General features: G+C 70.8%; 56 protein-coding genes (2 of these 56 cut by a window edge). 25 read left to right on the top strand and 31 right to left on the bottom strand.

Translation table 11 applies throughout. The features are described 5' to 3' along the window. Positions 1 to 511 carry the 5' end (the start) of an NAD(P)/FAD-dependent oxidoreductase gene (locus ACFZA2_RS07795; protein ID WP_391402845.1) on the bottom strand. It extends 683 nt beyond the left edge of the window, so only the first 511 of its 1194 coding nucleotides appear in the window; the start codon lies at positions 509 to 511; its stop codon lies beyond the left edge, outside the window. 232 nt (positions 512 to 743) lie between these two features. Between ACFZA2_RS07795 and ACFZA2_RS07790 the strand changes: the two genes are divergently transcribed. The 3 genes from ACFZA2_RS07790 (at position 744) to ACFZA2_RS07780 (ending at position 3525) form a co-directional block, all read left to right on the top strand. Continuing rightward, positions 744 to 1106 (top strand): ArsR/SmtB family transcription factor, encoded by a 363-nt coding sequence (locus tag ACFZA2_RS07790; protein WP_391402842.1) that lies wholly within the window; start codon positions 744 to 746, stop codon positions 1104 to 1106. Then, positions 1103 to 2200: a cation diffusion facilitator family transporter gene (locus tag ACFZA2_RS07785; protein ID WP_391402839.1), complete on the top strand. Its 1098-nt coding sequence runs from the start codon at positions 1103 to 1105 to the stop codon at positions 2198 to 2200. The genes ACFZA2_RS07790 and ACFZA2_RS07785 overlap by 4 nt, the downstream gene beginning before the upstream one ends. A 110-nt stretch (positions 2201 to 2310) precedes the next feature. Continuing rightward, entirely contained in the window at positions 2311 to 3525 is a 1215-nt protein-coding gene (locus ACFZA2_RS07780) for an amidohydrolase (protein ID WP_391402836.1), read from the top strand. A gap of 117 nt (positions 3526 to 3642) precedes the next feature. Here ACFZA2_RS07780 and hisD (ACFZA2_RS07775) read toward each other — a convergent pair whose 3' ends face one another. Further along, complete coding sequence (gene hisD, locus ACFZA2_RS07775) at positions 3643 to 4962, bottom strand: histidinol dehydrogenase (protein ID WP_391402833.1); 1320 nt, start codon at positions 4960 to 4962, stop codon at positions 3643 to 3645. A gap of 78 nt (positions 4963 to 5040) precedes the next feature. Here hisD (ACFZA2_RS07775) and ACFZA2_RS07770 point away from each other — a divergent pair, with 78 nt between their 5' ends. Continuing rightward, entirely contained in the window at positions 5041 to 5955 is a 915-nt protein-coding gene (locus ACFZA2_RS07770; protein ID WP_315993941.1) for a LysR family transcriptional regulator, read from the top strand. A 57-nt stretch (positions 5956 to 6012) separates the two neighbouring features. Here ACFZA2_RS07770 and ACFZA2_RS07765 read toward each other — a convergent pair whose 3' ends face one another. The 4 genes from ACFZA2_RS07765 to ACFZA2_RS07750 form a co-directional block, all read right to left on the bottom strand. Further along, positions 6013 to 6933, bottom strand: a complete 921-nt coding sequence (locus ACFZA2_RS07765) for a nitrilase-related carbon-nitrogen hydrolase (RefSeq protein WP_391402831.1) — start codon at positions 6931 to 6933, stop codon at positions 6013 to 6015. Beyond that, positions 6825 to 7991, bottom strand: coding sequence for a cupin domain-containing protein (locus tag ACFZA2_RS07760; RefSeq protein WP_315993942.1), 1167 nt, complete (start codon positions 7989 to 7991; stop codon positions 6825 to 6827). Before ACFZA2_RS07760 ends, ACFZA2_RS07765 begins: the two co-directional genes overlap by 109 nt. A 19-nt stretch (positions 7992 to 8010) precedes the next feature. Continuing rightward, positions 8011 to 8991 (bottom strand): ester cyclase, encoded by a 981-nt coding sequence (locus tag ACFZA2_RS07755; protein ID WP_315993943.1) that lies wholly within the window; start codon positions 8989 to 8991, stop codon positions 8011 to 8013. Positions 8992 to 9117: 126 nt separating this feature from the next. Continuing rightward, a complete protein-coding gene (locus ACFZA2_RS07750; protein ID WP_391402827.1) occupies positions 9118 to 10116 on the bottom strand; it encodes a LacI family DNA-binding transcriptional regulator in 999 nt (332 codons plus the stop codon). A 110-nt stretch (positions 10117 to 10226) separates the two neighbouring features. Here ACFZA2_RS07750 and hisD (ACFZA2_RS07745) point away from each other — a divergent pair, with 110 nt between their 5' ends. The 3 genes from hisD (ACFZA2_RS07745) to ACFZA2_RS07735 are packed head-to-tail and all read left to right on the top strand — an operon-like array spanning position 10227 to position 13053. Continuing rightward, the gene (hisD, locus tag ACFZA2_RS07745) at positions 10227 to 11543 is read left to right on the top strand and encodes a histidinol dehydrogenase (protein WP_391402824.1); all 1317 of its coding nucleotides are present in this window, start codon (positions 10227 to 10229) and stop codon (positions 11541 to 11543) included. Further along, positions 11540 to 12298 carry an SDR family NAD(P)-dependent oxidoreductase gene (locus ACFZA2_RS07740; RefSeq protein ID WP_391402822.1) on the top strand — a complete coding sequence of 253 codons (759 nt, stop codon included), beginning with the start codon at positions 11540 to 11542 and terminating at the stop codon, positions 12296 to 12298. The genes hisD (ACFZA2_RS07745) and ACFZA2_RS07740 overlap by 4 nt, the downstream gene beginning before the upstream one ends. Continuing rightward, positions 12295 to 13053 carry an HpcH/HpaI aldolase/citrate lyase family protein gene (locus ACFZA2_RS07735; RefSeq protein ID WP_391402819.1) on the top strand — a complete coding sequence of 253 codons (759 nt, stop codon included), beginning with the start codon at positions 12295 to 12297 and terminating at the stop codon, positions 13051 to 13053. The genes ACFZA2_RS07740 and ACFZA2_RS07735 overlap by 4 nt, the downstream gene beginning before the upstream one ends. Here ACFZA2_RS07735 and ACFZA2_RS07730 read toward each other — a convergent pair. From ACFZA2_RS07730 to ACFZA2_RS07700, 7 genes are all read right to left on the bottom strand, one after another. Beyond that, a complete protein-coding gene (locus ACFZA2_RS07730) occupies positions 13013 to 13753 on the bottom strand; it encodes an alpha/beta fold hydrolase (protein ID WP_391402816.1) in 741 nt (246 codons plus the stop codon). The two genes, ACFZA2_RS07735 and ACFZA2_RS07730, sit on opposite strands and share 41 nt — an antisense overlap. Before the next feature lie 2 nt (positions 13754 to 13755). Further along, complete coding sequence (locus ACFZA2_RS07725; RefSeq protein WP_315993949.1) at positions 13756 to 14655, bottom strand: carbohydrate ABC transporter permease; 900 nt, start codon at positions 14653 to 14655, stop codon at positions 13756 to 13758. Further along, positions 14652 to 15524: a carbohydrate ABC transporter permease gene (locus ACFZA2_RS07720; protein WP_391402813.1), complete on the bottom strand. Its 873-nt coding sequence runs from the start codon at positions 15522 to 15524 to the stop codon at positions 14652 to 14654. The genes ACFZA2_RS07725 and ACFZA2_RS07720 overlap by 4 nt, the downstream gene beginning before the upstream one ends. A 91-nt stretch (positions 15525 to 15615) precedes the next feature. After that, positions 15616 to 16719 (bottom strand): ABC transporter substrate-binding protein, encoded by a 1104-nt coding sequence (locus ACFZA2_RS07715; protein WP_391403412.1) that lies wholly within the window; start codon positions 16717 to 16719, stop codon positions 15616 to 15618. 397 nt (positions 16720 to 17116) lie between these two features. Further along, positions 17117 to 18010 (bottom strand): carbohydrate ABC transporter permease, encoded by an 894-nt coding sequence (locus tag ACFZA2_RS07710; protein ID WP_391402811.1) that lies wholly within the window; start codon positions 18008 to 18010, stop codon positions 17117 to 17119. Further along, a complete protein-coding gene (locus ACFZA2_RS07705; protein WP_391402808.1) occupies positions 18007 to 18942 on the bottom strand; it encodes a carbohydrate ABC transporter permease in 936 nt (311 codons plus the stop codon). The genes ACFZA2_RS07710 and ACFZA2_RS07705 overlap by 4 nt, the downstream gene beginning before the upstream one ends. Further along, on the bottom strand, positions 18935 to 20236 hold the full coding sequence (locus ACFZA2_RS07700; protein ID WP_391402805.1) for an ABC transporter substrate-binding protein: 1302 nt from the start codon (positions 20234 to 20236) through the stop codon (positions 18935 to 18937). Before ACFZA2_RS07700 ends, ACFZA2_RS07705 begins: the two co-directional genes overlap by 8 nt. 189 nt (positions 20237 to 20425) lie before the next feature. Between ACFZA2_RS07700 and ACFZA2_RS07695 the strand changes: the two genes are divergently transcribed. Then, the gene (locus ACFZA2_RS07695; protein WP_391402803.1) at positions 20426 to 21298 is read left to right on the top strand and encodes a neutral zinc metallopeptidase; all 873 of its coding nucleotides are present in this window, start codon (positions 20426 to 20428) and stop codon (positions 21296 to 21298) included. A gap of 129 nt (positions 21299 to 21427) precedes the next feature. Here ACFZA2_RS07695 and ACFZA2_RS07690 read toward each other — a convergent pair whose 3' ends face one another. From ACFZA2_RS07690 to ACFZA2_RS07675, 4 genes are all read right to left on the bottom strand, one after another. Then, complete coding sequence (locus tag ACFZA2_RS07690; RefSeq protein ID WP_391403409.1) at positions 21428 to 22012, bottom strand: copper resistance protein CopC; 585 nt, start codon at positions 22010 to 22012, stop codon at positions 21428 to 21430. Between the two features lie 2 nt (positions 22013 to 22014). Further along, entirely contained in the window at positions 22015 to 22761 is a 747-nt protein-coding gene (locus ACFZA2_RS07685) for a YcnI family protein (RefSeq protein WP_391402800.1), read from the bottom strand. 66 nt (positions 22762 to 22827) lie between these two features. Continuing rightward, entirely contained in the window at positions 22828 to 23418 is a 591-nt protein-coding gene (locus ACFZA2_RS07680) for a hypothetical protein (protein ID WP_391402798.1), read from the bottom strand. A gap of 150 nt (positions 23419 to 23568) precedes the next feature. Next, complete coding sequence (locus tag ACFZA2_RS07675; protein ID WP_391402795.1) at positions 23569 to 24822, bottom strand: wax ester/triacylglycerol synthase domain-containing protein; 1254 nt, start codon at positions 24820 to 24822, stop codon at positions 23569 to 23571. A gap of 68 nt (positions 24823 to 24890) precedes the next feature. Between ACFZA2_RS07675 and ACFZA2_RS07670 the strand changes: the two genes are divergently transcribed. After that, positions 24891 to 25472 (top strand): GNAT family N-acetyltransferase, encoded by a 582-nt coding sequence (locus ACFZA2_RS07670; protein ID WP_391402792.1) that lies wholly within the window; start codon positions 24891 to 24893, stop codon positions 25470 to 25472. A gap of 62 nt (positions 25473 to 25534) precedes the next feature. Here the strand turns inward: ACFZA2_RS07670 and ACFZA2_RS07665 are convergent, their stop codons facing one another. After that, positions 25535 to 26638 (bottom strand): VanZ family protein, encoded by a 1104-nt coding sequence (locus tag ACFZA2_RS07665; RefSeq protein WP_391402789.1) that lies wholly within the window; start codon positions 26636 to 26638, stop codon positions 25535 to 25537. 48 nt (positions 26639 to 26686) lie between these two features. Here ACFZA2_RS07665 and ACFZA2_RS07660 point away from each other — a divergent pair, with 48 nt between their 5' ends. The 3 genes from ACFZA2_RS07660 (at position 26687) to ACFZA2_RS07650 (ending at position 30202) form a co-directional block, all read left to right on the top strand. After that, positions 26687 to 27535: a serine hydrolase domain-containing protein gene (locus tag ACFZA2_RS07660; protein WP_391402786.1), complete on the top strand. Its 849-nt coding sequence runs from the start codon at positions 26687 to 26689 to the stop codon at positions 27533 to 27535. A 113-nt stretch (positions 27536 to 27648) separates the two neighbouring features. Then, the gene (locus tag ACFZA2_RS07655; RefSeq protein ID WP_391402784.1) at positions 27649 to 29742 is read left to right on the top strand and encodes an APC family permease; all 2094 of its coding nucleotides are present in this window, start codon (positions 27649 to 27651) and stop codon (positions 29740 to 29742) included. Positions 29743 to 29842: 100 nt separating this feature from the next. After that, positions 29843 to 30202, top strand: a complete 360-nt coding sequence (locus ACFZA2_RS07650) for a PLD nuclease N-terminal domain-containing protein (protein ID WP_391402781.1) — start codon at positions 29843 to 29845, stop codon at positions 30200 to 30202. Positions 30203 to 30310: 108 nt separating this feature from the next. On the opposite strand, the gene arfB is transcribed toward ACFZA2_RS07650, so the two are convergent. Then, entirely contained in the window at positions 30311 to 30739 is a 429-nt protein-coding gene (gene arfB, locus ACFZA2_RS07645) for an alternative ribosome rescue aminoacyl-tRNA hydrolase ArfB (protein ID WP_391402778.1), read from the bottom strand. Positions 30740 to 31134: 395 nt separating this feature from the next. Between arfB and ACFZA2_RS07640 the strand changes: the two genes are divergently transcribed. The 7 genes from ACFZA2_RS07640 (at position 31135) to ACFZA2_RS07610 (ending at position 39312) form a co-directional block, all read left to right on the top strand. Then, positions 31135 to 31275 carry a hypothetical protein gene (locus ACFZA2_RS07640; RefSeq protein WP_315993964.1) on the top strand — a complete coding sequence of 47 codons (141 nt, stop codon included), beginning with the start codon at positions 31135 to 31137 and terminating at the stop codon, positions 31273 to 31275. Continuing rightward, entirely contained in the window at positions 31272 to 31361 is a 90-nt protein-coding gene (gene kdpF / locus ACFZA2_RS07635; protein ID WP_363387959.1) for a K(+)-transporting ATPase subunit F, read from the top strand. The genes ACFZA2_RS07640 and kdpF overlap by 4 nt, the downstream gene beginning before the upstream one ends. Before the next feature lie 2 nt (positions 31362 to 31363). Next, positions 31364 to 33049, top strand: a complete 1686-nt coding sequence (gene kdpA, locus ACFZA2_RS07630; protein WP_391402773.1) for a potassium-transporting ATPase subunit KdpA — start codon at positions 31364 to 31366, stop codon at positions 33047 to 33049. Then, positions 33049 to 35286 carry a potassium-transporting ATPase subunit KdpB gene (gene kdpB / locus ACFZA2_RS07625; protein WP_391402770.1) on the top strand — a complete coding sequence of 746 codons (2238 nt, stop codon included), beginning with the start codon at positions 33049 to 33051 and terminating at the stop codon, positions 35284 to 35286. Before kdpA ends, kdpB begins: the two co-directional genes overlap by 1 nt. Positions 35287 to 35297: 11 nt before the next feature. Further along, positions 35298 to 35888, top strand: coding sequence for a K(+)-transporting ATPase subunit C (gene kdpC / locus ACFZA2_RS07620; RefSeq protein WP_391402767.1), 591 nt, complete (start codon positions 35298 to 35300; stop codon positions 35886 to 35888). Positions 35889 to 36070: 182 nt separating this feature from the next. Then, on the top strand, positions 36071 to 38644 hold the full coding sequence (locus ACFZA2_RS07615; protein ID WP_391402764.1) for a DUF4118 domain-containing protein: 2574 nt from the start codon (positions 36071 to 36073) through the stop codon (positions 38642 to 38644). Further along, a complete protein-coding gene (locus ACFZA2_RS07610) occupies positions 38641 to 39312 on the top strand; it encodes a response regulator (protein WP_391402761.1) in 672 nt (223 codons plus the stop codon). Before ACFZA2_RS07615 ends, ACFZA2_RS07610 begins: the two co-directional genes overlap by 4 nt. Positions 39313 to 39479: 167 nt before the next feature. Here the strand turns inward: ACFZA2_RS07610 and ACFZA2_RS07605 are convergent, their stop codons facing one another. The 6 genes from ACFZA2_RS07605 to ACFZA2_RS07580 all read right to left on the bottom strand — a co-directional run bounded on the left by ACFZA2_RS07605 (position 39480) and on the right by ACFZA2_RS07580 (position 45258). Then, positions 39480 to 39956 (bottom strand): hypothetical protein, encoded by a 477-nt coding sequence (locus ACFZA2_RS07605; RefSeq protein ID WP_391402758.1) that lies wholly within the window; start codon positions 39954 to 39956, stop codon positions 39480 to 39482. Positions 39957 to 40052: 96 nt separating this feature from the next. Continuing rightward, complete coding sequence (locus tag ACFZA2_RS07600) at positions 40053 to 40892, bottom strand: ATP-binding cassette domain-containing protein (protein ID WP_363387980.1); 840 nt, start codon at positions 40890 to 40892, stop codon at positions 40053 to 40055. Beyond that, on the bottom strand, positions 40885 to 41694 hold the full coding sequence (locus ACFZA2_RS07595) for an ABC transporter ATP-binding protein (RefSeq protein WP_315993973.1): 810 nt from the start codon (positions 41692 to 41694) through the stop codon (positions 40885 to 40887). The genes ACFZA2_RS07600 and ACFZA2_RS07595 overlap by 8 nt, the downstream gene beginning before the upstream one ends. Then, complete coding sequence (locus tag ACFZA2_RS07590) at positions 41691 to 42602, bottom strand: ABC transporter permease (RefSeq protein ID WP_315993974.1); 912 nt, start codon at positions 42600 to 42602, stop codon at positions 41691 to 41693. The genes ACFZA2_RS07595 and ACFZA2_RS07590 overlap by 4 nt, the downstream gene beginning before the upstream one ends. Next, positions 42599 to 43657 (bottom strand): ABC transporter permease, encoded by a 1059-nt coding sequence (locus ACFZA2_RS07585; protein ID WP_315993975.1) that lies wholly within the window; start codon positions 43655 to 43657, stop codon positions 42599 to 42601. The genes ACFZA2_RS07590 and ACFZA2_RS07585 overlap by 4 nt, the downstream gene beginning before the upstream one ends. A gap of 11 nt (positions 43658 to 43668) precedes the next feature. After that, positions 43669 to 45258 (bottom strand): ABC transporter substrate-binding protein, encoded by a 1590-nt coding sequence (locus tag ACFZA2_RS07580; protein ID WP_391402752.1) that lies wholly within the window; start codon positions 45256 to 45258, stop codon positions 43669 to 43671. 201 nt (positions 45259 to 45459) lie between these two features. Between ACFZA2_RS07580 and ACFZA2_RS07575 the strand changes: the two genes are divergently transcribed. Continuing rightward, a complete protein-coding gene (locus ACFZA2_RS07575; RefSeq protein WP_315993977.1) occupies positions 45460 to 45996 on the top strand; it encodes an Lrp/AsnC family transcriptional regulator in 537 nt (178 codons plus the stop codon). Position 45997: 1 nt separating this feature from the next. Here ACFZA2_RS07575 and ACFZA2_RS07570 read toward each other — a convergent pair whose 3' ends face one another. Next, the gene (locus ACFZA2_RS07570) at positions 45998 to 46348 is read right to left on the bottom strand and encodes a hypothetical protein (protein ID WP_391402749.1); all 351 of its coding nucleotides are present in this window, start codon (positions 46346 to 46348) and stop codon (positions 45998 to 46000) included. Positions 46349 to 46444: 96 nt separating this feature from the next. Between ACFZA2_RS07570 and ACFZA2_RS07565 the strand changes: the two genes are divergently transcribed. The 3 genes from ACFZA2_RS07565 (at position 46445) to ACFZA2_RS07555 (ending at position 48946) form a co-directional block, all read left to right on the top strand. Further along, positions 46445 to 47686 carry an aminotransferase class V-fold PLP-dependent enzyme gene (locus ACFZA2_RS07565; RefSeq protein ID WP_391402746.1) on the top strand — a complete coding sequence of 414 codons (1242 nt, stop codon included), beginning with the start codon at positions 46445 to 46447 and terminating at the stop codon, positions 47684 to 47686. Next, complete coding sequence (gene sufU, locus ACFZA2_RS07560; RefSeq protein WP_391402743.1) at positions 47683 to 48138, top strand: Fe-S cluster assembly sulfur transfer protein SufU; 456 nt, start codon at positions 47683 to 47685, stop codon at positions 48136 to 48138. Before ACFZA2_RS07565 ends, sufU begins: the two co-directional genes overlap by 4 nt. Positions 48139 to 48511: 373 nt before the next feature. Then, positions 48512 to 48946, top strand: coding sequence for a hypothetical protein (locus ACFZA2_RS07555; RefSeq protein WP_391402741.1), 435 nt, complete (start codon positions 48512 to 48514; stop codon positions 48944 to 48946). 326 nt (positions 48947 to 49272) lie between these two features. On the opposite strand, the gene ACFZA2_RS07550 is transcribed toward ACFZA2_RS07555, so the two are convergent. Together ACFZA2_RS07550 and ACFZA2_RS07545 are read right to left on the bottom strand one after the other, a co-directional pair. Beyond that, positions 49273 to 50250 (bottom strand): SRPBCC domain-containing protein, encoded by a 978-nt coding sequence (locus ACFZA2_RS07550; protein WP_391402738.1) that lies wholly within the window; start codon positions 50248 to 50250, stop codon positions 49273 to 49275. 98 nt (positions 50251 to 50348) lie between these two features. Continuing rightward, positions 50349 to 50726 carry an ArsR/SmtB family transcription factor gene (locus ACFZA2_RS07545; protein WP_391402735.1) on the bottom strand — a complete coding sequence of 126 codons (378 nt, stop codon included), beginning with the start codon at positions 50724 to 50726 and terminating at the stop codon, positions 50349 to 50351. 114 nt (positions 50727 to 50840) lie between these two features. On the opposite strand from ACFZA2_RS07545, the gene ACFZA2_RS07540 reads away from it, so the two are divergent. Continuing rightward, positions 50841 to 51242 (top strand): arsenate reductase ArsC, encoded by a 402-nt coding sequence (locus tag ACFZA2_RS07540; RefSeq protein WP_391402732.1) that lies wholly within the window; start codon positions 50841 to 50843, stop codon positions 51240 to 51242. Between the two features lie 39 nt (positions 51243 to 51281). On the opposite strand, the gene ACFZA2_RS07535 is transcribed toward ACFZA2_RS07540, so the two are convergent. From ACFZA2_RS07535 to ACFZA2_RS07525, 3 genes are all read right to left on the bottom strand, one after another. Beyond that, entirely contained in the window at positions 51282 to 52046 is a 765-nt protein-coding gene (locus tag ACFZA2_RS07535; protein ID WP_391402729.1) for a DUF429 domain-containing protein, read from the bottom strand. Positions 52047 to 52126: 80 nt separating this feature from the next. Beyond that, positions 52127 to 53473 (bottom strand): SLC13 family permease, encoded by a 1347-nt coding sequence (locus ACFZA2_RS07530; RefSeq protein WP_391402726.1) that lies wholly within the window; start codon positions 53471 to 53473, stop codon positions 52127 to 52129. A gap of 80 nt (positions 53474 to 53553) precedes the next feature. Continuing rightward, positions 53554 to 54915 (bottom strand): homoserine dehydrogenase, encoded by a 1362-nt coding sequence (locus ACFZA2_RS07525; protein WP_391402723.1) that lies wholly within the window; start codon positions 54913 to 54915, stop codon positions 53554 to 53556. A gap of 164 nt (positions 54916 to 55079) precedes the next feature. Here ACFZA2_RS07525 and otnK point away from each other — a divergent pair, with 164 nt between their 5' ends. Continuing rightward, positions 55080 to 55818, top strand: the 5' portion of a protein-coding gene (gene otnK, locus ACFZA2_RS07520; RefSeq protein ID WP_391402720.1) for a 3-oxo-tetronate kinase. 482 nt of this gene lie beyond the right edge of the window; 739 of the gene's 1221 nt are visible here — the first part of the coding sequence; the start codon lies at positions 55080 to 55082; the stop codon falls past the right edge of the window.

Below are 55818 nucleotides of genomic sequence, written 5' to 3'. Positions count from 1 at the left end.
TGTCGACACCGTTCTGCACGAGGGCCGCCGCGAGCTCGGACCCGATGTACCCGCCGCCGACGACCGCGATGCGGTCGACGTCCTCGGCCAAGGCGCGAAGGCGCCGGTAGTCCTCCGCGGTGCGGAACGACAGCACCCGCTCGCCGTTCGATGCGTCGTCGACCGGGAGGGGCACGGGCTTTCCTCCCGTCGCAAGAAGGAGCTTGCCGTACGAGAAGGTCTCGCCGTCGGCGTCCACCTCGTGCTCCTCGGGGCGGACCGCCGTGGCGCGCGTGCGCAGCCGGATGTCGGCGCCGGTGTCGGCGGCGGTGCCCAGCGGCACCTTGTCCCACGTGAACTCGTCGTCGGTCCACAGCTTCTTGCTGAGGGCGGGGCGCGTGTACGGCTCGTCGATGTCGTCGCTCAGGATGCCGATCGATCCGTCGGCGTCGATCTCGCGGATGCCGCGCGCGGCGGTGTCGGCGACCATCCCGCCGCCGACGATGAGGTAGTCGAAGTGTGTCGTGGTCATGCGCTCAGCGTCCCCGCCCGACCTGACCGTGCGGGACGGCTTGCGGGAGTGTGCGGCATCCGGTAGCGCCCGTCCAGGTTCGGCGAGAAGCAGGTCGAGTGTCCACGACACCCGGACGGATTTCTTCGGCGTCCGGGTGTTCCGGACACTCGGGGGCGGGATGCCGGGGCGGGGCGGGATCGCGGGAAATGGAGACGGCCTGGGAAGTAGGGACGCGAGCTATTATCTGCGTATGCACGTAGATAAGCAGGTATGCGGACTCGGTCCGGACTCCGAGTACGTCGAGCTCGCGGTGGAGGTGTTCGCCATGCTCGCGGACGCCACGCGGGTGAGGATCATCCTCGCGCTGAAGAACGCCGGCGAGCTGAGCGTGAACACCCTCGCCGAGGCGGTCGACAAGAGCTCGGCGGGCGTCTCGCAACATCTCGCGAAGCTGCGCATGGCGCGAATGGTCTCCACCCGACGCGAGGGGACGACGGTGTACTACCGGCTCACCGACGAGCACGCGTCCGATCTCGTCGTCGATGCCGTGAAGCAGGCCGAACACGTCCTCGGCCAGCCCCCGCACCACGACGCGAAGACCGTTCCCGCATGAGCGGCCCCCGTCGGCCGCACGCGCACGCCCACGACCACCGGCGCGTGGATCACGATGGACACGCCCACGAGCGCGCCACTGAGCACGGGCACGGGCCCAACCACGACCACGGGCACGACCACGGGCCCGGGCACTCGCACCCGCACGGAGGCGTGAAGGGGTTCCTCTACGCCCTCTTCGTGCCGCACACCCACGACTCCGCCGACGCGATCGACGATGCCATGGAGGCCAGCACCGCCGGCATCCGGGCCCTCAAGATCAGTCTGCTCATCCTGCTCGCCACCACCGCGCTGCAAGCGGTCGTCGTCGCCTTCACCGGGTCGATCGCGCTTCTCGCCGACACGATCCACAACTTCGCCGACGCCCTCACCGCGATCCCCCTGTGGATCGCCTTCGTGCTCGGCCGCCGAGCGGCGACGCGGCGCTACACCTACGGATACGGCCGCGCCGAAGACCTGGCGGGCATGTTCATCGTGTTCGTCGTCGCCCTTTCGGCGATCGTCGCGGGCTGGCAGGCGATCGACCGGTTCATCACCCCCCGACCGATCGAGCACCCCTGGTTGCTCGTGGCCGCCGGGCTCATCGGCTTCCTCGGCAACGAGGCCGTGGCGATCTATCGCATCCGCGTCGGGCGGAGGATCGGCTCCGCCGCCCTCGTCGCCGACGGGGTGCACGCGCGACTCGACGGCTTCACCTCGCTGTCGGTGGTGCTCGGCGCGATCGGCGTGCTGCTCGGCTTCCCCCTCGCCGACCCGATCATCGGACTGCTGATCTCCGTGTCGATCATGGTCCTGCTCTGGGGGACGGTGAAGTCCATCGGGGCCCGCCTCATGGATGCCATCGATCCGGCACTCGTCGACCGAGCCGAGCGCTCGCTCGAACGCACGACCGGCGTCGCCGCCGTCCGGGAGGTACGGCTCCGATGGGTCGGGCACCGCCTGACCGGGGCGGCGGTCGTCGACGTCGAGGTCCCCGACCTCGAGAGCGCGAGGCACATCGCCGCGCACGCCGAGGCGCACGTTCGCGAAGCACTCCGGAACCTCGATCGCTTCACGGTGAGTCCCGTGTCGCGGGCGCCACTTCCCCGGCGGTGAGCGTCCAGGACACGCCGCGTCTCAGACGCGCCTCGCGGCGTGCCCTGGCCACTCGACAGAAAGGACGGCCGGGCGGGCGCGGGCGAGTGGTCGCGAACTAGGCTCGATCCATGAGCGTCGACCTCGAAAGCCTCTACACCGATCTGCACGCCCACCCGGAGCTGTCGTTCCAGGAGACGCGGACGGCGGGCGTCATCGCCCGCCACCTCGCCGACCTCGGCCTCGAGGTGGAAGAAGGCGTCGGGCGCACGGGTGTGGTCACCCGGATCGACAACGGCCCGGGCCCCGTCGTCTGGCTGCGCGCCGACATGGACGGTCTCCCCGTCGAGGAGCAGACCGGTCTCGCCTACGCCAGCACCGCCCGCGGCACCGATCCGGCGGGCAACGCCGTTCCGGTCATGCACGCGTGCGGCCACGACATGCACGTGACCGCCCTCATCGGGGCGCTCGAGCGGCTCGTCGCGACGACCGACGAGTGGTCGGGCACCGTCGTGGCGGTGTTCCAGCCCGCCGAGGAGTACGGCGCGGGCTCGCAGGCGATGATCGCCGACGGCGTGCTCGAGCGCTATCCGAAGCCCGACATCGTGCTCGGCCAGCACGTCACGCCGCTGCCCGCGGGTGTCATCGGCGTGCGCCCGGGCACCCAGATGGCGGCATCCGACGGTCTCACCGTGGTGCTCCACGGCCGTGGCGGTCACGGCTCGCGCCCGCACTCCACGATCGATCCGGTCGTCATGGCCGCCGCCACCGTGATGCGCCTGCAGACGGTGGTCTCGCGCGAGGTCGATCCGCGTGACGTCGCCGTCGTGACGGTCGGTTCGATCCACGCGGGCCTGAAGAACAACATCATCCCGGCGGAGGCGAAGCTCGAGCTGAGCCTGCGCTACCCCGACGACGCGGCGCGCGAGCGTGTGATGGGCAAGGTCGAGCGCATCGTCCGCGCCGAGGCGGCGGCATCGGGAGCCGAGAAGGAGCCCACCATCACCACCGACCACTCCCTGCCGCCCACCATCAACGACACGGATGCCACCTCCCGCCTGACGGCCGCGTTCCGTCGGGCGTTCGGCGAGGCCGGCGTCGTCGACCCGGGCATGTTCACCGGGAGCGAGGACGTGTCATGGTTCGCCCGCGACTCGGGCGCGCCGCTAGTGTTCTGGTTCTGGGGCGGGGTGGACCCGCAGAAATTCGCGGATGCCGTGGCCGGCGGCACGATCGAGCGCGACATCCCGACGAACCACTCGCCCTTCTTCGCTCCGGTCATGCAGCCGACGATCGATCGCGGTGTCGAGAACCTCGTCGTCGCGGCGCGGGAGTTCCTGGACTGACGCGGGGGGCCGCGCGAGGGAGGGACCGACCCCGCGAGCGGCTCAGCCCCGGACGGCCGCGTCCCGACCCGGCGTGCGGATACGCGACGGGTCGGGGAGCGGCCGTCCGCCCCGTCCTCACTCCGCGTACGTCGCCAGGCGCATGGTCGCCGTCGCGCTGTGCGCAGCCATGCCCTCGGAGTCGGAGATCGTCTGCACCGCCTCGGCCAGGGCGGGCGTGGCGGCCCGGCTGATCCGCTGGTAGGTGAGCGGTTTGACGAACCGCGACACCGACAGGCCGGCGCTGTGCTTGGCGCCGCCCGCGGTGGGAAGGACGTGGTTGGTCCCCGCCATGCCCTTGTCGGAGTAGGCGACCGTGCTCCAGGGCCCGAGGAAGATCGACCCGTAGTTGCGGAGGTGGTCGTGGTACCAGTCGTCGTCGGTCGTGATCACCTCGAGGTGCTCGGGCGCCAGGTCGTCCATGAGGGCGACCGCCGTCTCGCGGTCGGCCGCGACCGTCACGGTGCCGTAGTCGCGCCACGCGGGACCCGCGATCGGCTCCGTGGCGAGCGTCTCGAGCTGACGTTCGACGGCGGCGATCACGGCCTGCCCGTGCTCGTGCGACGTGGTCACCAGCGCCGCGGGAGAGTTGGGGCCGTGCTCCGCCTGCCCGAGAAGGTCGGCCGCGACGATCTCGGGGTCGGCACTGTCGTCGGAGAGCACGGCGACTTCGGAGGGCCCCGCGAGGAGGTCGATGGCGACGGTGCCGAACAACTGACGCTTCGCCTCGGCGACATAGGCGTTGCCGGCGCCCACCACCATGTCGACGGGGAGGTCGCCGAGCAGGCCGTAGGCCATCGCGGCGAGCGCCTGCACACCGCCGAGCACGAACACGCGGTCGACCCCCGAGAGGTGGGCGGCGTAGACGACGGCGTCGTTCGCGCCGCCATCGGGCTGCGGGGGCGTGCAGGCGATCACCGTCGGCACACCGGCCGCCTTCGCGACCCCGACCGTCATGAACGCGCTCGCGGTGAGAGGGAAGCGCCCCGCGGGCAGGTAGGCGCCGACACGCGACACGGGGACGTAGCGCACGCCCGTGGCGAGTCCCGGGACCAGCTCGGTCTCGAAGTCGGTCAGACGACCGCGCTGTTCGGCGGCGAACGCCTTCGTCCGCTCGGACCCCAGCTCGATCGCCCCGCGGAGATCGGGCGCGAGGCGGTCGCCGCTCGAGGCGATCTGCGCGGTGGTGAGCTCGATGTCGCCGCCCTCGTAGCGGTCGAGTCGACGCGCGTAATCGAGCACGGCATCCATCCCCCGACGACCGATGTCGCTGAGCATGGCCGAGACGGTCTCGATGACGGCCGGGTCGCGCTGAGCGGCGGGGGCGTCGATGAGCGGCGTCTTGAGGTGATGGAAGGAGCCGTCGAGGCGCTTGAGGAGCGCGGGAGTGAATCGCATGAGTCGACGCTAGGTCTCCGATCCACCCCCCACAAGAACGATGGATGCGATGCGAATCATCGGGTTTACCATTAGCTCGTGACCATCACCCAGCTGCGCGCCTTCCTGACCGCTCTGGAACGGGGGTCGTTCACCGCCGCCGCGGTCGAACTCGACTCGACGCAAGCCTCGGTCTCAGAGCTCGTGGCCCGCCTCGAACGCGAGCTCGGCGTGCGGCTGTTCCAACGCGGAGGGCGGCGCCTCGTACCGACCGAGTCGGCCCTCGCGTTGCGGGCGCATGCGGAGCGCGCGGTGGGCGCGATCCATCACGGGGTCGAGGCGATGCGTGCACTCACCGCGCTCGAGTCCGGCACCTGCACCTTCGGCGTGCTGCGCAACGCCGCCTACTACGAGCTGTCGGATCTGCTGCAGCGGTTCCACGAGCAGTATCCCGGGGTGCGGGTGCGGCTGGTGGGCATCAACTCCGCCCTGGTCGCGCGCTCCATCGCCGCGGGCGAGATCGAGGCGGGACTCCTCGTGCTCCCCGTCGACGACGCGGGCCTGTCGATCACCCCGCTCATCCGCGACGAGGTCGTCTACGCCTCGGCTCGCCCCGACGCACCGGCGCACCCGGTGACCCTGGCCGAGGTCGCCGCCGCGAAACTCGTGCTGTACGACGCCTACGCCGGCTGGGACGATCCCACCCGGCGCCAGCTGCGTGAGCGCGCGAGCGCCCAGGGTCTGCTCCTCGAGCCCGCGATCGAAGTCGAGAACGTCGAGACGGCATTGGGTCTGGTGGCCTCCGGGACCGCCGACACGATCGTCTCGCGCTCGATCGCCGAATCGCCGGCGTTCCCCGCCGGCATCCGGATCGCTCCCTTCACCGAACCCCTCTACGACACCATCGCGCTCGCGCGGCGAGAAGGGACGGAACTGTCACCGGCGGCCCGCCGCCTGGCCGACATGGCGCAGGACATGCTGCGCGCGCGTGCGGGACGCAGCGCGGTCGCCTGATGCACCCGCGGGTCCGCGGCTGACGCGCGCCGGCGCGTCCCGCTCCGCGCGGCGGCCTCAGCCGTAGAGCTCGGGGCGCCGGTCGGCGAACAGGTCGTTGAACGGCGGGAGCGACTTGTCGGACGGATGCCGCACACGCAGCGTCGCCACGGCCGAGCCGCCGCCACCCTCCGGCGCCGCCGCGATCCACCCGTCGTCGTCGATGATCGCCGTGCCCCCGGTCCACGCGACACCGCGCTCGACCCCGTGGCGGTCGGCGATCACGGTCGCCAGGCGCGAGGAGCGGGCGGCGGCCATCGCTTGGATCGTCTCGGGGGCGCGCTCCCCCGCGGGCCGGTCGACCAGGGGCCAGTTCACCGGGAGCGCGAGCACCTCCGCCCCGGCGAGGGCGAGGCGCCGCGGGACCTCGGGGAACTCGTTGTCGTAGCAGATGGCCACCCCGATCCGACCGACGGGCGTCTCCACGACGGCGCCGGCGGTGTCCCCCGGCGCGAAGAACATCGACTCCTCGCCCCAGAGGTGCGATTTGCGATAGTCGCCGAGCCGGGCGTCGCGCGAGAGCATCGCCGCGGTGTTGAACAGCCGGGGTCCGGCATCCTCGGCGTAGCCGATGACCGCGACCGCCCCCTCGGGCAGCTCCCGCGCGATCGCCTCCCAGCGGGGATCGTCGCGGGCGACGGCCGCGGACCGGGCCTCCGCGACGTCGGCGAAGACGTACCCGCTGAGGGCGAGCTCGGGCACGACGATCAGTCGCGCACCGGCATGAGCTGCGTCGGCGACGGCGGCGCGCACCGCCTCGAGGTTGGTCGCGACCTCCCCCACGACGATGCGGGGGGAGGTCGCGGCGACGACGAGCTCCCGAGGGGAGATCAGTCGTCCTCGGTCGCGGTCACCATCACGCCGACGGGCGCGAGGTAGCCGTTGGGGTCGAGCATCCAGTCGGCGTCGCGGGCTGCGTCCACGACCTCGGGGGCCCATTCGAGGTACACCCGGTCGTCTCCCGAGTTGACCACGAGCAGCTCTCCGGCGCCGCTGTCGCCGGCTTCGATGCACCGGAAGGCGCGCCAGGCGCCCGCGGGCACCGAGAACGAGTCCGAGGGGTCCAGCTCGACCGTCGTGGAGGGGTCGCCGTTCAGCGTGACCGCCCAGCGTCCGCTCTTGACCAGCAGCGCCTGGTTCTTGTCGTGACGGTGGCGCAGGATGCCCTCGTCCTCGGCGGCACGGACCCAGGCCATGTTGAAGGAGTGGGGTTCGTGGATGCGGGGGACCTGACGACGGTCCTCGGTCATGCCGTAGCCGATGGCGAGGCTCAGTTCTGCGGCACCGCCCGGCAGGCTCGCGCACAGGAGGGCGTTGGCGCTGTAGACGCGGTCGCCGGGCTGGACGACCCGCTCACGCATCTGCTCGACCGAGAACGGGGTCAGCTCGTCGATGTACCGCTGCTGAATGGGCTTGATGAGCGCCACGTCCTGGGGCAGTTCGTCACCGGCGACGGTGTCGATGAGCTGGTTGTCGGCGGTGAGATAGAGACCGTACGACTCCGCCTCCTTCAGCACGGACGGCCCCCAGATGATGCCCCCCGTCACGTCGCGCCCGAGGACGGTCCACAGGATGCCGTCGTCCGGCCCCTCGTTCGTGAAACCGCGGAAGATCCAGGTCGGGATCGAGATGATGTCGCCGTCGGTGCTGACGTACTCGCCCTGCTTGCCGTCGATCCCCCAGCGCAGGCGGAATTCGCCGCCGAGGTTGACGAACACCTCCGCCGTGAAGTGAAGGTGCAGGTTGTTCGAGATGCCGTTCGGCATCCCCGCGGCTCCGGTGTTGAAGCCGTGCTCCTCGGTGAGGTTGATGACCTGCCCCGCGTTCTGCGAGACGCCGCCGCCAATGAAGGCGTAGTTCGACTTGCGGTCGGACCCGGGGGTGCGACAGTCGATGAAGGCCGCGTTGTGCGGGGCCCAGTCGCTCTTGCGGATCGTTCGCCGCTGGATCTCGGCCCCGTCGACGTCTGTGGAGGGGCTCGCGTGGTCGGTGCTCATGATGTGTTCCTTCGTTGGATCAGTAGATGTTGCCGAGGACGACGGGCTCGTCGCCTCGCATTCCGGCGATCTGCGCGCGCAGCGCGATGTCGTCCCACAGCCGCACTTCCTTCACCAGCGCCCCCTGGTGGAAGGTGAACTGCGAGATCCCCAGGACGTCGACGGGGCGACCGGTGAGGGGGCCGTAGTTCGCGACGCCGTTGTAGTCGCCGACGAACTTCCACGTGACCGCGACGCGCAGACCCGCGTATCGCACGTCGTAGTTGGTCTGGATGTCGCGGATCTCGAACCGCCCGGCCGGGAACGACTCGAGGAACCGCAGCAGCGCGCGCCGGTACCCCTCGGGACGGATGACGAGGCGGTTGCCGACTGTCAGCAGCACCAGGTCACGATGGAAGAACTTCTCGACCTTCTGCAGGTCGCGGTCGTTCCACACCGTCTGGATCATCTCGACGACGCGCTCGACCTCGGGGCGGTAGTCGTCGGGACGGGGCCCCGAGTCGCCCACCGCGATGGGGTCGGCCGGAGCCGGCTCGGTCCAGGTGCCGGTGTAGCCGCGGAACGCCTGCGCACGCGCGAGCTCGTCGAGATCGCTCTGTAGCACGAGGGCGCCGGCGAGGGTGTCGCGAACGACCCACTCCTCGACCATGCGGCCGCGGCGGTACAGGCAGTTGGCGATCGTGCGGCTGTAGTCGGACGACTGCAGGTGCCCCGACAGCACCAGGTGCGAGCTGAGGAACGCATCGTCTCCGCGCGCCTCCCAGATGACGTCCTCCGCCTGTCCGGTGCGGTCGGGGGTCGCCGAGATGCGCATGAGGGTGCCCTCGATGACCTCGTCGCGGGTGGTCGAGGTGCCGTACGCCCCGTGGACGATCGAGTCGGGTTCGTAGTTGTCTCGGATGAAGCTGATGGAACGGTCCACCCAGATCAGATCGGTGACCTCGCGGATGAAGTCATCGGGATCCGCGTACGGCTGGTAGGCGACCGGGTCGAGAGGCACTCGGGGCTCCTTCGTGTGTGGCGCCGAGTCGGCGCGGGCGATGTCGGCAGTGTATGCGTATGCACAACCGCCACGCAAGAGTCCTGCGCGCGCCGGACATCTCGCGCTCGAGTCCGCGACGAAGGGTCAGCGCGTGCCGGCGGCGGCGAGCGTGCGGCGCTCGATGAAGGCCGTCGCGAACTCCACGTGCGCGTACTCCTGCGGGCGCTCCTCGATGCGGCGCACCATGAGGCGTCCCGCCTCGCGCGCCATCTGCACGTAGTCGTAGGCGATGGTTGAGAGCTCGATGATGGGCCAGGATGCCGGCGGCAGGTCGTCGAAACCGATGATCGAGACGCCGTCGGGCACCGGCACACCCGCCCGCCGGGCGGCGTTGAGCGCCCCGTATGCCATCACGTCGTTGCCGCAGAAGATGAGGGTGGGAGCACCCTCGAGCGCCAGCAGCTCCGCGGTCGCGGCGTCGCCCGCGTCGGTGTCGAACGGTCCGTGGCGCACGAGATCGGCGTCCAGTGAGACTCCGCGGTCGGCGAGCGCTGCGCGCAAGGCGCGCTCGCGGGAACGGCCCGTGCTGGTGTTCTGCGGCCCCAGCACCGCCCCGATGCGCCGATGCCCGAGGGCGAGGCCGCGATCGACGGCATCCTGCAATCCGGCGGAGGGGGCGACGACTGTGGCATCCGCGTCGACGAGCGCCGCCGTGCGGTTGAAGTACACGAAGGGCAGACCCCTGTCGCGCAGGCGCAGCGGCACGACCGATTCGACCGTGGTCGTGGCGAGGATGACGCCGTCCAGGCCGTTGGCGATGAGACGCTCCGCCACCGACTCGTCGGTGGTCTCGGTGTGCAGCACCAGTTGATAGCCATGGGTCTCGAGCTCGCGGTGGAGGGGGGCGATGATGTGCGAATAGAACTGGTTGTCGAGGTCGGTCACGAGCAGGCCGATGCGGCGCGTCCGCCCCGACGACAGCGCGCGCCCCGCCTCGCTGGGCACGTATCCGAGGAGCGCGGCGGCGTCGCGGACGCGCTTCTTGGTGTCTTCCGACACGCGGGGGTCGTCGCGCAGAGCGCGGGAGACGGTGGGCTGCGAGACGCCGGCCAGTCGAGCGACGTCTCTGCTCGTGACGGCCATGGATCCCCCCTGGCGACTCAGTGCTGAGGGTCGAAGTCTAGCGAAAGGTTGACCCCGCGTGCATACGCAGTCATGATGTGAGCATACGTATGCAACGAGAGGATGCGAAGATGCCCCTGCACCTGAAGAAGGCGCCCACGAAGTCGTTCACCGACACCGCGCAGAACGACGTCGCCGCCCGGGTGGGAACGATCATCGACGACATCCGCACGCAGGGAGACGACGCGGTGCGCCGGTACGCGGCGCAGTTCGATCGGTGGGAGCAGCCCTTCCGCCTCGACGACGCGCGCGTCGCGGAGATCATGGCCACCCTCGACCCCCAGGTCATCGAGGACATCCGTTTCGTCCAGGAGCAGGTGCGCACGTTCGCGCAGGCACAGCGCGACTCGCTCGTCGACATCGAGGTCGAGACCCTGCCCGGCGTGCACCTCGGACAGAAGCACGTTCCCGTGCGGGCCGCCGGCGCCTACATCCCGGGCGGCAAATACCCCCTCACGGCATCCGCGCACATGACGATCATCACGGCCAAGGTGGCCGGCGTCCCGCGCGTCGTCGCGTGCACCCCGCCGATCCGCGGCGAGATCCCCGCGGCGACGGTCGCGGCGATGAAGCTCGCCGGAGCCGACGAGATCTACATCCTCGGTGGGGTCCAGGCCGTCACGGCCATGGCGGTGGGCACCGAGACGATCGCCCCCGTCAATCTGATCGCCGGACCCGGCAACGCCTACGTCGCCGAGGCGAAGCGGCAGCTGTTCGGCGAGGTGGGCATCGACCTCTTCGCGGGCCCGACCGAGATCCTCATCGTCGCCGACGACGACGCCGATCCGTTCCTGACCGCCGTCGACCTGCTCTCGCAAGCGGAGCACGGGCCCGAATCGCCGGCCGTGCTCATCACGACCTCGCGGACCCTCGGCGAACGCGTGATGGAGCTGGTGGAGGAGATCCTGCCCGGCATGTCCACGCGCGACTACGCCGAGCCCGCGTGGCGCGACTGGGGCCAGGTGATCGTGGTCGACGATCTCGAGGAGGCCTACGCCCTCGCCGACTCGTTCGCCTTCGAGCACGTGCAGATCTTCACGCGCGAGCCCCGCGCCGCGCTCGAGAAGATGCACGACTACGGGGCGCTGTTCCTCGGCGAGAACACCTGCGTCTCTTACGGCGACAAGGTCATCGGCACCAATCACGTGCTTCCGACGCTCGGCGCCGCCCGCTACACCGGCGGCCTCTGGGTGGGCAAGTACCTGCGCACGATCACGTACCAGGAGATCACCGACCCCGCGTCCTCCGCGATGCTCGGCGAGGTCTGCGGCCGCGCTGCGCGCGTCGAGCTCTTCGAGGGCCACGCCCGCTCCGGCGACGCGCGCGCCTGGCGCCACGGCGACGCGACCTTCCCCTGGATCGAGCAGAGCACGGCGGGAGCGCGATGACCGATCTGACCGGGCGCACCGCGCTGGTCACGGGAGGAGGCAGCGGTCTCGGAGCGGCGATCGCCCACGCCCTCTCGACCGCCGGGGCCGACCTCGTCGTCGTGGGGCGCCGGCGCGACGCGCTCGATGCCGTCGTGGATCGGCTGCCGGGATCGGCACGCGCGCTCGTCTGCGACGTCGCCGACGAGCGCTCCGTGGCTCTTCTGAGCGAGGCGCTCGCCGGCACCGAGGTCTCGATCCTCGTCAACAACGCCGGCATCGCGGGCCCGGTGGCCGCCCTCACCGACATCGGCGTCGACGAATGGGACGAGGTCTTCGCGGTCAACGTGCGCGGGACCTTCCTCATGTGCCGCGCGTTCCTGCCCGCAATGGTCGCGCGAGGAGCCGGCGACGTCGTCAACCTCGCCTCCGTCTCGGGCAAGAGGCCCCTCGCGCACCGCACGCCCTACACCGCGTCGAAGATGGCGGTCCTCGGCCTCACGGCTACTCTGGCCTTCGAGGTCGGCCCCGCGGGGGTCAGCGTCAACACGCTGTCGCCGGGGCCGGTCGAGGGAGAGCGCATGGCCCGCAACTTCCGACGCGAAGCCGAGCGCTCGGGCGGCACCGCCGCCGAAGCCGAGGCCGCGTTCGTCTCGCGCGCAGCACTCGGGCGCATGGTGACGGAGGCCGAGGTCGGAGCGGCGGTCGTGGCCATGCTGGCGATGCCGGGCATGTGCGGCGCCGACGTCGACCTCTCCGCGGGGATGATCGCGTGAACCCGCCGGGCCGACCGGTCTCGCTCCGCGCGCGTGCCGAGTCCGGGGAACGGCTCGTCGGTGCACTGCTGCGCATGCCCGCCGAGGAGTTGACCGAGATGCTCGCCGTCGCCGGGTTCGACTTCGTTCTGATCGACGCGGAGCACGGCCCCGCCGACGTCATCCCGCTGCGTCAGCACATCGCGGTCGCGACGATGCACGGCGTGCCCGTGATCGTCCGCGTCGGCGAGGACGACCCCGGCGCGATCCTGCGCGTGCTCGACCAAGGCGCACAGGGCGTGCTGGTGCCGCACATCGACGACGCGGCCGCGGCGGCAGCCGTGGTCGCGGCCGCTCACTACCCGCCCGTCGGCACGCGCGGCTTCGCGACCTACAGCCGGGCCGGACGCTTCGGCGAAACGGCGCCCGAAGACCACCGCGACTGGTACCTGCGCAACACCCTCGTGCTCGGGATGATCGAGTCGCCCGCGGGGGTCTCCGCGGCCGCCGCCATCACCGCCGCGCCCGGCCTCGACGGGATCATGATCGGTCCGGCCGACCTCGCGGCATCCACGGGCCCGGACGACCTCCCCCTCCCCGAGGCGACCGCAGTCGTGAACCGCGCGGTGGCGGCGGCGGGCAAGATGCGCATGGACATCGTCGGCACCCCCGCCGCCGCCGCCGCGGCCTTCGACGACGGAGCGAGGCTCGTGGTCTACAACCTCGCGTCATCGCTCATGACGCACCTCCGCGGCCTTCGCGCGGCAGCGGACTGACATCGTTCCCCGCCGTCGAGCGTGCCCGCCACGCGCGCACGAGGGCGCCGAATTCGGCCGGTCGCTCGAGCGGCACGAGGTGCCCCGTCTCGAGCCGCTCCTGACGCGCACCCGTCAGCGCCGCGGCGATCTCGTCGTGGAAGTCCGGTGGGCACAGCGCGTCGTCCGTCCCCGCGACGACGAGCGTCGGCACGGTGATGGAACGCAGGTGCGGCAGGAGGTCGATGCGGCTCCCCTGCAGGCGCAGCTGCGCTTCGAGCACCCGGGACGGAGTCTCCTCCCCCATGCGTATCGTCCGCTCGACGAGGTCGGGGCGGGTCTCGCGCGCACTCGCCGACAGCAGGACGGGCAGGATGCCGGTTTGCAGTGCGGCGGGCGACTCCCCCGCGGACAGCCGGTCGAGCCACACCGCCCATCCCTCGCGCTGCCGCGGGGTGGGCGCCTTCGCGTTGGCCGCCGTGACGCACAGGCCGACGACGCGCTCGGGCGCGCGCACCGCCAGCGCCATCGCGACGATCGCGCCGAGCGAGAGGCCGCCGACCACGAACCGTCCGGGCAGCGTCCGCAGAAGCCGGTCGAGCTGGGCATCGAGGTCGTCGGCATCCACCGCCGGGGTGAGGGCGTCGTCGAGACCGCACCCCGTCCACAGGTCGGTCGTGCAGTTCATCCCCGCCAGCAGGACGAGGGGCGCAGCCGACACCCTCAGCCCTTGACGGCGCCGTCGCTCAGACCCGCCACGAGGTACTTCTGCGCGATGAAGGCGATGACGACGACGGGGATCGTCAGCAGCATCGACGCCGCGCCCGCCTGCTGGAGCATCGGCAGCGTCTGACCGAGCTGCGTGGCGATGAAGACGGGGACCGTCTTCGATGAGGTGTCGGTGAGCACGAGCGCCGTCAGATACTCCTGGAACGCGAAAAGGAAGACGAAGATGCCGGCGGTCAGGATGCCGGGTCCCATCAGAGGGATCATGACCCGGCGCAGCATGCCGATGCGGGTGCAGCCGTCGATCATGGCCGCCTCGTCCAGCTCACGGGGGATCTCGGCGAAGAAGTTGCGCAGCAGCCAGATCGTGAACGGTTGATTGATCGCGACGAGGGCGATGGCCAGCGCGAAGGTGGTGTCGTAGATCCCGAGCGCGCGGCTGATGTCGTACATCGGCAGCACCACGGCGAAGCGCGGCAGGGCCCGGAAGATCAGGGCCAGCACGAGCAGGAGGGCCGAGATGTAGCTGGGGAACCGCGAGAGCGCATACGCGGCGGGGATGCCGATGACGAGTGCGATCAACGTGGAGATCACCGCCACCGAGAGGGTGTTGACGAGATAGTCGGCGAAGTAGGTCGTCTCCCAGAGGTCGACGAACGCCTTCAGCGTCGGCTCGTAGCCCGACAGGACGGGCGGGTTGGCGAAGGCGACGTCGGTCGGCTTCGTCACCGACAGCGTCATCCAGATGAAGGGGCTGAGCATGAGGAAGCACAGGATGCCGAGCAGCAACCCCGTGACACCTCGGATGCGGCGCCGCGGCCGCGGCCGTCGGTTCTTGCCCTCGATGTCGCCGGTGGTGATCGCCCGCGTGGAGAGCGCTTCGGTGCGGAGGGTCATCGGGCCGCCTTCGCTTCCTTGAAGATGCCCCGGATGAAGGGGATGAGCATGACCAGGATCAGCAGGATGGTCAGGACGTTGATGGCGCTGCCGAGACCGAGCTCTTGTGCGCCGTTGGCGAAGGCCACGGAATAGACGTAGAGCATGATCGACTCGTTGCCGATCGTCTCCGCCTGCGGCGACAACGGGATCAGGGCGTCGAAGATGCGCAGCACATCCATGATCGTGATGAGGCAGACGAAGCCCAGCACCCCGCGGATGGTGGGGATGATGACCTGCAGGTGCGTCTGGAACGCGTTCGCCCCGTCGATACGAGCGGCCTCCCGCAACTCGACCGGCACTCCCTGCAGACCGGCGAGGATGATGAGCATCGCGAACGGCAGCATCTGCCACACGGTGTTCAGGATGACGAGCAGGGCGTTGGGCACCTGATCGGTGAACCAGAGCACCTGCGTTCCGCCGAGGAAGCCGATCAATCGATTGACCACGCCTCCGAAATTGTCGTCGAACAGCCACGAGAAGGCGACGGCGCCGACGAGGTTGGGCAGCACGTACGACACGAGCATGATGCCGAGGACCAGCGGTCGCGACAGGCGGAGGGTGTTGACCGCGATGGCGATCAGATACCCGAAGACGAGCAGGATGGCGGTGGTGACCACCGTCACGGCGATGGTGAAGATGACGGCCCGATGGAACCGCGGATCACTCAGGGCGTCGGTGAAGTTCGCGAGACCGACGAAGGTCCCCGGGACGCCGTACCGGACGTTCTCGAAGCTCCACTGCACGGTACGCAGAAGGGGGAACACGAGCAGAGCGCTCATGATGGCCAGGCTGGGGGCGAACAACACCCAGAACTCGCGTGCTTTCACGGGACGACTCCTCTCAGTGGGGCGCCGGCCCGGTCGTCGTCGACCGGGCCGGGCCCACCTGTTCACCGGTGGATGCGGGCGATGGCGGGCGTCAGCCCGCGATCTTCTCCCCCGCTGCCTGCATCTGCGCCGTCGCCTCGTCGACCGACAGGCCGCCGGCCAGGAACTGCGCCACGATCGGCGTGATCTCGTTGCTGATCGGGGCCAGCACCGGCGAGACCACGGGCGGCATGGCACCCGCGATGGAGTCGTTGGCCGCCTGCCCGTAGGGCGAGTTGTCGGCGGTGACCATGCCCTCGCGAGCGGGGTAGGCCGCCGGGACCGAGGCCTTCGACGCGTCCTCGCTGACGGCGGAGGCCATCATCTCGAACAGCATCTTGTGGTCGAGCTTGGTGTTGAACGGGATCGACCACCCGTCGATCGAGAGGCGGTCGTACAGGTACGGCGCCGACGTCGAGACCTTCGGCGGGGCCGCGAAGCCGAAGTTCTCGGACAGCTTGCTGTTCTCCGACTTGGTCAGATCGCTCATGCGCCCCGAGAACATGATCGACATCGCCGCGGTGTCGTTGTACATCTGCTGCTGCACCTTCGGCTGGTCGAAGGTGGTCACCTGCGGGTCCATGTAGGGCTGCAGGCTCTGCATGGCCTGGAGCGCCTCCTTGGCCTCCGGGGTGTCGAGGGTGACCGTGCCGTTCGCGTCGACGAAGTCGCCGCCGAGCGAGTTCATGACGGCTTGGAAGCTCGTCGTGACGTCGGCGGTAGCGAGCCACGGCAGCGCGATCGGGTACTGCATCTTGCCCGAGGCCTTGATGGCCTCGGCGGCGCTGATCATGTCATCGAAGGTCTGGGGAACCTCGAGGCCGAGCTCGTCGAAGACGTCGGTGCGGTAGGCCATGACGAACATCTGCGCCTGCATGGGCAGGGCGTAGAGCTTGCCGTCGTACGACATGCCCTGACGCATCGACTCGCTGATCGCGTTCAGGTCGTACTTGTCGGCGAATTCGGCGAACAGATCGTCGAGGGGGACGAGCTTGTCGTCGACGGCGAGGCTCGGGATGACGAAGCCGTAGGTCTCGACGATGTCGTAGCTGCCGGTGTCCCCCGACAGGGTGGCCGTGGTCTTCGTGACCTGGCCGCCGAAGTCGATCGGGTCGTGCTTGACCGTGACATCATCTTTGGTGCAGCTGGAGACCATCGTGTCGGTGAACGGATCGATGGCGGAGGAGTTATAGGCGAGCACGTTGACCGTGGTCGCGGATTCGGGGGCGGTGTAGTCGCAGGTGACCTCGGTGGCATTCGCGTTCCCCGTGCGGCTACCCGCGCCGCATCCGGAGAGGGCGAGTGCACCCACGGCCGCGACGGCGGCGAGGGCGATAGCGCGCTTCTTGGTGGATGACATGGCCAAACCGTATACGTATGCATAGCGCTTAGGGAAGCCTAAGGGCGCATATCGGCCGGTAACGGTTGTGTTTCATGAATACGTATAGCAATGGAGCCGGAGAAGCTGGCTTTCGACCGGGCGATGACCCCCGACGGCCATCCGCGACGGATCCTCGCCGCGCGCGCCGAGCCCGCCTCACTCGCCCGATGCCTCACTTGATGCCGCTGCGCGCGAAGCCGGCGACGAAATACCGCTGGAACACGAGGAACACGATCGCGATCGGCACGACGTTCAGCAGCGCGTACGCCATCGTCGCGCCGTAGTCGCTGCCGAACTGCCCCTGCAGGTAGAGCAGGCCGATGGGCAACGTGAACAAGCGGTTCTCGCGAAGTGCGATCAGGGGCCACGCGAAGTCGTTCCACGACGACAGCAGGCTCATGAAGACGAGCACCGCGATCAGCGGCTTCGACAGCGGCAGCACCACGCGGGTGAAGGTCTGCAGATGCCCGGCGCCGTCCAGGCGGGCGGCCTCGATGAGCTCTCGAGGGATGCCGAGCATGAACTGCCGCGCGAGGAACAGCCCGAACGCGGAGGCCGACACGGGCAGGATCACCGCCCAGTAGGTCCCGTAGAGCCCGGCCATCGTGACGATGCGGAACAGCGACACCATGATCACCTGCACGGGCAGCACGAGGGTCGCCAGGGCCAGGAAGAACAGCGTCGTCGACCCGCGGAAGCGCAGCTGCGCGAAGGCGTATCCCGCGAGCAGGCTCGTCGTGACCGAGATGAGCGTGACGACGACGGCGATCGCGACCGAGTTGCCGAACCACGTCGCCACCGGGAACGACGAGAACACCCGCTGGAAGTTCTCGAGGGTGACCTCGCGCGGCCACAGGCGGAGGTCGCGCCCACCCAGCAGTTCGGCGCGCGTGGAGAACGCGACCGCGAGCATCCAGTACAGCGGCGAGACCGCGACGAGGCCGATCACCGCGACGATCGCCGTGCGCACCACGACGCCCCCGCGCCGGGGTCGGGGACGACGGGCGGGCCCGGCGGTCGGCGGGGCCACGGGAGAAGCGGATGCCACCCGCTCGTCGACGCTCACTCCACCACGTCCTTCGTGCGCGAGGCGCGGTACTGCGCGGCGGCGAAGACGAGGGCGAAGACGAACAGCACCATGCCGATCGCCGCCGCGTAGCCCTGGTCGCGCGTGACGAAGCCGGTCTCGTACGCGTAGGTGACGAGGACGCTGGTCGCTCCCCCCGGTCCTCCGCCCGTCAGCACGAAGACGATGTCGAAGACCTGGAACGAGAAGATGACGTTCAGCACCACGAGGAAGAACGACGTCGGCCCCAGCAGCGGCACCGTCACGTTCCGGAAGCGCTGCAGCCGGTTCGCGCCGTCGAGGGTCGCGGCCTCGTACAGGTCGGGCCCGATGCCCTGCAGGCCCGCGAGGTAGATGAGCATGTTGAACCCCGTGCGCCACCACACCGTCGCCAGCACGATGGTCGCGAAGGCCGGGACGGCGTCGGACTGCCAGGTCACCGGCGACAGCCCGATCGCCGTCAGGAGGCGATTCAGGATGCCGGAGTTCTGATCGAACACGAGTACACCGATGAGGGCCGTCGCCACGCCCGAGACCGCCATCGGCAGGATCAGCAGCGACCGCCAGAGCGGGCGGGCGGGGAGGGCCGTGTTGAGCAGCGTCGCGGCGACCAGACCGAACAGCATCGACAGCGGTGTGACGAGGACGGTGAACAGGACGGTGTTGCCGAGGGCCCGCCAGAACAGCGGGTCGCCCACCAGCCGCGCGTAGTTGTCGAGGCCGGCGAAGGTCCCCTCGCCGAATCCGTCGGTGCGTTGCAGGCTCACGACGAACGCACCGACGAGAGGGATGAGCACGAACACGAGCAGCAGCAGGTAGTTCGGCGCGAGGAAGCCGTAGGCAGCGAGCGCCTCGCGTCGGGCGCCGGGGCGGCGCGGACGCGCGGCCCGCCCCGTCATCCCCCGCGGCGCAACGGTCAGGGTGTCAGCCACCGGTCGCCGCCCCGATGCCCGACTGCAGGTTGGTCACGGTGGTCGCGGCATCCTGTGCTCCGGTGAAGGCGAGGTCGAGCTGCTCCTTCAGCACCGGGATGATCGCCGACATCGACGGACTCGCCACCTGGGCGACGTCCTGCGGCTGCACGAGAGCCGCCTGACCGGCGAAGACGGGGGCGAGCTCGGGGCGCACGTCGAATTCGAGCTGATTGTTCAGCAGGTCGGCGCGGGTGGGGAGGAGGGATGCCGCGCGGCAGAAGTCCCGCATCGGATCGGCGTCGGTCACGAATTCGAGGAACGCCGCGGCCAGTTCCGGCTGCGGCGTTCCCGCGGTCGCCACGAGGGCGTTTCCGCCGAAGTCGCTGCCGGCGCGGGCGTTGCGCGGCGCGTAGGTCGCCGTCCATTCGAAGTCGGCGGTGGTGTCGGCATCCGGGATCTGGAAGGCGCCCGACCACACCATCGCGACCGACTGCGAGAACCACGACTCGGCGGCATAGCTCGACGACGAGATGGTGTTGTTCGCGGGCACGTAGTTCTTCGAGAAGAACGAGCTCGAGAACGCGACCGCCTCGCGGGCCGCGTCGGAGTCGATCGCCGGGGTCTTCTGGTCGGACTCGAGGAACGCCCCGTCGGACTGAAACAGGAGGCTGAGCCAGCGCGTGACGCCGTTGCCCTGCCAGTTGTACGCCCATGGCCAGCGGTCGGCGGAGAGTCCCGTGCGCAGCCGGGCGCCGAGGGCGTCGAGCTGCTCCCAGGTCCACGCCTCGTCGGCCGAGGTGGGGATCTCGGACGGGTCGATACCGGCCTGACGGAACAGGTCGAGGTTGACGAGGATCGCCGAGGTGTCGGTGTGGTGCGGGAGGCCGAAGGTGCCCTCGCCGTTCTGCACCGCCGCCCACGCCTGCGGGGTGAACTGCGCCTCGCGGTCGGCGGAGAGCAGGGGCTTCAGGTCGAGCAGCTGCCCGCGGCCGGCGTAGGCGCCGAAGGTGTAGTACGGCACGCGGAAGATGTCGGGCGGATTGCCCGCCTGCAGTTGCGCGTCGATGTTGGTGAACATCTGCTCGTAGGGCACGGCGTTCAGCTCCACCGTCGCGCCCTCGTTCGCGGCCTCGAAGGCGGCGATAGCGGCGCGGAAGCCGGCGAGCTCGGCATCCGTCCCCCACGTGGTGAAGGTGAGCGTGCCCTGACGCTTCTCGGCGGGTGCGGTCTGGACGAAGCCGCAGCCGGCGAGGAGAAGCGGCAGCGCGAGCGCTCCCGATCCGGCGAGGAAGGTACGGCGGGTGACGGTCATGACGGACTCCGATCGTTGGTTCGCAACGAGGAGCGGACGCCGGGGCTGCGCTGCTACTCGCGGGCGACGGTACGCCCCCGGCCGGCGGGCGACGGGGGGTTGCGGAATCGGCGAAGTGCTGCGCGGACGGTCGGGCGGGGAAAGTCCAGCCCCGTGTTGGCGGCCGTCGGCGCGCGTACCGTGAACGCCGTGACGTTCAACGACAATGCCCGCGTCGGCGGGAACTCGGCCAAACGGCGCGGCGGAACGGTCGCGGCCGTCGGCGGCGGCGCGGTGGGACTCGGTGCGATCGTGGTGTTCCTGATCTCGGCGTTCACCGGCACCGACCTGTCGGGGCTCCTCGGCGGCGGCGCCCCCGCCGCGCCCCAGGGCAGCGGAGAGGCGATCGCCAACTGTTCGACGGGACAGGATGCCAACGACGACGACACGTGCCGCCTCGCGGCGGCGACCCTCAGCATCGATCAGTTCTGGCAGGAGCGCCTCGACGGATACCGGGAGCCGCAGCTGATCATCGTCGACCGGGCGACGTCGAGCTCGTGCGGGACGGCGTCGAACGCGACGGGACCGTTCTACTGCCCGCCGGATGAGACCGTGTACGTCGATCCGACGTTCTTCTCCATCCTGCGGGAGCAGTACGACACCACCGCCGGGCCCCTCGCCCAGCTCTACGTGCTCGCCCACGAATACGGCCACCACGTGCAGAACCTCACCGGGGTGATGCAGGAGTACCCGAACAACGGCACGGGCCCCGACAGCAACGGCGTGCGCACCGAGCTGCAGGCCGACTGCTACGCCGGCGCCTGGGTCGCCGCGGCCGGCGAGCAGGTCGATGAGAACGGCACGCCGTATCTGCAGCCCCCGACCGAGCAGCAGATCACCGATGCGCTCTCGGCGGCGGCCGCGGTGGGCGACGATCACATCCAGGCCGAGGCGGGCCAGGTCACCAACCCCGAGAGCTTCACGCACGGCTCCAGCGAGCAGCGGACGCGGTGGTTCGACGCGGGCCGCCAGGGCGGTGTGAACGCCTGCGACACCTTCTCGGTGGCGGGCTCGAGCCTGTAGTCCCGGCCCCGTCGTCCGGCGCCTCACGGCCGCCGTGCCGGCATCCGGATGCCGTCGTCCGCAGGCCTTCACCCCGGTACGAGCCGCCCGCCGCGGACGTGGGCGTCCGACGGCGGGCGGTCCGAGGATTCAGTCCTCGCGGCTGCGGGTGCGGAGGATGATGACGATGAGGATGCCGACGAGCACCACGGCGCCGCCGCCCGCGAGCAGTCCGATGGTGAGGCCGGACATCCCTGCCGGCGACGCCGCATCCGTCTCCGGTGCGGCCTCCCCCGCGCCGACGGCGGCGGCGCAGGGCGACTGCTCCGAGCCGTCGGACGCGCTCTCGCCCGTCCAGGTGAACGGGATGACGCCCGACACCGGATGACCGTCGGACGACACCGCGCGCCACTCGACCTGATAGTCGCCGGGTGCCCCGAGCGCGACGGCGGTCGTCAGGGTGGGACCGGCGAGAGCAGCGCACTCGCTCTCGTAGTGCCGGCCGTCGGGTCCCACCACGATGACGATATTCCCCCCGTCGGCCCCGAGCAGGTTGGCGCTGAAGTCGAGGGTGACCTCCGACAGGCTCGAGACGCTGTCGCCCTCCGCGGGAGACGACGAGACGAGACTGTCGTGCGCGGATGCGGCCGTGGCCCCGCCGAAGGCGGCGGTCATCGCCGCAGCGATCACCGCCGCCCCGGCGAGGGCGCGGCGAAGCGCGGTGCGAGAGCGCATGCTCACGCGCGCTTCGGACGACGCGCGAAGGCGAGGGCGCCGAGAACGGCACCCGCCGCGGCGACCACGAGGGCCGCGATGCTGAGCCCCAGCGCGACGCCCGACGAGGAGTCGCTCGTCGTGGCGCTCGCCTCGCTGGAGTGGTCGTCCGTGTGGGATGCCGCCGTCGTCGACGTCCCGTGGCTGTGCTCCCCGGTCGGCGGAGTGTCGTTGATGTAGAGCACCGGCGCGGGCTCGAGCGTGTCGTCGGCTGCGACCTCGTCGGGCGTCGCCGCCCAGTCCACGACCTCCCCGTCGGAGTAGGTCTGCGTCGCCGGCAGCAGCAGGTGCCCGGTGTCGGGCACCGGTCCGAGCACGGCCGAGAAGATCTGGAACTGGTCCTGGCCGATGCCGACGCCCGGGTCGGCCTGCCAGACGATCTTCAGGGCGGCATCCGAGATGGTGTTGCCGTCGACCTCGACGGGGGCGGGGAGGGCGCCCTTCTCGACCGTGGCGGTCCACCCGGTCACCGGCTCGACGAGCACGGAACTGAGCGGGGTGTCGGTGGGCAGGGTGACCTCGACCTTGACGGTGGATGCCGTCTCGGACTCGGTCGGGACGCGGAAGTTCACCGTGGCGTAGCTGCCCGGCGTCGCGGTGTTCGGGTTGACGGTGACGTGCGCGGATGCCGCGAGCGGCGCGCCGATGGCCAGGACGGCGCCGGCGGCGAGGCCCGCGAGGGTACGACGAAGGATGGTCTTGCGAGACATGGGTGCTGCTTTCTGCGAATGGGCGCGCCGATCAGACGGACGCGCCGCGAAGGAGGGTGTCGGAGGTCACGCCGCGCGCGGCGGACCCCGATGCCTCATCGGCGACAGCACCGTCATCGCCGTCGTCAGCAGCAGGGGTTCGGGTGCCGTGCGGACGGCATCCGTGCGCGCCGCCGGCCCGCGGAACGGGCGCAGCCGCAGAAGCACCGCGACGAAGAAGCGCGCGATCGCCCGCACCGCCCGCTCGCCGCGACCGAGGGCCAGGATCGTGACCGCCGCCGCGAACGCGTGCGCGACCCACATCCAGGGCGAGTGCGCGGCGTGCGCCGGCCCCGTGGCGGCAGCATCCAGCAGAACCGGCGCGGCACCGTGGTGCGACATCGGCCCCGCGCCGCTCCCGCTCAGATCGAGCGTCAGGATGCCGTGGAACAGCGCCTGGCTCAGCACGACCGCGAACGAGAGACGCCACCACGACGCCGTGCGCCCCGCCAGCAGCACGCAGACGGGGGCGGCGAGGCACAGCGCGAGGACGGCGTTGAGTGTGGGAGGGAGCTCCGCCCCGACGGAGGCGTGCGAGACGGTCGCGATGAAGGTGGCGACGGCCGCCGCGGCGACACCGCGGCCCACGCGTTGCGCGCGCCCTGCTCTCGACGACATCCGACCCTCCGCGTCCAGCCTAGGCGGCGCGGCCGGTGCCGGTGCGTGCGGTGTCACGGCATCGAAACGGGTGGTGTCCCGGCATCGGGCGGGGTCGGTACGCGACGCGTGAACGCCGGATGCGGGGCGCATCGCGCGATCGCGGCCACTTCACCCGGCCCCGGCGCGCAGCGCCTCCCATGCGTCGTGCGCGGCGTCCGCGAGCTCGTCGACGTCGGGCACCGCGGCGGGGTCGACGCAGAAGCCGACGCCCAGCCAGCGGTCGTTGGAGATCGCCGCGACGCGCAGCGCGTGGCGGGGGCCCGGCTCCGACGACGTGTAGACGTGTCCGACGCGGCGGCCGGCGACGGCCACCGCGACGCGGGGACCGGGCACGTTCGAGATGGCGAGCGCGAACTCGCGCGGGTCGTCGGCGAGGCCTCGCACGTACGTGCCCAGCCGCCCCGCCGACGCGAGCGCGTGGAACAGCTCGTCGAGCGCCCGGGCGTCGCGCCCTTCCTTGCGCGCGCGCATCTGCGCGCTCAGCAGGTCGAGTCGGCGCAGGTCGTCGGGCTCGTGCAGGTGCAGGCCCACGTCGACGAAGGAGTCGCGATTGCCGGATGCCGCGGCATCCTCCCCCTTCTCGTGCAGGCTCACGGGCACCTGGGCGTTCACGCGCGGCGTGTGGCCGTGGTGGAGGAGCCGTCGGCGCAGCGCCCCCGCGATCACGGCGAGGAGCACGTCGTTGACGGTCGCGTGCGCGGCGCGGGACGCACCGACCGCCCGCGCCTCGGCGAGGGGCACGTCGACGAACGCCAGGGCACGGCGTGCGGTGAGAGGGCGGTCGAACGGCGAATGCGATCCCGGGTGGCCGAGCTCGCGGGCGACGGTCAGCGGCATCCGCTCCCATTCGCTCCAGCGCGTCGGGCGCGCCGCGGGATCGCGGATGCCGACCTCGTGGGCCGGGGCGTCGTGCGGCTCGAAGACCACCGCCTCGAGGAAGCGCACCGCCGTCAGTCCGTCGGCGAGCGCGTGATGCAGGCGCACGGCCACGGCCTCGCGCCCGTCGGCGAGCGGCCCGATGAGGTCGATCGTCCACAACGGCCGCGACCGGTCGAGGGGTTCCGACATGAGCCGCCCGACGACCGCACGCAGGTCCGCCGGGTCGCCCGCGGCGTAGCGGCGGACGTGGTGCGCGACCTCGACCTCGGCCGCGTCGACCCACGCGGGTCCTTCGCCGCCGTCGACCACGACCTGACGGCCGCGCGGGAAGGCACCCAGGCGTTCGGCGACGCTCGCGCGCACGGCCTCGAGGTCGAGGGACGGCCCCGGCTCGAGCACGAGCAGCTTCAGGGCGTGCCCGCGCACCACGTCGGACTCCAGCGCCAGGATGCGCGCGTCCGCCGGCGACAGCGGCTCTCTCATGGGCCCACGGTAGCGCCCGACACGCGCTTTCTCCCTGCGCGTCGGCGGGGAGTGATTACGGTCGATGGATGGACGACCTCCGCGACACCTCCTCCGCGCTCGCCTACGGTGCTGACCTCCTGCGCGGCGAACGCGTCCGCCTGCGGGCGACCACCGACACCGATCTCGACGCTCTCGTGGACTGGTGGCGCCGCGACGACGCGGCGATCCTGCAGCAGGGTGGCGTGCAGCATCGGCCCGTGGCGTCCGTGCGCGAGATGTTCCAGGCGTGGAGCCGGAACGACTCCCCCGGCGGCGCGGGCTACAGCATCGACGACGAGGAGGGGCGCCTCATCGGCCACGCGACGCTGTGGGGAGCAGCTCTGCCCGCGCGCGTGGCGACGTTCGCGATCATGATCGGCCCCGACGCGGTCGGCCGCGGCTACGGCACGGATGCCACCCGCACGATGCTCCGCTACGGCTTCGACGAGCTGGGGCTGCACAAGGTCGAACTGCGGGTCTGGGCCTTCAACACGCGAGCCCTTCGCGCCTACGAGAAGGCCGGATTCGTGCGCGAGGGAGTGCGCCGCGCCGTGGCGTTGCACGGGGGTCGCTTCCACGACGAGGTGCTCATGGGCGTGCTGTCCGAGGAGTTCGCCGCGAACCGCTGACCCCCACGCGGGCCAGCAGGTCCAGGGCCGGAACGCGCTGTGACGAATGGCGATCTTCGCCGTCACTCGAGCGTGCCGCGAGCCGACGACGACGCGTCGACCGACGGACTCACCACTCCCGCCCGGTCGTCCACCAGGCGGCGGCGCCCGATCCACCCGGTGAGACCCCGCCCGTCGCGCCAGACGACGAGGAGAGCCCCGGTCGCGAGCGCGAGCACGAAGGCCGTCAGCGACCACGGCGCGGGAAGTCCGGCGAGCACGGCGTACGCCCCGGCCCCGGTGAGGAACCGCAGGGGTCGCGCCACCCACACCGGCAGCACACCGTTCGTGAACCGCACGCGCGTGGCGAGGTCGCCGATCGACCTCCCCGTCGTCAGGATCACGACCAGCCACAGGCCGGCCGAGGCCAGCGTCCCCGCGAGCGAGGCCACCTCGTCGGTCGTGAAGGTCGCGGCATCCCCCAGGGTCAGGGCGATCGCCGCCTGCACGGCCACCGAGACGGCGAAGCCCACGAGCCACACGCCCACCACGTCGCACACGATGCCGAGCAGCCGACGGCGACGTGTGACCGGGCGGGGCTGCTCGGCATCCGGGCTCTTCTGCACTCCCCGGTGCTGCGCGGGCACCGCGAACGCGAGCACCGACCCGAGGAGCGCTCCGGAGGTGTTCGCGATCAGGTCGTCGACGTCGAAGACGCGGTAGGCGCCCGGGAAGATCCCCCAGACGCCGGTGAGCTGCGTGGTCTCGATGATCCCAGAGACGACCAGGCCCGCGAGTCCGGCGATCAGGATGCCGCGCCCGCCGAGCACCCGCAGGAAGAACCCGAGCGGGAGGAAGAGCAGCACGTTCAACGCCACCTGCAGCACGACGGGGTCGGTGAGGTAGCGGCCCGAGACGGCGACCGCCGCGCGGATCTCGTCGACGAATTCGAAGGGGCGGAGGTTCACCCCCGCGCAGCGGTAGGCATCGCCGTCGGGCAGGGGGATGAGCGTGTAGGTCCAGATCGCCCAGAAGTACACCGCGGCGCCCGCCCACAGCAGGGTGCGCCACAGCGTCAATCCCCCGCGACGGCGATAACTGACCGCGACGAACGGCACGAACGCCAGCACCGCGACCACCGCACCCGCGAAGACGGCGAGCAGCCCCGATCCGACGATGTTGTGCACTCCGCGAGCTTAGGGGGAGGTCGGCCGGGCCTCCGTAGCCTTGTGCACATGTGCCGCGCCACCCGCCTCCGCGACGAGCTCGTCGCCCGCATCGACGACACCGGCTTCCGCGCCCACGGGGTGCACGTGCGGGTGGGCGATGACACCGCGACGCACCGGTGGACCCCCGACGTGCGGGAGGAGATCCATTCCGTCGCGAAAGCGGTGGCCGTGCTCGCGGCGGGGATCGCGGCCGACGAGGGGCTGATCTCGCTCGACGAACCGGTCTCCGAGCTGCTCCCCACCGCGACCGACGTCACGCTGCGCCACCTGCTGACCATGACGAGCGGAATCGACTTCCCGTACTCCGCGACGATGATGAGCGACTGGCCCGACCTCGCCGCCGAATTCCTCTCCCGCCCCTCGCGCGGACGGGTCTTCCAGTACTCCAACGCCAGCACCTACACCGCGATGCACGCGCTCTCCCAGCGCACCGGAGACATCGAGGAGTACCTGCGCCCGCGCCTGTTCGTCCCTCTCGGTCTCGACGACGCGCGCTGGCGTCGCTGCCCGAACGGGCGCGTGCTCGGCGGCGAGGGCATCGCGCTGCGCACCGAGGAGATGGCTCGTCTGGGTCTGCTGATCCGCGATCGAGGAGTCTGGGGCGGTCGGCGTCTCATCGGGGCGGAGACGGCGGATGCCATGCACTCGGAGTGGGTCGACACCGGCAGCGATGGCGACGGGTACCGTCGGTACGCACTCGCCGGGTGGGAGGGTCCGGGCGACGCGTGGCGCCTCCACGGGGCCTACGGCCAGCTCGTCGTCTTCGCCGGCGACGCCGTCGTCACGATCTCGGCCGACGACCACGGCGGTGCCGACGCGGTGGCGCTGTTCATCGCCGAGATCGGCGCGCGCTGACCGCATTGCAGAATGCCGGGAATACGGCATCCGACGCGGTCGTTCATCACGACTGAGCGACCAGTGGCTGAACGACGTGCGCGTCAGATTGCGCAGAGCCCTGAGTGCGCGTAATGTCGCGCGCCGTGACTGACGAAAGTCGCGTTGACGGCGAAGAGACGCCGATCGCGAAACGCATTCTGATCGGCGAGCCTCTCACGTCCGAGAAACTCGACGAGCAGCTCCTCCCCAAGAAGATGGCGCTGCCCATCTTCGCCTCCGACGCCCTCTCCTCCGTCGCCTATGCCCCGCAGGAACTGCTGATGATCCTGCTCATCGGCGGAACGGCTCTGCTGACCCTCAGTCCGTGGGTCGCGGTGGCCGTCGTGGTGCTGCTGGTCGTGGTGGTGCTCAGCTACCGTCAGCTCATCAAGGCCTACCCCTCGGGCGGCGGCGACTACGAAGTCGCCAGCAAGAACCTGGGCGAAGTGCCGGGGGTCGTCGTCGCGGCGGCCCTGCTCGTGGACTACGTGCTCACGGTGGCCGTGTCGGTGGCATCCGGTGTCGACAACATCATCTCGGCGCTGCCGGAACTCAACCCGTTCCGCGTCGAGATCGCCGTCGGGTTCGTCATCCTCATCGTCATCGTGAACCTCCGCGGCGTGCGCGAGGCCTCGAGCGTCTTCGCGATCCCCACCTACCTGTTCATCGGGTCGGTCGGCGTGATGATCGTCGTCGGCCTGGGCCGCACCCTCCTCGGGTTCGCCCCCGTCGCCTCCAGCGCGCAGTACGAGGTGCAGGCGGAGTCGCTGACGCAGGCGGCGCTGATCCTGCTCGTCTTGCGCGCGTTCTCGAGCGGCTGCTCCGCTCTCACGGGCGTCGAGGCCGTGTCGAACGGCGTGCCCGCGTTCCGGATGCCGAAGATCCGCAACGCGCAGACGACGCTGACGATGATGGGCGGCATCGCGATCATCCTGTTCGTGGGCCTCACCGCGCTCGCGCTGATCTCGGGCGTGCACTACGCCGAGAACCCCTGCCACCTCATCGGGTTCGACTGCGCGAACAACCCGCAGCCGAGCCTCATGGCCCAGGTCGCCGCGGCGACCTTCGGCATGGGCAGCATCCCGTTCTTCATCATCCAAGCCGCGACCGCGTGCGTGCTGCTGCTCGCGGCCAACACCGCGTTCAACGGCTTCCCGCTGCTCGGGTCGGTCCTCGCGCGCGACGGCTACGCCCCGAAGGCGCTCAACACCCGCGGCGACCGGCTCGTGTACTCGAACGGCATGATCATCCTCGGCATCGTCGCCATCGGCGTGCTGATCGTCTACCAGGCCAACCTCACCACGCTGATCCAGCTCTACATCATCGGCGTCTTCGTGTCGTTCTCCCTCGGCCAGATCGGCATGGTCAAGCACTGGCGCCGCACGCTGCGCGGGTTGAAGGACCTGCCCCCCGAGGCGGCGAAACAGCAGTCGGCGGCGATCGAACGCCGCTCGGCCATCTCGGGTCTGTGGATCAACTCCGTCGGCGCGGCCATGACCGTGCTGGTGCTGCTCATCGTGACCATCACGAAGTTCACGCACGGCGCGTGGCTGGTGTTCATCGCCATCCCGATCCTGGCGGTGCTCATGATCGGCGTGAACCGGTACTACCGCGACGTCGAGCACGAGATCCGCATGGACGACGACGTGCACTTCGGCTCGTCGGGCGACGTCGCCATCGTCCTCGTCAACCGCCTGCAGAAGCCCGTGATGAAGGCGATCGACTACGCCCTCGCCGCCAATCACGACAAGACCCTCGCCGTGCACGTCGCCATCACCGACGAAGACGCGGCGAAGCTGCAGAAGGAGTGGGCGGAGCACAACATGCCCCTGCCCCTCGTCATCATCGACTCGCCGTACCGCACCTACAGCTCGCCCGTGTCGACGTTCATCAAGAAGTACCGCGCGAACAACGGCTCCGCCGTCGTCACCGTGTACCTCCCGCAGTTCATCGTGGGGCACTGGTGGGAATCGATCCTCCACAACCGCCGCTCGCGCCGCCTGGCCCAGCAGCTCATGCTCGTGCACGGCGTCTCGATCACGCTCGTGCCGTGGCTGCTCGACTCGTCGGAGCTCATCTACGGACGCCGGTCGCGCCCCCTGCCCGGCCAATCGCGCAGCGGCCGTCCGATCGCCGAGGTCCCGGCGCAGCGCGTGAAGAAGACGCCGTCGGATCCGGCATCCTGAGCCGATCCGGACGCCCTCGCCACGCGGCGGGGGCGTTCGGCGTTTCGCAACGCGGCCAGAAGGTGGACGCCGCGCGGAGCGCTCCGCCAGGGTGGAGGCCATGCCGATCCTCGCCCTGCTGACCCTCGTCGTGATGGTGATCGCGCTGATCGATGCCATCACGCGCCGCGACGACCAGGTCAAGCACATGCCGAAGTTCGTCTGGGTGTTCTTCATCGTGCTGCTGCCGCTGATCGGGTCGATCCTGTGGTTCACGATCGGGCGCGAGTACGAGCAGCGCACGGCTCCCCTGACGTTCGGCGACCCGCGGAGGTGGCAGAAGCAGCCCGACCCGTCGCCCGCCCCGGCCCCGCGCGACGCACGCACCACGGAGCAGCAGATCGCCGACCTCGAGCGCGAGATGCACCTCGCCGACCTCGAGGAGCAGGTGCGTCGCCGCCGCGCCGAGGGCGGCGCCTGACGCGCCCGACCAGGATCGAGCGTCCCCCACACCCGGACGGGCCCCCGGAGCGTCCGGGTGCTCTGGACACTCGGCGGGGATGGCGGGGCCGACGCGGGCGCGCGCCCGTCAGTCCGTCGGGCGCTGCCGCATCCGCTTGACGTCGGTGCGACGCTGCTTGGCCTGCAAGCGGCGCTCCTTCGACCCGCGGGTCGGCTTCGTCGCCCGGCGCGGCGGAGCCGGGGGCCGCACCGCCTCGGCCACGAGGGCGGCGAGCCGGGCGCGGGCCGCGTCGCGGTTGCGCAGCTGCGCCCGATGCTCGGACGCCGCGATCGTCAGCACCCCGTCGACCAGCCGGTCGCCGAGCCGCTCGAGCACGCGCTCGCGCTGCACGGTCGAGAGAGCGGCGGATGCCGCGGCATCCCACATCAGCTCCGCGCGCGAATCGGCGGTGTTCACCCCCTGACCGCCCGGGCCCGACGAGCGCGAGAAGCGCCACGAGAGCTCGGACGCGGGGATCACCAGCCCCGCGCTCACGCGCACGTCGTTCTCGGCCATGCCTCCATCATGCGCGGTCGGCGCATATCTCCTGCAGAATCCGCTGCTGCGGTGGTCTCGATGCCCCCGGCGGGACACGGCGCAGGAGTCGTGCACTGCCGGCCGCGGAACCCGCGGGCTCGCCGGCGGTGCGCTCCGCGGAGGCGGCTCGACCGGCCCGCTGCACAGCTCCTGCGCATCCGACCTCATCGAGCGGTTCAGAGTCGGGCGGCCCCCTTTCCGCAGGAGCTGTGCGCACAGCCGCCCCGTAAGCACTCCGTATGGGTCCGTGAGCGACCCGTAGGGAAAGCGTTAGGGCCCGAGGATGCCGCGGCCCGGCGGAGTTGTATCGACAGACGTGCCGCCCCGCGGCGCCCGCGGCTCGCCCGCGGTTCCGTCCCGAACCTGGAGTCGTCGTGCTCGATGTCGTCTTCCTCGCCGTGACCGCCGCGCTGTTCGCGCTGGTCGCGCTCGTCGCCAAGGGGGTCGAGAAGTTGGGCCCCGAGGCTCGTTCCTCGTCCGCCCGCCCCGCAGGACGCGGAGGCGACCGGTCATGACCTTCTTCTCGATCCTCGCCGCGGTGCTCGCGGTCGCCGCCGTCGTCTACCTCGTGGTCGCCCTCGTCCGACCGGAGAAGTTCTGACCATGGACAGCGGAAGCATCTGGTCGATCGTCCTGACCGGCCTCACCCTGGTCGTCGCGCTGGGCCTGGCCTACCGCCCGCTCGGCGATCACATCGCCCGCATCTACACCGGCGAGCGCGACCTCGCCGTCGAGCGCGGCACCTACCGTCTGATCGGCGTCGACGCCCGCAGCGCGCAGACGTGGCAGGCCTACCTGCGGTCGGTGCTGCTGTTCTCGTTCGTGAGCGTCGTCTTCGTCTACGCCCTCATGCGCCTGCAGCCGCTGCTGCCGTTCGCCCTGGGTCTCGAGGCGCCGAGCGAGGCCCTCTCGTTCAACACCGCGGTCTCGTTCGTGACCAACACGAACTGGCAGTCGTACTCCGGCGAGACCACGCTCGGGTACACCGTGCAGTTCGCCGCCCTCACCGTGCAGAACTTCGTCTCGGCCGCCGTGGGCATCGCGATCGCGATCGCCCTGGTGCGCGGCTTCGCGTACCGCCGCAGCGGCGTGATCGGAAACTTCTGGGTCGACCTGGTGCGCGGCACCTACCGACTGCTGCTGCCCTTCTCGATCGTGGCCGCGCTCGTGCTGCTCGCCGGCGGTGTCATCCAGAACCTCAACGGCTTCACGGAGGCCACGACCCTGGCCGGGGCGGCGCAGTCGATCCCGGGTGGGCCGGTGGCATCCCAGGAGGCCATCAAGCTGCTCGGGACCAACGGCGGCGGCTTCTTCAACGTCAACTCCGCCCATCCGTTCGAGAACCCGACGCCGTGGACGAACCTCTTCGAGATCTTCCTGATGCTGGTCATCCCGTTCTCGCTGCCCCGCGCCTTCGGCCGCATCGTGGGCGATGACCGCCAGGGCTACACGATCCTCGGGGTGATGGCCGCGATCTTCGTGGCATCCACGGCTCTGCTCACGTGGGCCGAGACGGTGGGGGCGGGCACCGCCCCGGGCCTCGCCGGCGGCGCGATGGAGGGCAAGGAGGTGCGGTTCGGCATCTTCGGCTCGACGCTGTTCGGCTCGACGAGCACCCTCACCTCGACCGGTGCGGTGAACTCGATGCACGACAGCTACACGGCGCTGGGCGGCATGATGCCGATGATCAACATGATGCTCGGTGAGGTCGCCCCCGGCGGTGTCGGCTCGGGCCTGTACGGCATGCTGATCCTCGCCGTGATCGCGGTGTTCGTCGGCGGCCTGCTGATCGGCCGCACGCCCGAGTACCTCGGGAAGAAGATCGGGCCGCGCGAGATCAAGCTCGCGAGCCTCTACATCCTCGTCACCCCCACCCTCGTGCTCGCCGGGACCGCCCTGAGCTTCGGGGTTCCGGCCATCCGCTCCGACGTCGAGACCACGTCGATCTGGAACCCGGGCGTGCACGGCCTCAGCGAGGTGCTCTACGCGTTCACGTCGGCGGCGAACAACAACGGCTCGGCCTTCGCGGGCCTCACCGCCAACACCCCGTGGTTCAACACCGCGCTCGGTGTGGCGATGCTGCTCGGCCGGTTCCTGCCGATCGTGTTCGTGCTGGCCCTCGCCGGCGCCCTCGCGGCCCAGGATGCCGTGCCGGCGACGGTCGGAACCCTGCCCACGCACCGCCCGCAGTTCGCGGGCCTGCTGGCCGGTGTCGCCGTGATCGTCACCGCCCTCACCTATTTCCCCGTCCTCACCCTCGGACCCCTCGCTGAAGGACTGACCCGCTGATGTCCACCCTCACCCACACCCCGGCGCCCGAAGCGTCGGCCCCCGCCTCCGATGCCCCGCGCCGCGCCTTCAGCACCGCGCAGATCGTCGCCGCCCTCCCCGGCGCGGCGAAGAAACTGAACCCGGCCGCGCAGTGGCGCAACCCCGTGATGTTCCTCGTCTGGGTCGGCGCCGCGCTGACCACCCTCATCGCGGTCGCCGAGCCGTTCCTCGGGGGTGCCGACGGCTCCCTGCCCTTCGGCTTCACCTGGGGCATCGCGATCTGGCTGTGGCTCACGGTGTTCTTCGCGAACATCGCCGAGTCGGTCGCCGAGGGCCGCGGCAAGGCGCAGGCGGCGACACTGCGCAAGACCCGCACGACGACCTCGGCGCGGCGGGTCGTCGCGTACTCCCCCACGGACCCGGGGGCGGTGAACGCCGCCACCGAGGACGTCCCCTCGGGCGACCTGCGCGTCGGCGACATCGTGCTGGTGGAGACCGGGGAGCTGATCCCCGGCGACGGCGACATCGTGCACGGCATCGCGACCGTCGACGAATCGGCCATCACGGGCGAATCGGCACCGGTGGTGCGCGAGTCGGGCGGCGACCGCAGCGCCGTCACCGGCGGTACCCGCGTGCTCAGCGACCGCATCGTCGTGACAATCACGTCGAAGCCCGGTGAGACGTTCGTCGACCGCATGATCGCGCTCGTCGAGGGCGCGTCGCGCCAGCGCACGCCCAACGAGATCGCGCTCAACATCCTGCTGGCGAGCCTGTCGATCGTGTTCGTCGTCGTCGTGCTCGTGCTGAACCCGATCGCCTCGTACGCGGCATCCCCCGTGTCGATCCCCGTGCTCGTGGCCCTGCTCGTCTGCCTGATTCCGACGACCATCGGGGCGCTGCTCAGCGCCATCGGCATCGCGGGCATGGACCGCCTGGTGCAGCGAAACGTCCTGGCGATGTCGGGACGCGCGGTCGAGGCCGCGGGCGACGTCACCACCCTGCTGCTCGATAAGACCGGCACGATCACCTACGGGAACCGTCGCGCGTCGGCCTTCGTCCCTCTCGACGGCGTCGGCGGGCCGATGCTCGCCGAGTTCGCCTCGCTGTCGTCGCAGGCCGACCCCACGCCCGAGGGCGTCTCGGTGGTCGAGCTCGCCGCGGCCCAGGGGATCGTCGCCGAGATGCCCCGCGGCGCGGAGCCCGTTCCCTTCACGGCCCAGACCCGCATGAGCGGCCTCGACCTCGCCGACGGCACGCAGGTGCGCAAGGGCGCCGCCTCGGCCGTGGTGGCCTGGCTGGCGGCATCCGGCTCCCCCGTTCCCGAGGCGCTGCGCGCGCAGCTGCAGAACGCGACGGATGCTATCTCGCAGTCGGGCGGCACGCCGCTGGTCGTCGCGACGTGGACGCCGGCGCGGGGCCCGGTGGCTTCGACGGGCTCAGCCGCCTCTGAAACCGAGGTCGCGGAGCACGCGACCGAGGTCCCTGAGCCTGTCGAAGGGACCGGAACCGGCGTCGGCCGCGTGCTCGGCGTCATCCACCTCAAGGACGTCGTCAAGGACGGCCTGCGCGAGCGCTTCGGCGAGCTGCGCGCGATGGGCATCCGCACCGTGATGATCACGGGTGACAACCCCCTCACGGCCAAGGCGATCGCCGCCGAGGCGGGCGTCGACGACTACCTCGCCGAGGCCACCCCCGAAGACAAGCTCGCCCTCATCCAGCGCGAGCAGGAGGGCGGCAACCTCGTCGCGATGACCGGCGACGGCACGAACGACGCGCCCGCCCTGGCGCAGGCCGACGTGGGTGTCGCGATGAACACGGGCACCTCGGCCGCGAAAGAGGCCGGCAACATGGTCGACCTCGACTCCGACCCGACCAAGCTCATCGACATCGTCCGGATCGGCAAGCAGCTGCTCATCACGCGCGGTGCGCTCACCACGTTCTCGCTCGCCAACGACATCGCGAAGTACTTCGCGATCATCCCGGCGATGTTCATGGGGGTGTTCCCCGGGCTCGCGGTGCTCAACATCATGCAGCTGTCGTCGCCGGCATCCGCGGTGCTCAGCGCGATCATCTTCAACGCGATCGTCATCATCGTGCTCATCCCGCTGGCCCTGCGCGGTGTGAAGTACCGCGCGGCGAGCGCGTCGAGCATCCTCAGCCGCAATCTGCTCGTGTACGGGCTCGGCGGCGTCCTCGTCCCCTTCATCGGCATCAAGCTCATCGACCTCGTCGTGAGCCTGCTCCCCGGCTTCTGAAAGGCCCCGTCATGCGCACCACCCTGCGTACCGCCGGCGTCGCCGTCCGCGCGATGCTCGTCTTCACCCTGCTCCTCGGCGTCGGCTACATGCTGCTGATCACCGCCGTCGGCCAAATCGCCCTGCCGTTCGCGGCGAACGGGTCGCTCATCAGAACGGCCGACGGGCAGGTCGCGGGTTCGCAGCTGATCGGGCAGTCCTTCACGGATGCCGACGGCAATGCCCTCCCGCAGTACTTCCAGTCCCGTCCCTCGGCCGCGGGCGACGGCTACGACTCCGCGGCATCGAGCGGGTCGAACCTCGGCCCCGAGAACGACGACCTGATCTCCTCGATCGAGGAGCGCACGGCCGCCGCGGTCGAGCTCGACGGATCGGGTGGGATCCCCGCCGATGCCCTGACCGCCTCGGCATCCGGGCTCGACCCCGACATCTCGGTCGCCAATGCCGAACGACAGGTCGCCCGCGTCGCCGAGGCCCGTGGCCTCTCGGCATCCGAGGTCGAATCCCTCGTCGATGCGCACACGATCCCGCGCGACCTGGGGTACCTCGGCGACCCCCGCGTGAACGTCGTCGCGCTCAATCGCGCGCTCGACGCGCTCTGAGAGACGAGAATCAGGGACATGCGTCTGTCACCCGCCGCCGTCGCGCCTCCCGCGCGGCGGCGGCGCCGCGCGCCCGGAGCACCCCTGCCGAGTGTCCAGGACACGCCGCGCGCCCGCCGCGGAACCGGCGTGTTCTGGACACTCGACGGGCTTCCGGCGCGGCCGAAACCGGGGAGCCTCGCGTGAAGCGCGGGCGGCTGCGCGTGCTGCTCGGTATGGCGCCGGGCGTCGGCAAGACGTACGAGATGCTCGAAGAGGGGCGCCGCCTGCGCGACGAGGGGCGCGACGTCGTCATCGCGATCGTCGAGACGCACGGTCGTCTCGCGACGGCCGCCCAGGCCGAGGGCCTCGAGGTCGTTCCGCGCCGCAGCGTCGCGCATCGCGGCGTCGCGCTCGACGAGATGGACCTGGATGCCGTGCTCGAGCGGCACCCGCACATCGCGCTGGTCGACGAGCTCGCGCACACCAACGCGCCCGGCTCACGTCACGATAAACGCTGGAGAGACGTCGAGAAGCTGCTCGACGCGGGCATCGACGTCATCACGACCGTGAACGTGCAGCACATCGACTCCCTCAACGCCGTCGTCGAGAAGATCACCGGCGTGACCCAGCGCGAGACGGTCCCGGATGCCGTGGTGCGCGCCGCCGACCAGATCGAGGTCGTCGACCTCGCACCGCAGTCCTTGCGCGACCGCCTCGCGGCCGGCTCGGTGTATCCGGCCGAGCGCATCGACGCGGCCCTGTCGAACTACTTCCGCCTCGGCAACCTGACGGCGCTGCGGGAGCTCGCGCTGCTGTGGCTCGCCGACGAGGTGGACTCGGCGCTCCAGCGCTACCGCTCCGAGCACGGCATCGAGGGGTCGTGGCAGGCGCGCGAGCGCGTGGTCGTGGCCCTCACCGGCGGCCCCGAGGGCGAGACCCTGCTGCGCCGCGGCGCGCGCATCGCCGCCCGATCGGCGGGCGGCGAGCTTCTCGCCGTGCACGTGTCGACGCAGGACGGCCTGCGCGCCAGCGCCCCCGGTGCCCTCGCCGAGCAGCGCGCGCTCGTCGAGACCCTCGGCGGCAGCTACCACCAGGTGGTGGGCGACGACCCCGCCACTGCGCTCGTCGACTTCGCGCGATCGGTGAACGCCTCGCAGCTCGTCATCGGTGTGAGCCGCCGCGGACGCCTGGCCACCGCCCTCACCGGTCCCGGCATCGGCGCGACCGTCATCCGCCTTTCGGGCGACATCGACGTGCACATCGTCAACCACGCGCGCGCGGGCGGGCGCTTCGCCCTCCCCCGCCTGACCGGCCCCGCGCTCAGCGCGAAGCGTCGCATCCTGGGCTTCGTGGCCGCCCTCGCGGGCGGACCGCTCATCTCGCTGCTGCTGCTGTCGACGGGGTCCGACGACTCCATCACGACCGACGTGCTGGCCTACCAGCTGCTCGTGGTGATCGTCGCGCTCATCGGCGGCATCTGGCCGGCGGTCTTCGCGGCGGTGCTGTCGGGGGTGACGCTGGACTTCCTCTTCATCCAGCCGCTGTACACGGTCACGATCTCCGACCCCGTGCACGCGATCGCGCTGGGGCTGTACGTGATCATCGCGATGCTCGTGAGCATCGTCGTCGACCAGGCCGCCCGACGCGCCCGCGCGGCCCGCCGCGCCGCGGCGGAGGCCGAGCTGCTGGCGACCGTCGCCGGCAGCGTGCTGCGCGGCGAGAGCGCCGTTCCCGCGCTGGTCAGCCGTGCCCGCGAGGCGTTCGGACTCGCCGGCGTGCGACTCGTGGCATCCGACGGATCAACCCTGGCCACCGACGGCGAGCCCGTTCGCGACGGACGCTCGACCATCGTGCCCGTGGGCGACGACCGCGCGCGCCTCGAACTGCACGGGCGCGACCTGGATGCCGGAGAACGGCGCCTGCTCGACGTCGTCATCGCGCAGCTCGCCGCCGCCCTCGAACGCACCGACCTGGCCGAGACCGCGGCCGAGGCGGGGGCACTGGCCGAGACCGACCAGGTGCGCAGCGCCCTGCTGTCGGCCGTGAGCCACGATCTACGTCGCCCGCTCGCCGCCGCCGTCGCCTCCCTCGGGGGCCTGCGGGCGGCCGGCGACAACCTCTCCGACGACGATCGCCGCGAACTGCTCGAGACCGCCGACGAGAGCCTCGCGACGCTGTCGGCGCTGGTCACCGACCTGCTCGACGTCAGTCGCGTGCAGGCCGGGGTGCTCGCCGTGTCGCTCACCGAGGTGGATGCCGCCGGCGTCGTGCTCGCGGCCCTCGACGAGCTCGATCTGGGCCCGGATGCCGTCGAGCTGGCCCTCGACGCCGATCTGCCGCCGCTGCGGGCCGACCCCGTGCTGCTGCAGCGCGTGCTCGTGAACGTGCTCGCCAACGCCGACCGCTACACGCCCGCGGGCCGGCGCGTGCGTATCGCGACGAGCCGCTTGGGTGGCACGGCCGAGATCCGCGTGATCGATCACGGTCCCGGCATCGCCGCCGACCGCCGCGAAGACATGTTCTCGCCGTTCCAGCGCCTCGGCGACACCGACAACACCGCGGGCCTCGGCCTCGGACTCGCGCTGTCGCGCGGCTTCGCCGAGGGCATGGGCGGAACCTTGACCCCCGAGGACACCCCCGGCGGGGGCCTGACGATGGTCGTGGCGCTGCCGGTGGCCCCGGACCGGCCGGTCGACGACCCGTACACGAGCCGTGCCGCAGCGGGTCTCGGCGCCCAGGCCGCGGCATCCGGATCCCGAGAGGACGCAGCGTGAAGGTACTGATCGCCGACGACGATCCCCAGCTCGTCCGCGCCCTGCGCATCACCCTCGCCGCGCACGGCTACGACGTCGTCGCCGCGGCCGACGGCGCCGCGGCCATCACGCTCGCCGCGCAGGCGCATCCCGACATCGTGCTGCTCGACCTCGGGATGCCGCACCTCGACGGCGTGCAGGTGATCCAGGCGCTGCGCGGGTGGACGACGGCCCCGATCATCGTCGTGTCGGGCCGCACGGGCTCGGCCGACAAGGTCGAGGCGCTCGACGCCGGCGCCGACGACTACGTGACCAAGCCGTTCCAGATCGACGAGCTCCTCGCACGACTGCGCGTGCACGCGCGGCGCACGGCGCACTCGACCGGGGAGTCGATGGTGCGCTTCGGCGACGTCGAGGTCGACCTCGCGGCGAAGGCGGTGCTGCGGGCGGGAGCCCGCGTGCACCTCACCCCGACGGAGTGGCGGATGCTGGAGTTCCTGGCCCGCAACCCCGGCTCCCTCGTCACGCGACAGACCCTGCTGAAGGAGATCTGGGCCAGCGAGCAGGTCGCCGACAGCGGCTATCTGCGGCTGTACATGTCGCAGCTGCGCAAGAAGCTCGAAGCCGACCCCTCGAACCCGGTCCACCTGCTGACGGAGCAGGGGATGGGGTACCGGCTGGTGGTGTGACTCCGGCGGAAGCCGTCCCGTCCCGCCACCGCTTGTGTCGCGTCCGCACCGCGAGGCCGGTCCTCAGGAGCGCGGCTCGACCTCGACCGCATCCGGGGCCTCCGCAGCCTCGAACTCCGCCTGCACGCGTGCGCAGCCGCAGGCGAAGACGATCGAGTGCAGCAGCATCAGCGCACCTCGCCGACCGTGTGGCATCCGGGGCAGGGGAAGGCGATGCGGTCGCCCACACGCATGTCGCCGGGTAGGACGACGGTGCCGCACGGGTTGTCCCCGTGCGCATCGAGCACGGTGAAGGGCTCGTCGTACGCGTGCGACACCCGCCCGAGCAGCCGGGCCTCGCGCCAGACCGCCTCGAGGCCCGCGACGCAGGCGTCCAGGCGGAGCGTCGCGGGCGTGGCATCCACCACCGTCGCGACCACGACGGTCGTCGACAGCACGGTGGATGCCACCCCGCCCGACGCCGGGATCACCGCGGGGCCCGTGCACACGCACGGCGTGCCGCAGATCTCGGCGTATCGGGCGACCGACATCGCCCGCACGGTCACATCGTCGAGCGTGGGGACCGAGCCGGCGGGCCAGGCCGCCGCGTCGAAGGGCGCCGGGATGCTGGCGCGGAGGGTGGGGAGCAGGGCCGTGAGGGTCATGGCATCCGGTCTACGCCGCGAACGGGCGCCGATCCGCCGCCCTCACGGTTTCCGAACGGCCGCCGCGGCGGTTCTCACTGTTCGCCTACGGCAGGCTCAGTTCAAGACGGACGGTACCTCGGCCCAGACCGCGCGATCCGCGACCGAGGGAGCCGCCGGGATGCGCCCCTCACCGTCCGGCTCGGGGATCGCCGACAGCAGGGCGCGCGTGTAGGGATGCCGCGGCTGCGCCCACAGGTCGGAGGTCGGCCCCGATTCCAGGACGCGCCCGCCGAACATGACGTGCGTGCGATCGGCGATGCGCCGGACGACCGCGAGGTCGTGCGAGATGAACAGCATCCCGGCGCCCGCCTCGGCGACCAGGTCGCGCATGAGCGCGGCCACGCTCGTCTGCGTCGACGCGTCGAGGGCCGAGATCGGCTCGTCGGCGACGAGCAGCGACGGACGCGCGGCGAGGGCGCGTGCGATCGCGAGGCGCTGCTTCTGACCGCCCGAGAACTGATGCGGAAAACGAGTGGCGACGGCGGCCGGCAGCCCCACGCGCTCGAGCCATTCCTCGACGCTCGATCCGGCCGCCCCGCGCGCGCGAGCGGTCGCGATGCCGTCGGCGATCTGATCGCCGACCCGTCGGCGCGGGTTCAGCGAGGTCGACGGGTCTTGGAACACCATCTGGATGCGGGTGAGCGCCCTCGCGCGTCGGCGCAGCCCGAGCGGGGCGACGGGCTCACCCTGGAACAGCACGGTGCCACCGGCGGTCTTCTCGATGCCGACCACGGCACGCGCGAAGCTCGACTTGCCGCTGCCCGACTCCCCCACCAGCGCCACGGTCTCGCCCGGGGCGACCCGCAGCGAAACCTGGTCGACGGCGACCACGGGCGGAGTCCCCGGGTAGCGCACCGTGACGCTCTGCGCGTCGAGGACGGCGGTGTCAGTCATCGATCTCGCCCTTCGTCGCGGCATCCGGAATCTCGATCTTCGACCCCGGCAGCGCCGCCAGCAGTGCACGCGTGTAGGCATGCCGGGGGTCGCGGAAGAGGGTCTCACGGTCGGCGCGCTCGACGATGAGCCCGTCCTTCATCACGGCCACCTCGTCGGCGATCGCGCTCATCACGCCGAGGTCGTGCGTGACGAGCAGGACCGCGAGGCGGCGCTCGGTCGCCAGATCGCGCAGCAGTTGCAGGATGCCGGCCTGCACGGTCACATCGAGGGCGGTGGTCGGCTCGTCGGCCAGCAGCACCTCCGGGTCGCACGCGAGGGCGCACGCGATCGCGATGCGCTGGCGCTGACCGCCGGAGAACTGGTGCGGGTAGCGTCCGAGGGCTTCCGCGGGGCGCGGCACCTGCACGGTCTGCAGCAGCTCCTCGGCCCGCGCGCGAGCGGCCTTGCCCTTCAGCCCGAGGTGCACGCGCAGGTGGTCGGTGAGTTGGCGACCGACCGTCAGCTGCGGGTGCAGCGACGACGACGGGTCCTGGAAGACCATCGCGATGCGTTTCCCGCGAATGCGGTTGAGCGCGCGCCGACCGAGCCCGAGGATTTCATCGCCGGCGAGCAGGATCGAGCCCCCGGTACGCGCCTGCCGCGGCAGCAGCCCGAGCACGGCGAGGGAGGTGAGCGTCTTGCCCGACCCCGACTCTCCGGCGAGGCCGTGGATGCGACCCGCTTCGAGCTCGAGGGAGACGCCGCGCACCAGCGGGCGGCCGATGTCGATCGTCAGGTCGCGGATGGAGAGGGCGCTCACGCGGCCACCCCCGTCGCCGAGGCCTGGTGGTCGGCCTGGCGCTCGTGCGTGATCTCCGCCGTCGGGTCGAGCACGTCGCGCATCGCATCGCCGAGGAAGTTGAAGGCCAGCACGACCGTGAGGATGGCCAGGCCCGGGAACACTCCCAGCCACCAGGCGTCGAAGTTCTGCATCGCACCCGAGATCATCGACCCCCACTCGGCCGTCGGCGGCTGCGCGCCCAGGCCCAGGAACGACAGGCCCGACAGCAGAAGGATCGCCGCGCCGATGTCGAGGGTCGCGAGCACGAGCACGGGGCCGGCGATGTTCGGGAGGATGTCGACGAAGAGCGTCCGCAGCGGCGAGTGGCCGAGCAGGCGCCCCGCGATGACGTAGTTCTGTCCGCGGAGTCCGAGCACGATGCTGCGGGTCACGCGCGAGTACTGCGGCCAGGACACCACGATCGCCGCGATCACGGCGTTGAACAGCGAAGGCCCCAGCGAGGCGGTGACGACCATGGCCAGGATGACGGTGGGGAAGGCCATGAAGAGGTCGGTGATGCGCATGAGGGTCTCATCGACCCACCCGCCGAAGTAGCCGGCGACCGAGCCGACGACCGTACCGATGATCATCGCCGCGATCACGAGCATGAGAGCCAGCGGGAGGCTGACGGTGGCGCCGGTCATCAGTCGCGAGAAGATGTCGCGTCCGTTGCCGTCGGTGCCCAGCAGCGTGTCGACGCCGGGCTCCTGCAGGCGCGGCAGCACCTGCGCGTTCGGACCGAACGGCACCCACCACTGCGCGGTGAAGGCCACCACGATCCAGGCGCCGGCGATGATCGAGCCGATGATCCCGAGAGGCGTGCGCCAGGCGCGGGGCCAGCGGAAGCGGAGTCGTCCGCGCCTCGACGCGGCGGCGAGGTGGCTCATGCGATCCTCACTCTCGGGTCGAGCACGCCGTAGAGCAGGTCGACCACGAAGTTGATGAGCAGGTAGATCAGGCCCACGACGAGACCGACGCCCATGATCCCGGGCAGATCGAGATTGGCGGCGGAGTTGTAGGCGTAGGTGCCCAGCCCCGGCCAGGCGAAGACCGATTCGACCAGGACGGTGCCCGACAGCAGCGCGCCGAACGCGACGCCGACGACGGTGAGGATGGGCAGCGACGCCCCGCGCAGCACGTAGTCGAGGATGATCCGCATCGCGGGGAGCCCCTTCGCGCGGGCGGCGCGGACGTAGTCGCTGCCGAGCACCTCCAGCACCGAGGTGCGGATGAAGCGGGTGAGCAGACCGATCGTCACGAGGGAGAGCACCATGACCGGAAGGGCGAGGTGCGCGAGGGCATCGAAGAAGCCGACACCGTCTCCGTTGAGGAGGTAGTCGACCGTGTACAGCCCGGTGACCCGCGGGGGCGGGGTGATGGCGGGCGAGATGCGGCCCGAGCCGGGCGCGATGCGCAGCTCGAGGAAGAACACGTAGAAGCTGACCAGTGCCAGCCAGAAGGTGGGCACGCTGAGGCCGATGAGCGTGACGACGCGGATCACCTGATCGGACACGAGCCCGCGGCGGTAGGCCGCGAGGGTGCCGAGCACGATGCTGACGACGAGGCTCAGGACGATCGCGCCGATGGCGATCTCGATCGTGGCGGGGACCGCCGTGGCGAGATCGCTGGTGACCGGGCGACCGGTCACCAGCGAGGTGCCGAGATCTCCGCGCAGCAGGTTCCCCATGTAGATGACGTACTGCACGACCGCGGGCTGATCGAGCCCCTGCTCGCGGATGAAGGCCTCGCGGGTCGCCGGGTTCTGCGAGGCGCCCTCGCCGAGGGCGGCCGAGACCGGGTCGCCGGGGACCAGGTTGGTGAGCGCGAACGTCACCACGGTCACGCCCACCAGCAGGATGAGGGAGGTCCCCGCGCGGCGCAGCAGGTAGCCGATCAGGGGCGATCGGCGACGCGCCCGCCGCTGCGCCGGCTGTGTCGTCATGAGGGTCCCGCTCAGCCGGCCGGCGTGATCTCGGCGATGTCCATCTCCCAGACCGAGTTGTACACGGCACCCGTGACGGTGTTCGCGGTCGCGATGTTGCGGCCGGGGATGATGAGCGGCACGAACGGCCCCTCGGCCTGCATGGCCTCGGCGAAGTCGGTGAAGGCAGCGGTGCGCGCGGACGCATCGGTGGCCGAGGCGGCGTCTGCGGCGATCTTCGCGATGGTCGGGTTCGCCTCCGCGGTCCAGCCGGAGCGCAGGCCCACCTTCAGGCCGGGGCCGAAGGGGAGGAAGTTCGCGGAGTCGGCGTAGTCCGGACCCCAGAACCACAGGCCGAAGCCCTCGGTGCCGCCGACGTAGGCGTCGAGCTCGGTCGCGAAGGGAGCGGGGGCGAGCTCCACCGCGATGCCGGCATCCTTCAGCTGCGACTGCACCCGCTCGGCGAGAGGGGTGAACTCGACGCCGCCGACCGGGTAGTCGTTCGGGAACTGCAGACGCAGCGTCTGTCCCGCGTAGCCGGCCTCGGCCAGCGCCGCCTTACTCTTGGCGAGGTCCTGGGTGACGCCGGAGTCCAGCGCCCCCTCGAAGCCCAGCGGAATCACTCCGGTGGCCTGCGCGGCGCCCGCGCCGGCCAGCTCCAGCAGTGCGTCGTAGTCGAGGGCGTAGCGGATGGCCTCGGCCATCTTGACGTTCGCGAGGTCGCCGGCGACCGCGGGCGACTGGTTGAGCAGCAGGAAGATCGTCTGACCCGAGGGCACCGAGTCGACCGTCAGCGAGTCGCCGAGGCCCGAGACCTGGTCGCCGTTGAGGTCCATGGCGACCATGGAGTCGCCACCCTTGAGGTTCGCCAGCTGCGTGGCGCTCTCGGTCACGTTGCGCACGACGACACGGGAGAAGTCCGACTTCTCGTCACCGTTGTAGGCGTCGTTGCGCGTCAGCACGACCTGCGACGAGAGGTCGAGGGTGTCGAGCACGAACGGGCCCGAGCCTGCCGAGGCACCGTCGAGGTACTTCTGCGCCGAGTCGGAGCCGTCGGTGCTGCCGCCGTTCTCCTTCACGACGTCGGAATTGACGATGCCGAGCGCGGGGTTGGCGAGGATCGCGGGGAGCTGCAGCAGCGGCGTCTGCGACGTGAACGTGATCGTCTTGTCGTCGACCTCGGCGATGGTGAGGCCGCCGAGCAGGAAGTTCGGCTTGGCGTCGGCCATGCCCTGGATGCGCTGCAGACTGAACACGACGTCCTTCGCCTCGATCGGCGAGCCGTCGGAGAAGACGCGGTCGCCCTCGAGCGTGAAGGTGAACTCCGTCGCGGCATCGTTCTGCGTCCAGGAGGCGAGTCCCGGGACGGGCGTGGAGACATCGGACCCGTCGAAGTCGACGAGGGTCTCGTAGATCGCCTTGGCGATCATGTTGCCGGTCGGGTCGTACGTGTGGCCCGGGTCGGCGGTCTCGATCGAGAATGCGGTGTCGATGACCAGCGACTGGTTGCCTTGGCCGCCGCCGCCGTTGGTGTTCGCCGAGTTGCCCCCGGTGCACCCGGCGAGCGCGAACAGCGCGACCGCTCCGATCGCGAGAACCGACGTGGTGCGACGTGACGACATGGGGGCCTCCGGAGCCGAGGAGTACATTCGGGAAAGTCGTCGGACAAGTGGACGACCGGGTTTAGATTCGCACCTTATGCGACGATGTGTCCAGCGATGTTACACAGAGGCGTCGGTCCGTCCAGAGAATGACCACCTTGGAGCAGAATGTCCAGCAATGATGCGGAACCCTCGAGGGATTCTGGACGAAGTGGCACGCCTTTGGACGATACGGCGTACAAAATCCTCGCCGTCCTCCGAGATAACGGTCGCATTTCGATAGCCGCTCTCGCCGAGAAGGTCGGAATCTCGCGCGCCAACGCCTACACGAGGGTCGAGGCGCTGGTTCAGGACGGGGTCATCACGGGCTTCAGCGCCCAGGTCGACCACGCCCGGGCGGGGCTGTCGATCGGCGCCCTGGTGTTCGTCACGGTCATGCCACAGGCCTGGGCGTCGTTCCGCGATCGGGTCGTGGAGATGCCCGACGTCGAGTGGTGCGCGATCACGACGGGAGAGCACGACGCGATGCTGCTGATCCGCGCCGTCGACGTCAGCGGCGTGCACGAGTTCTCGACCGGCGTCATCGCCCAACTGCCCGAGGTGCGCACCGTCGTGAGCGTCGTGGTGCTGGACGAGGTCATCCGCCGCCCGTACCTTCTGCCGGGCGATCTGCCCGACCGCACGGCGACCAACACCCTGCTCGGGATGACGCGCTGGACCCCCGCCACCCCGGGCCGCGACACCCTGCCGCCGCGCTGACTCAGACCGGGATCTCCTCGCAGACGCTCAGCTGCGGGGCGCCGTGCATCTCGTAGTGCTCGACGAGCCGGATGCCGCCGCCCTCGGTGAGTTCGAGGTCGCTCTCGCCGTCTCCGGTGACCACGGTGCCGTCGGCCACGAGCACGTGCACGAACGAGACCCAGATCTTGTCAGCCGTGCGGGTTCCGACGAACTTGCCGAAGGTCACGGTGTCGCCCTCGTAGCCGCCCCAGATCGCTCCGTCCCGTTCGAAGTACTCGAAGACGCTGGGGGCATCGGGATCGACGACCGAAGTGGTGGAGGACACCATGCGGAATCGGCGGCCGTCGAGAGAGGGGAGCGTCGCAGTCATCTGTCGATTATGGGGGGCGCCGCCGACGTCGTCCGCTCGTCCGCGGGCTCCATCCCACCCGGCTCCCACTCACCCCGCGCCGCGTAGCCTGGAAGCGTGACCCTCCCCTTCGACGTCGACGCCGTTCGCGCCGACTTCCCGATCCTCGAGACCGAGGTCGACGGCCACCCGCTCGTCTACCTCGACTCCGCAGCGACGAGCCAGAAGCCGCGCGCGGTGCTCGACGCCGAGCGCGACTTCCTCGAGCGCGCGAACTCCGCCGTGCACCGCGGAGCGCACACGCTCGCCGCCGAGGCGACGGAGCTGTTCGAAGACGCCCGCGTGACGGTCGCCGAGTTCGTCGGCGCCGAGCCCGAGCAGCTGGTCTGGACGAGCGGAGCGACCGCGGGTCTCAACCTCGTCGCCGGCTCCCTCGGCTACGCCGGGCGCCTGCGCGAGGGCGACGAGATCGTCGTCACCGAGGCCGAGCACCACGCCAACCTCATCCCCTGGCAAGAACTCGCCGCCCGCACGGGCGCGCGCCTGCGCCACATCCCGGTCCTCGACGACGGCACGCTCGACATGCGCGCCGCCGCCGACCTGATCAGTGCGCGCACGAAGGTCGTCGCGTTCCCGCACGTGTCCAACGTGCTCGGCATCGTGAATCCGGTCGCGAAGCTCGTGACGCTCGCGCGCGGCGTCGGCGCACTGACGGTGCTCGACGCCTGCCAGTCGGCACCGCACCTCGCGCTCGACCTGCCGGTATCCGGGGTCGACCTCGCCGTGTTCTCGGGGCACAAGATCCACGGACCGTACGGCATCGGCGCCCTGTGGGGTCGCGACGAGGTGCTCGAGTCCCTGCCGCCGTTCACCACGGGCGGTTCGATGATCACCACCGTCACCCTCGACGCGGCCGAATACCTCCCGCCGCCGCAGCGCTTCGAGGCGGGCACGCAGCCCGTGTCGCAGGCCGTGGCCCTCGCCGCGGCGGTGCGATGGCTCGGCGAGCACGACCTCGACGCCGCGCGCGCGCACGAGGCGGAGCTCGAGAAGCGCATGCGCGAGGGGCTGCGCTCGATCGCCGGCATCCGACTGCTCGGAGACACGGATGCCGCCGAGCGCGTCGCCCTGCAGGCCTTCGAGGTCGAGGGGGTGCACGCGCACGACGTGGGCCAGTTCCTCGATGCGCGTGGCGTCGCCGTGCGCGTCGGGCACCACTGCGCGCAGCCGCTGCACCGCCGCTTCGGGATGACCGCCTCGGTGCGCGCGAGCGCCGCGATCCACACGACCGAGGCCGAGGTCGACACCTTCCTCGACGCCGTCGCGGGCGTCCGCGGCTTCTTCGGAGTCGACGCATGAGCGGTCTCGAGTCGCTGTACCAGGAGCTCATCCTCGACCACGCCAAGAACCGCCGCGGCTTCGGCCTCGCCGAACCCGGCGCCCGCAGCGCGACCGTGCATCAGCGCAACCCCGTCTGCGGCGACGAGATCACGCTGCGCGTCGACGTCGAGGGCGACCGCGTGGCATCCGTCACCTGGGAGGGGGCGGGCTGCTCGATCTCGCAGGCCTCGGCGTCGATGCTCGTCGCCCTGCTACGGGAGGACGGCGGAGACGAGGGGATGCCGCGCGCCGACGCCGAGACCCTGATCGCGTCGTTCCGCGAGGCGCTGCGCTCGCGCGGCAAGACGCCCCTCGACGAGGAGACCTTCGCCGACGCCGCAGCGCTGTCCGGCGTCTCGAAGTACACCGCGCGCGTGAAGTGCGCGATGCTCGCGTGGGTCGCGCTGGAAGAGGGGCTGCGGCAGGCCTGACCCGCGGCGGCCCCCCGCCACTGCGCACCCTCAGCGATCCGCGCACCCTCAGCGGCATCCCGGGCTTCCCGACTGACCGAACGCCGGTCGCGCACCGAGCGCCGCCCACCGGCCCGTCGCCGCACGCCGCACAACGTCAGCGATCCGCCCAACCTCAGAGGCATCCCGGGCTTCCCGACTGACCGGACGCCGATCGCGCACCGAGCGCCGACCCATCGCCGCACGCGCACCCTCAGCGATCCGCGCACCCTCAGCGGCATCCCGCCCCTCGCACCTCACCGAGCGCCGATCTCCCACCCGGTGCAAGGCGGACCCTCCCCCGCCGCCGGCTCCTGCGCTACCCTGCCGACTGACCCACGGAAGGACGGATGACATGGCCACCGGATTCAGTGCAGAAGAACGCGCGGCGATGAAGCAGCGGGCCGAGGAACTCCAGTCCATGAAGGGCCTCAAGGGTCTGGCGAAGCTGCAGAAGGAGAACGAGGCCTGCCTCGAGGCGATCGAGAAGCTCGAGGGCGTCGACCGCGCGGTGGCCGAGCGCCTGCACGTCATCGTGCTCGGGGAGGCTGCGCACCTGACGCCCAAGACGTACTACGGCTTCCCGGCCTACGCCAAGGACGGCAAGGTCGTGGTGTTCTACCAGCCGGCGTCGAAGTTCAAGACCCGCTACGGCACGGTCAGCTTCGACGACAGCGCCCAGCTCGACGACGGACCCATGTGGCCGGTGTCGTTCGCGGTGGTCGAGGTCACGGCCGAGGTGGAGCAGCGCATCCGCGAGGCGGTGCGCCGCGCGGCTCCGGCCTCCTGATCACGGCCCAGAGCGCGGGTTCGGGCGTCTCGGCCCCACCGCCGCCGCCACGCCGCATCCGGCCCCATCGCCGCCCGTGGCCCGCTGCGACCCGCACAACTCCTGCAAGCACGCCGTCCTCCGCCACTCGCGCCTGCCGGGGCGCCGATCTGCAGGAGGTGTGCGCCGCACGGCATCCGCCCCGGGTAGCGCGACCCGCCTGGCCGCCCCACCATCCGCCCGCGGGCGCACGGCCGACACGACTCCTGCAGAACCGGCGGCACCGCGGGCTTCTTCCGCTCATCCGCGCCCGCTCTGCAGGAGTCCTGCACGAGCCGCCCCGTCCGTCAGCCGAGGACGACGTGCTCCATCCGTCGGAAGCTCTCCTCCATGCCGTCGACCATGCCCGTGGCGAGCACGGCGTCGCGAGTGGCGGCATCCGGATACTCGATCAGCAGCGTCACCAGCGTCGCGCCGTCCTCCTCGTAGAGCGAGAGGTCGTTGGTCGTGGTCGGCAGGTCGGTGCCGGTCATGTGCTCGGTCTGCACCATGCGGCGCGGCTCGTCGAGCAGCAGGATCTCGCCGTCGAAGCCGAACGCCTCCCCCTCGGTGCCCCGCTCGGGCTCCCACGCGATGCGGTAGCGGCCGCCCTCGACGCGGTCGACCTCGCTGACCGACATGCGCCAGCCGTCGGGGCCGAGCATCCAGCGCCGCATGAGGTCGGGGTCGAGGTGCGCGCGCCAAACGAGTTCGCGCGGTCCCTCGATGAGCCGGGTGATGCGCACGTGCTGGTCGTCGAGGATCTCGAGCTGCGTCCCCTTGCCCTGCGCGAACTCCCGCAGCCCCTGCAGCACCGCGTCGAGCTGGTTCATCGCGAGGGTCGAGCCCTCGACGGCGCCCATGGCGATGAGCTGCTCGAGGGCGTCGAGCGAGTCGAAGTACGTGACGTTCGTGAGGCGGGCGCCGGCCTCGGTCGCCTCGAAGGCGAAGGTCATGCGCATCGACGGCATCCCGGGGACGGCCTCTCCCCCTTCGTCGACGAAGGAGTCCACGACCTCGAACCCGCGCGGCGCCTCGATGTCGACGAACCGCCAGCTGCCGCGGGCCACCTCGCCGCCGGCGCTGCGCATCTCGTACCGGGCGCGCCCACCCGCCTCGAACGCGAACGAGGTGAACGTCGCCGGCCACCCCGGAGGACCCCAGAAGCGCTCGAGCTGACGCGGGTCGGTGAACGCGGCCCACACCCGCTCGGGGCCGACCGGGAAGTCGGCGACCAGGGTCATGGTGAGCGCTTCGGCGTCGCTCTCGACGGACGTGACGGGCATGGACGTACTCCTTCGTCGGTTCAGGGCGTGGGGGTGTCGGGCGGGGGGCTGGATGCCGCGGAAGCGGTCGTCCCGCGGTGCGGGGCTGCGTCGCCCGCTCAAGGCGCCCCGACGGCGGACGAGTCGGCGGGGGATGCCGTGGCATCCGGGTCCGCGTCGAGCAGCGCGTCGAGCCGGTCGATGCGCCCGCGCCACAGGTCTTCGTACGAGCGGAGCAACCGCTGGGCCCGGGCGATCATCGCGGGGTCGGCACGCACGAGTCGCACCCTCCCCTCCGCGCGCTTGGTGATGAGCCGCGCCTCGGCGAGCACGGCGATGTGCTTCGACACCGCCGCGAACGACATCGCGTACGCCGCGGCGAGCTGCGTCACCGACTGCTCGGCGACGAGCGTGCGCCGCACGATGTCGCGCCGCGTGGCATCGGCGAGGGCGTGGAACACCCGGTCGATGTCGGCGTCCGTCTGTTGTTCAACCATTTGGTTGCACGTTAGCGCGTGCCTGCTCTGTGGGCAAGAGCCGTCTCGACGAACGCAGAGAGCCGCGCCCGATGTCACCAACCGTTCACCTCGACCGAGCAGGATGACGAGATCATGACCCGCCCCGCCGTCCTCTTCGTCTGCGTCCACAACGCCGGACGCTCGCAGATGGCCGCCGGCTATCTGCAAGAGCTCGCCGGCGACCGCATCGATGTGCTCTCGGCCGGATCCGCGCCGAAGGACTCGATCAACCCGATGGCGATCGCCGCGATGGCCGAAGAGGGCATCGACATCTCGGCCAACGAGCCGAAGATCCTCACCGTCGACGCGGTCAAGACCTCCGACGCCGTCATCACGATGGGCTGCGGCGACGCGTGCCCCATCTTCCCCGGCAAGCGCTACGAGGACTGGGACCTCGACGACCCCGCCGGTCAGGACCTCGATGCCGTGCGCCGCATCCGCGACGAGATCAAGACGCGGGTCGAGGGGCTGATCGCGAGCCTGTCCGGGGCCTGACGTCCGGGGACTTCACCCTCGTAAGCAAAGGCTAAATGTCTAGCCTTTGCTTACGAGACCGTCGATCAAACCCTCCAGCGGTCCGTCCGGCAGCACGACCCACCCCTCCCGCCGCGCGACGGCGAGCATCTCGGGTGCCGGGGATGGGAACTGCCCGAGGGCTCCGGCGCGCGTCGCGAGCGCGGCGATGACCGCATCGAACGCGTCGGCCTTCCGAACGGCCAGCGGGGCGAAGCCGCCGACGTCGAACCAGGGTGCGCGCTCGCGCAGCGCATCGAGGAGGATCGCCCGGCGGGCGGCATCCACCCGATACCCGGCGGTGTCGAAGCCCCACAGCCGCAACGAGCCACCGGGGTAGACCTCGAAGAGGCGCCCCTCGGCGGCGCGGTCGACGGGGAATCCCACGGCGGCGAGTCGGCGGAGGAGACCCGCGCCGCGCAGGGCCGTGACGCCGAGCCGGTCGGTCGAGACGCTCAGGGGCCAGCGCCCGATGCGCTCGCGCACGACGTGGTCGGTGTGGCGGTAGACGAGCGGCCGACGCCAGTCGGCGTGGCCCTCGACCGGCCCGAGCAGCGGATCGGTGGCGGCATGGTGCGCGCCGATGAAGTCGACGAACGCGTCGGGCCAGCCGAGCGGGCAGTCCACGCCGAGCCACGCCTCGCCGGAGCGGACGGATGCCACGATGTCGGCATCCGTCATCCCGATGTCGAGGCGCTCGAGCACGGCACGATCCCGCGTCCAGGTGATCTCGGCGAGCGCGGTGCCGGGCGCTCCCGCGGCGAGGTCGACTCCGACGGTTCTCATCGGGAGGAGCCTACGTCGGGTGCGACGGGAAGGGGCCCGGACCACCGCGAGGTGGCCGGGCCCCTTCCCCGGAGGATCGTTCAGCCGAGGAACGGCAACACGAAGAGCGCGATGGTGATGACGGGTCCGATCACGACCATCGACAGGCCCCAGATGGTGAGGTGCTTGTACAGGCGCGACCGTTCGCTCTCATGCGCCGAGGCGACGATCGTGGCCCCCGTCGTGCCGAACGGCGCGCAGTCGACCAGCGAGGCCGAGATGGCGAGCGCATAGATGAAGCCGGTCATCTCGAGGCCCCCGCCGGGCAGCAGCAGCGGAACGGCGAGCGGAACCAGCGCGCCGATGATGCCGATCGTCGAGGCGAAGGCCGAGACGAGACCGGCGATGATGCACAGCACCAGCGCGGCGATGAGCGGCTCGTTCACCGATCGCGCGAACTCGCCGAGCTGATCGATCGCGCCGAGACGGGTCAGCACACCGACGTAGGTGATGATGCCGCCGAGCAGCAGGATCGTGTTCCAGTCGACCTTCGCGAGGCCCTCTCGACCGGCCTTCGGGTTCATGAAGGCGAGCAGCACGGCAAGGGTCAGCGCGACGGCGCCGAGGTTGAGGTCGATGTCGTTCAGCGTGAGGGTGAAGAAGGCGATGACGAGCACGGGGATCGAGATCAGCGTCATCAGCTGGTAGCCGGTGAGTTTCTGCGTCACGGTCTGTTCGAGCAGGGCCGTGCCGCCGCCGCGGGGGCGCGTGCCGAAGCCGGTGCCCGCGACGCCGTCGGTCGCCCTGGTACCGAGGTCACCGGATGCCGACTTAGCGGCGCGACCGCGGGCGATGAGCTCGCGTCCACCGAACATGAAGAAGGCGACGGCGACGATCACGGTGTTGATGCCGACTGAGAGGCCGAACATGAGAGCGGCGTTGTAGGGGATGCCGGCCGAGGTCGCGACCGTGAGCACGGTGATACCCACGATGCTCGTGGGGGCGAGGGCTCCGCCGACGATCGCCGAGCTCATTGCGATGCCCATCATCGTGGAGTGGATGCGGTGCTTGTGCGCGAGGCTCATCGCGATGGGCACGAGGGTGAAAGCCGCGTGCGAGGTGCCGAGGCAGGCCACGAGCGTGCCGACGGCGAACATCGCCCAGGGGATGAGGGCGACGCGGTCGCCGATGAGGCGCACCGACTTGTCGACCAGCCAGTCGATCGTGCCGACGGCGCGGGCGATGCCGAACAGGTAGGTGATGCCGAGCAAGATGAGCAGGGCATCGACGGGGAAGCCGCCGAGCACGTCGTCGAGCGACTCCCCGACGAGGAGTACGCCGATGACGCAGGCCGCCACGAGGGCGAGGGCGCCCATGTGCACGTTGCGGATCGCCGAGATGGCGAAGACCGCGACGAGCACGATGAGGGCGATGATCTCCACGTTCACGAAGTCACCTCGCGCGGAGCGAGGGGGATGGTCAGGTCACGGTGCATCGTCGTCGATCTCCTGGTGGTCGAGGATGGGGGTCAGATTCCGAGCGCGAGGCCGGAGAGGTAGGCGGATGCCGCGGGCTCGTGCACACCGTCGAGGTCGGCGAAGCGCACGAGCTCCCCGGCAGCGACGTCACGGCTCAGGCGCGCGCCCGAGAGGAGGTAGTACGGGGCGATCTCCCCGGCGTCGGGCGCGACGATCACGGGGGCGACACCGGAGATCTCGTGGTGGTGTCCCTCGACGCGGAACGGCGTTCCGGCTGCGAGGGGGGCGGACACGCGGGCGGCGAGCACCGTGTGCTGTCGCGGCTCGGGGGTCCCGGCGGTGTCGTCGACGGCGGCGGCGATGGTGAGCGGTGTCTCGATGCCCATGAAGTGGTACGGCCAGTAGATGCAGGCGTAGCGTCCGTCGCGGCTCACGACGTGGCCCTTGCCGCGGAGGATCTCCCAGGTGACGTCGTCGCCGGTGCGGACGATTGTGAAGACTCCGCCGGCGAAGCTCGCCTCGCCGGGCAGCCGCAGCATCGAGAAGACATCGATCGCGCCGGTGGTGCTCAGGATGCCGCCGTCGGCGCGCTCGGCGTAGACGTCGGCGAGCTCGTCAGGCCGCGCCACGGGGTAGTGCATGGTCTCGACGTCGGCGGTCGCCCCGGTGTACAGCGACACCACGTTCATCTCGCAGGAGTCGGCTGCAGCCGCGCGCTTGAGCCCCGCCACCGCCTCGGCGCGGGCGGCGAGAGTGGTGCGCAGATCGTCACCGCGGCCGAGCAGACCGGCCAATGCGGGAGCGTGCTGCTCCACACCGTTTTGATCGACGATCCCGGTCCGGGGGTCGAAGACGAGGTCGTACTCACCCGACTTCCCGAGGGCCACGATGTCGAAACCCGTCGCGCGCACCCAGTCGACCAGGCGCAGCAGGTTCGCGGGCTGGTCGCCGTCCCCGGGGAGGTAGCGCAGCCCGCGCTCGCGCGCCTTGGCGCTGAGGGCGACGCCCGCGATCGTCTCGACCTCTTTGCTGACCATGACGACGTGCGCGCCGTTGTCGAGTGCGGTGTCGGCGTACGAGAAGCCGGCGTCGATGCGGCCGGTCGCCTCGACGAGCACGTCGACGTGAGACCAGGCGACGTGCGCGGCGACGGCGACGACGGCGGTGCGACCGGCGTCGACCGCGGCAGCGGCCTCCGCGGCGTCCGTCACCGCGACGATGTCGACGTCCGCGATGCCCAGGCCGGCGAGCAGGTGACGAACGCCGTCGATGTCGGGGTCGACGAGCTGCACGGCCGCCATGTCGGGGAGCCGTCGAAGCTGGTCCAGCAGCGTGCGACCGTACCCTCCGTTCGCGCCGGTCACCGCGATGCGGATGGGGGCCGGACGGCGCTGTGCCGAGCTGTGGATCACCGTTGTTCCTCTTACGTCGTCGAAAGTCGTGGGGCGCGTCGGGAACGCACCGGGTGCTCCGCAACTGTAACGCCGTCTAACAATTTGTCAAAGTATCTTCTCAAATATTCACATACACTGGAGGGGGCCGCGGTTGCGGCCCACCCTCGATGAAAAGGTTCCCCATGCACTTCGGCGCCATCGCTGACGACTTCACCGGCGCGACCGACCTCGCCACCGCTCTGCGGGAGCGGGGGCTGCGCACGGCGGTCGTCATCGGCGACAACGACGTCCCCACCGATCACGATGCCGTGGTCGTCGCCCTGAAATCGCGCACCGCCCCCGTCGCCCAGGCGGTGGCCGACTCGCTCGACGCCGGTCGGCGCCTCACCGCCGCGGGAGCCGAACGCCTCTACGTGAAGTACTGCTCCACCTTCGATTCCACCGACGAAGGGAACATCGGCCCCGTGCTCGATGCGGTGATCTCGATGGCAGGCGCCGACCGCACCATCGTCGTCCCCTCCTTCCCCGCGAACGGACGTACCGTGCGCGACGGGAGTCTGTCCGTCAACGGAACACTGCTCGAGCACTCCTCGATGCGCCACCACCCGTTGACGCCGATGACGAAGTCACGACTGCGAAACATCCTCGCCCCGCAGACCGACGCGGAGGTATTCGAGATCACGCTCGACGTCGTGCGTGCCGGAGCCGTGGCCCTGCGCGCCGCGATCGACGAGGCTCCCCCGGGATACCTGATCGTGGATGCCGAGACCGACGGCGACCTCGCCGTGATCGCCGCGGCGTCTCGCCACCTGCGCGTGCTGTCGGGAGGCGCGGCCCTCGCCGCGCACCTGGACGCCCCCGCCGACGCGGCGGTCGCAGCGTTCCCCGCCGTGGGACCGGGCCGGCTCGTGGTCTGCGGCT

Origin of the sequence: Microbacterium sp. NPDC007973 (assembly GCF_042958465.1) — a bacterium.
Classification (GTDB): domain Bacteria; phylum Actinomycetota; class Actinomycetes; order Actinomycetales; family Microbacteriaceae; genus Microbacterium; species Microbacterium galbum.
This window is presented reverse-complemented; position numbering and strand designations above follow the sequence as displayed.

Bases quoted from the DNA above. Each gene is read 5' to 3' on its own strand.
- hisD (WP_391402824.1), top strand. From the start codon at position 10,227: ATGCCCCTGCACCTGAAGAAGGCGCCCACGAAGTCGTTCACCGACACC.
- ACFZA2_RS07535 (WP_391402729.1), bottom strand. From the start codon at position 52,046: ATGAGAACCGTCGGAGTCGACCTCGCCGCGGGAGCGCCCGGCACCGCG.
- ACFZA2_RS07600 (WP_363387980.1), bottom strand. From the start codon at position 40,892: ATGACTGACACCGCCGTCCTCGACGCGCAGAGCGTCACGGTGCGCTAC.
- kdpC (WP_391402767.1), top strand. From the start codon at position 35,298: ATGCGCACCACCCTGCGTACCGCCGGCGTCGCCGTCCGCGCGATGCTC.
- ACFZA2_RS07740 (WP_391402822.1), top strand. From the start codon at position 11,540: ATGACCGATCTGACCGGGCGCACCGCGCTGGTCACGGGAGGAGGCAGC.
- ACFZA2_RS07700 (WP_391402805.1), bottom strand. From the start codon at position 20,236: ATGACCGTCACCCGCCGTACCTTCCTCGCCGGATCGGGAGCGCTCGCG.
- ACFZA2_RS07545 (WP_391402735.1), bottom strand. From the start codon at position 50,726: ATGGTTGAACAACAGACGGACGCCGACATCGACCGGGTGTTCCACGCC.
- ACFZA2_RS07540 (WP_391402732.1), top strand. From the start codon at position 50,841: ATGACCCGCCCCGCCGTCCTCTTCGTCTGCGTCCACAACGCCGGACGC.
- ACFZA2_RS07790 (WP_391402842.1), top strand. From the start codon at position 744: ATGCACGTAGATAAGCAGGTATGCGGACTCGGTCCGGACTCCGAGTAC.
- hisD (WP_391402833.1), bottom strand. From the start codon at position 4,962: ATGCGATTCACTCCCGCGCTCCTCAAGCGCCTCGACGGCTCCTTCCAT.
- sufU (WP_391402743.1), top strand. From the start codon at position 47,683: ATGAGCGGTCTCGAGTCGCTGTACCAGGAGCTCATCCTCGACCACGCC.
- ACFZA2_RS07680 (WP_391402798.1), bottom strand. From the start codon at position 23,418: ATGTCGTCGAGAGCAGGGCGCGCGCAACGCGTGGGCCGCGGTGTCGCC.
- ACFZA2_RS07605 (WP_391402758.1), bottom strand. From the start codon at position 39,956: ATGACCCTCACGGCCCTGCTCCCCACCCTCCGCGCCAGCATCCCGGCG.
- ACFZA2_RS07675 (WP_391402795.1), bottom strand. From the start codon at position 24,822: ATGAGAGAGCCGCTGTCGCCGGCGGACGCGCGCATCCTGGCGCTGGAG.
- ACFZA2_RS07655 (WP_391402784.1), top strand. From the start codon at position 27,649: ATGTCGCGCGCCGTGACTGACGAAAGTCGCGTTGACGGCGAAGAGACG.
- ACFZA2_RS07690 (WP_391403409.1), bottom strand. From the start codon at position 22,012: ATGCGCTCTCGCACCGCGCTTCGCCGCGCCCTCGCCGGGGCGGCGGTG.
- kdpA (WP_391402773.1), top strand. From the start codon at position 31,364: ATGGACAGCGGAAGCATCTGGTCGATCGTCCTGACCGGCCTCACCCTG.
- ACFZA2_RS07760 (WP_315993942.1), bottom strand. From the start codon at position 7,991: ATGAGCACCGACCACGCGAGCCCCTCCACAGACGTCGACGGGGCCGAG.
- kdpB (WP_391402770.1), top strand. From the start codon at position 33,049: ATGTCCACCCTCACCCACACCCCGGCGCCCGAAGCGTCGGCCCCCGCC.
- arfB (WP_391402778.1), bottom strand. From the start codon at position 30,739: ATGGCCGAGAACGACGTGCGCGTGAGCGCGGGGCTGGTGATCCCCGCG.
- ACFZA2_RS07580 (WP_391402752.1), bottom strand. From the start codon at position 45,258: ATGTCGTCACGTCGCACCACGTCGGTTCTCGCGATCGGAGCGGTCGCG.
- ACFZA2_RS07670 (WP_391402792.1), top strand. From the start codon at position 24,891: ATGGACGACCTCCGCGACACCTCCTCCGCGCTCGCCTACGGTGCTGAC.
- ACFZA2_RS07660 (WP_391402786.1), top strand. From the start codon at position 26,687: ATGTGCCGCGCCACCCGCCTCCGCGACGAGCTCGTCGCCCGCATCGAC.
- ACFZA2_RS07685 (WP_391402800.1), bottom strand. From the start codon at position 22,761: ATGTCTCGCAAGACCATCCTTCGTCGTACCCTCGCGGGCCTCGCCGCC.
- ACFZA2_RS07750 (WP_391402827.1), bottom strand. From the start codon at position 10,116: ATGGCCGTCACGAGCAGAGACGTCGCTCGACTGGCCGGCGTCTCGCAG.
- ACFZA2_RS07780 (WP_391402836.1), top strand. From the start codon at position 2,311: ATGAGCGTCGACCTCGAAAGCCTCTACACCGATCTGCACGCCCACCCG.
- ACFZA2_RS07555 (WP_391402741.1), top strand. From the start codon at position 48,512: ATGGCCACCGGATTCAGTGCAGAAGAACGCGCGGCGATGAAGCAGCGG.
- ACFZA2_RS07715 (WP_391403412.1), bottom strand. From the start codon at position 16,719: ATGGTCTCCAGCTGCACCAAAGATGATGTCACGGTCAAGCACGACCCG.
- ACFZA2_RS07785 (WP_391402839.1), top strand. From the start codon at position 1,103: ATGAGCGGCCCCCGTCGGCCGCACGCGCACGCCCACGACCACCGGCGC.
- kdpF (WP_363387959.1), top strand. From the start codon at position 31,272: ATGACCTTCTTCTCGATCCTCGCCGCGGTGCTCGCGGTCGCCGCCGTC.
- ACFZA2_RS07585 (WP_315993975.1), bottom strand. From the start codon at position 43,657: ATGACGACACAGCCGGCGCAGCGGCGGGCGCGTCGCCGATCGCCCCTG.
- ACFZA2_RS07570 (WP_391402749.1), bottom strand. From the start codon at position 46,348: ATGACTGCGACGCTCCCCTCTCTCGACGGCCGCCGATTCCGCATGGTG.
- ACFZA2_RS07590 (WP_315993974.1), bottom strand. From the start codon at position 42,602: ATGAGCCACCTCGCCGCCGCGTCGAGGCGCGGACGACTCCGCTTCCGC.
- ACFZA2_RS07650 (WP_391402781.1), top strand. From the start codon at position 29,843: ATGCCGATCCTCGCCCTGCTGACCCTCGTCGTGATGGTGATCGCGCTG.
- ACFZA2_RS07725 (WP_315993949.1), bottom strand. From the start codon at position 14,655: ATGACCCTCCGCACCGAAGCGCTCTCCACGCGGGCGATCACCACCGGC.
- ACFZA2_RS07765 (WP_391402831.1), bottom strand. From the start codon at position 6,933: ATGGGCCCCCGAGGTCGTGGACGCAGCCCGCGACGCCGACTGGATGCT.
- ACFZA2_RS07550 (WP_391402738.1), bottom strand. From the start codon at position 50,250: ATGCCCGTCACGTCCGTCGAGAGCGACGCCGAAGCGCTCACCATGACC.